The following is a 54,746-nucleotide window of genomic DNA, read 5'->3' as shown; positions in this document are numbered from 1 at the left end:
GAAATGCGCCGAGCTGGCGCAACACCTGATTGCCGCTCCGGGTGGGTGCGTGCTGGTGGCCGAGCGCGACAGTCAGGTGATCGGCTGGCTGGCCGGTGGCATCGCCGAGCAGTGGTTTTCGCGCAAGCTGATGGCGTTCGAGTACGGGCTGTTTATCGCGCCTGAACACCGCGGCGGATCTGCCGGCCCGCGCCTGGCTAAAACCTTTATCGCGTGGGCCGCTGACAATGGCGCCGCCGTTATCAATATGGGCATCACCACGGGCGTACACGAAGAACGCACCGGCGCGATGTATGAACGTCTTGGCCTGTCGCGTACTGGCCTGTTGTATTCGAAGGAGATTTGATTATGTGCACAGGTGTGGAAATAGCGCTGGTTGCATCATCGGTGCTGGCTGCCGGCGGCGCTGCTGCAAGCGGTATCCAGCAGCAGAAAATGGCGAACTACCAGGCGGATCAGGCGAACGCAGACGCCGAGGCCGCACGCGCATCAGCGCGCGTACAGGCCGACAGAATACGCAAGGCAGGGCGTGAGCAGGCCGCACAGGCAAACGCGGCGCTGGCGGCGTCGGGCGTAGAAACTGGCGAGGGTACGGCGCTGCGCATCACGTCCGGCATCACCGGCGACGCCGAGCAGGACGCATACACGACGATCCTGAACGGCATGAACACCGGCGCGCGGTACAACGCGCAGGCGCAGGCCGACCGACTCAGCGGCCGCAATGCGGCGACGTCCGGCTATATCAACGCGGGCAGCTCGCTGCTGTCCGCTGCCGGCACCGGTTACTCCGGCTGGAAAAAAGCCAATCCAACAACGACGACAAACACCGGCACCGCGGCGTCGAATAACATGTTCTCAAATATGGGGGTGCGCTGATGCGGATACCAACCGGAAATTTTGGCAATGTGACGCCGGAGGTTAATCCTACTCGAGTCGATGTTAGGGGGGCGGGTGCAATTGGTGGTGCAGTATCTGGCCTCGGCGTCGCTGTAGGACAGGCCGCTGGCGATATTCAGCGCGTCCAAGATAAAGCAGATTTGGCAGCGACTCAGGCGATCCTTACCGACCTTGAAGCGAAGTCTAACGATCGGTGGGAAAACCCCGAAACAGGCGCGCTTGTTACACGGCAGGGGTTCAATTCCGCTGGCGTCGGCGTTGACATGGATAAGCAAGACGCAACCGATTATGACGAGGCCAGAAAAAGAGTACCTCCAAGCCAGCAAATTTACTTTGATGCGCAGTGGAAAGCCGCGCAAATCCGCCGTGCCAGCACATATAAAAATTTCGAAATCAGCCAAACCGCATCTGCTCAGCGCCAACAGCTTAACGCCACGGTGCAAAATTCGGTAGAGCAAGAGGCTTCGGCCTTTGACGATCCTCAAGCGGCGGGGCTGATTCGTGGAGCGCGGCGCCATTCGATCGAGCTATATGGCCAGGCGCAAGGCTGGTCTGCAGATCAAATTACTGCGGCAGTGTCTGAGGCAAATCAAAAGGCCATGGAATGGCGAGCGCAAAACTATGCCATAAGCAACCCCACCGGATGGCTGAACGGGGATTTCATGTCCAACAGCGGCGCCGGATTGGATATGCGGGCAATTTCGATAGTTGAGTCCGGCGGGAAGCATTTTAATGCCGACGGAAGCATAGTCACTTCATCAGAGGGTGCGCAGGGGAAATATCAGCTGATGCCGGCCACGGGCAAAGAGTTGGCAGCCAAGCGCGGACTGCAATACGACCCGAAAGACGAACAGCAAAACGCGCTGCTGGCCAGCGATTACGCCAACGAGCTTTATGGTAAATATGGCTCGGAGACTTTGGCAGGTGCGGCATATAACTGGGGGCAAGGCCGCGTTGATAAGTTGATCGATAAGATTGGCGATCCGCGAAAAGGTGAGGTTTCCGAAGCTGAATTTATTCGCAATCTCCCGGCGGAGACTCGCGGCTGGCTGGCGCGGTACCGAAAAAACAAAACCGGACTCGATCCGGTATCGGTGAATAAAATCGACAGCATGGCTGAGGCGCAGATAAAAGAACAGCGCACAGCGGTTCGCAATCAAATTGACCCGATACTAAACAACACCATGTCGCAGCTATACAACGGTGAAGTGCCAGATGCCATGCCAGACAGGGCCACAATTCAATTTGCGTATGGGCCGCAGGGTTCAAGCATGGTGAAGCAGCTCGGCATCGCCATCGACAGCGCGCGAACGTTCCAGGCCATTCAGTACATATCGCCGGCGCAACAGCAGCAGGAGCTTTCGAAGGTAAAGCCGCAGGTTAACGATCCGGACTACGCGATAAAGATGGACGCCTACGGCAAACTCGCCGCCCTGGTGCAGAAAAGCAACACGGCAATTCAGGCTCAGCGCGACGCCAGCCGCTTCAACGATGCGCTATTGATGGGCGAGAAGCTCGACCCCACAGACAAATCAATGCAGAAAGCGGCCGACTCAACGCCAACGGCGCAGAACTTCCGCATTAACGACGCCAGCACGCATGACGCTGTTGTGCAGCAGGTTGCGCAAACCGGGATTATCCCCGAGAAGGTCACCACGCAGCTAACGGCTATTTCTCGGGCAAAAAGTCCGGAGGTCGTGAAGCAAGGCGCTGAACTGTTCAGCCGGCTGTACGACACGGATCCTGCCTCTGTCGGTGATATGCCGAAAGAGATGCAGGGTTTTTACATGACAGTTAAGCAAATGACTGACGCGGGTATGAGCTCAGCCGATGCTGTGCAGCATGCCCAGGATGTCACTTATAACCAAAATGATGCCCTTAGAAAGCAGTTGTCAGCAGATCAAAGCACGAGTCCCTATAAAAAAGAACGTGATGAGGCCATGAAATCCGCGAGGGATACCATGACCCAGTTGTTTCGGTGGGACCCGTCAGCCGACGATAAAACGCCGGATGCCGCGGCATTCCGCGCGGATTACCAGTCTCTTTACGACATTAACTACCGGACTACCGGCGGGAATGCTAAAGCAGCACAAAAGTTGACCAATCAACAGGTATCTAAAAACTGGATGATCAGTACGGTAAATGGTACCGCACAATTTATGAAATATGCCCCAGAGGCTCTATATAACCACGGCCCGGCGGGGTGGCAAGCTTCTCAATGGGAAGAGGAAAAACAACGGCTTATGTACGGAGAACGTAACGACACAATAGTAACCAGTGGCGCAAAGCTTGGCATCACTTCTGGGCGTACTGCATTTGTCGAAACAAAAACGCCTGAGCCTAAGATTGGGGGTGAGCTGGAAATTGTGCCGGATGTATCCACCCCCAGAAGTGGAGACTACGCCATTTGGGTTAAAACTGAAGATGGGGCCCCGCGTCCGTACTACAACAAATACGGCCAAGCTATGCGCTGGAGACCCTCCTTGCAGGATTGGGAACCTTACCAAAAAATGCAAAAAGAACGAGAGGAAAAGGGTCTGTCAGAACGGGAAAAAGGTCAAGAGATCCGAGACTTTAAAGAAAAGCATCGGGCACTTGATGAAATGTATAAGCGCCTACATGACGAGCGAGTCAACCGTCAAAAGCAATATTTTTCATGGAGTTATGAATAATGCCAATCTACGCCTCGCCAGATGAGTTTAAAAACGGCTATGCGCCCGCTGGAAGCGTGGTTCCTCAGCCTGAAACATTGCCGGAGGGAGTCAACCCCAAGCCGCCAGAAGAACAGCCTTCTGTATGGGGCGCTGCGTTTCGTAAAAATAATATGCTGGCTGGACTTTATCTCAAGCCACCGCAATTCGAACCCGTTGAGGGGTATAACCCCTATGCTGACAAAAGTGAACTTGAGGGCTACGATTTGCGCGCCACTGCGTTTGCTGAGTCGCGCTCTCCGCAGGAAACGGCATGGATAAAACAGCAAATCGATGAAGAGGATCAAGACAGTCGAGTTGTTGCGGAGGCCGGGTTAATGGGCGGTCTGGCAAGCGTTGCGGCGACAGCGCTTGATCCGACGATGGTAGCCTCAATGTTTATTCCTGGTGCGCAAGGTAGCGCGCTGGCGCGCATTGGCTCGCAGGTGGCCATTGGTGCAGCAAGCACCGCGGTCAGCGAGATCGCGTTGAACAACCAGCAGATTACCAGGACTCTGGGTGAAAGCGCGGGCCATATTGCTGCGGGTACGCTATTGAGCGGTGTTTTCGCTAGCGCTGGCGCAGCTATATCCCCGGCCGTGAGAAAGGCCGCTACCAGAGAGGTCGGCGACGCTCTGGATAACTTGAGCGTCACCAGCGCGGTGGACAACGCCGCCGCCTCTCTGCCGGAAGGAGGGAGCGTTGGCGCCGCCCGCATAAGCGAGGCGACGCTGGAAGATTTGACGCCGGTATCAGGTGGGGCGATTGGCACGTTCGCCCGTAAAGCCGGCAGCTACCTGACGCCGGTCACGCGCTTGATTGAGTCACCATCCAAGACCGCCCGCCGCACTGCGCTGGAGCTGGCAGAAAACAACTTCACGCTTGAGGGGAACCTGCGTGGCATTGAGACGCCGATCGCGGCCGAAACCCGCGTTCGTGGTTGGCGTCGTGAAGAGGCCGCGGTCGTAGTAACCAACAAGCAGGCCTATGCGAAATATAAGGCCGATGGCGGCGATCTCGGTTTCGCCTCATTTCGGGAAGAAGTGGGTAACGCCATGCGCAACGGCGACATTCACGGCAATTCAGCGGTGCAGGATGCGGCGCGTGCGATGCGCCAGGTGGTGGATAGGGTGAAGGTGGCGCAGCAGAAACTTGGCCTTTTACCCGCAGACGAAGAGCTTAAAGCTATTGGGCAAACCAGCTACTTCCCACGCGTTTACAAAGTCGGGAAGATCATCAGTGAGCGCGATAAGTTTCGCAACATGCTGGTAGATTGGTGGTCTCGCGGTGAAAAAACCATGTCGCGTGAAGAGGCTGAAATTACTGCTGACGCGACCATTAACAAAATCGTGGGCGCCAAAATTCCGCAGGATTTCGCCAACGTGTTCACGGTCAAAGCGGCCGGCAGCACCAGGTCGAGAACGCTTAGCGTTCCTGACCGACTGATGAAAGACTATCTGGAAAGCGACGCTAATTACGTCCTGCAGCGCCATATCCGCGAGGCGTCGGCGGAAGTCGAGTTAACCCGCACTTTCGGGAATAAGAGTCTCGATAAGCAGTTGAAGGACATTCAGGACGAATACGACGCGCTGATGCGAAGCAAGCCAGCCGAGCAGGCAAAATTGGCGAAAGCCAGGGACAATGATATTCGCGATATAACCGCGCTCCGCGACCGGCTGGTTGGCACCTATGGCATGCCTGACGATCCATCGTCGTTCTTTGTGCGCGCTGGCGCTTTCCTGCGTAGCGCCAACTTTGTCACGAAGCTGGGCGGCATGACCGTTTCGGCCATCCCAGACTTGGCTCGCGGCGTGATGGTGAACGGCTTTAGCAACTCAATGCGCGGTTACTCTGCGCTGATCAGCCGTTCGCCGGCATTCAAAGCCAGCCGGGCCGAGATGCAGAAAATGGCGGTTGGTCTGGAAACCATCTTGCATACGCGGGCGCGCACGATGGGAGACCTGGTGGACAGCTCGTCGCGTACTACGGCCGTAGAGGCCGGCATGGAGCGTGTTACCGATGTGTTCGGCAAGCTGACGCTGATGGGGCATTTCGACGACGTGAACAAGTCGGTAAACGGCATGATAACGTCGGACAGTATTCTATCTGGAGCGGCCGCCGCGAAGAAACTGGCGAAGCTCGGGATCAACCCCAACATGGCCGGCCGAATCCGCAGCGAGTTCCAGAAACACGGTGAGGTGATCGACGGTTGGCATATTGGTAATTTTGAAAAATGGGACGATCAGCACGTTGCCGGCGTATTCCAGTCGGCGGTATTAAAGGACGTCAACAACACGGTTATTACGCCTGGCATCGGTGACACGCCATTATGGGCCAGCACCCCGTTGGGTAAGACGGTATTCCAGTTTAAATCCTTCGCCACGGCGTCGTATAACCGCGCCACGCTCGGCGGCCTGCAGGAGGGAACGGCGCAATTCTACTATGGCACCGCTTTCCAGGTTGGCCTTGGCGCGCTGACGTATGCGTTGAAACAGGCCGCTAACGGGAAGGATATCGATACATCCCCGCAAAAGCTGGTGCTCGAAGGTCTGGATCGGTCGGGTATTCTCGGGCCCCTGATGGAATACAACAACATGGCGGAAAAGGCATCGGGCGGCATGGTTGGCCTGGGGGCAATTTTCGGGACTGGAACACAGTCACGATACGCCAGTAGGGGGTTCATAGGGTCGGCACTGGGGCCAACCTTCGGCTTGCTAGATACGCTGACTGACGTTACATCCGGCGTGCTGAACGGCGACGCCGGTGATCGAGTTATACACAATGCCCGCACGCTTTTACCGGGCAATAACCTGTTCTGGATAGCACCGCTGATTAACCAGATAGACCCTGGGATGCGTTAATTCCCGTGACACCTATAGTAACTTAGGGCACTTATAATAACGCAGTATACCGATAACGTAGACTCTTGATATACCCATGGATTCTACGTTATTTAGGTTTACATCTTTATCAGACAGTAGACTGTCCACGACATGCTCAGCAAAGTTTGGAGTAAGCCTTGTCCCTTTTGGTAGGCAGTATGGGATTTCCGTGTCATTTTTTGCTTTTTGGAATTGGCTAATTTCATTAACCCCAGAAGCAACGCCCATTAGATATGTGCTAATCATATCCTTTGCTCTTTTAGCGCCCTCTGCATCAGATGATGTGGTTAAGTGTTTCAGCTCCTTATACATAGCCACAGTAAACTCAGCATGTGATATTGATGGTAGTAATGTGAATATGATGGTTGCAATCGATAGTGAAATTTTTTTCATTTCTGCTACTCAGAATGTAATAATATTGCGCATGTTACTATTTATAAAATCAGTTTCCTATCAACAAATCCAAGCCGTGACGCGACACGCTTCGCTTGCCTCAATCCTTTCACTATCGTATAGTCACAAGGCAGCGGCAAAATCCGCTGCCGGGATTGGTCTCCCGGAACTGAAACCGCGACAATAGACACGCCGCGAGCGTGTTTTTTATTGTTGCTCGCATAGTTACATCTCTATGGTGGGCTGTGTGGGGGCGCTTCGGCGCGCCGGGTGGTTTCTCCGGTAGACCAACCCTGCACAGTTCACCACCAGTTGATTGGTCTCGACGGTGGTGAAAAAACTCAAGAAACCACAAGAGGGTGTCGCTATGGCAACTCAACTTTCTTTTCACGATCATCAATTTTCCGCAATCACGCGCAATAATCAAATCTGGCTATCCAGCAAAGATATCGCCAAGGCTCTCGGTTATGCGAAAACTAATGCTATCACCCACATCTACAATACGAATACCGATGAATTTACATCAGGCATGACCGAGATAGTCGAATCGAATACCTCGGGGAATCTCAAGTGCCGTAGCCGTATTTTTTCTCTGCGTGGCGCTCACCTGATAGGCATGTTCGCCCGTACCAAATTAGCTAAAGAATTCCGCAAATGGGTGTTGGATATTCTCGATCAGGAGATTGGTGCTGTAACAAATGAAATGCCACCTGAACAGACCACCACCTACAGCCGCACACCACTGCGCGACGCAGTTAATATGCTGGTGGGCAAAAAGGGGATGATGTACCCCGACGCGTACAGCCTGATTCACCAGCGCTTTGGCGTGCAGCATATCGATCAACTGAGCCAATCGCAGATGCTGGAGGCGATAGAGTATATCCACTGCCTGCTGATTGACGATCACCACCCTAACGCCGTACCGATGAATGGCAGAATACTTACCACATTCCGCAATGGTGAGATGGTGGGGCAGCGTTTTGTTCGCGATGATGAACACGTCGCAACCCTGCCTGCATTTATGGACATAGCTCGTCGAGCGCATTATGTCGTTATTCATGAAGACGACGCGGCGCCTTTGGTTAGAATCCTAACGAATAACCCACCAGTTGAAAGACGGGGAAAATTAATCACTCAATTTTAATGCAAATAAAACAGTGAGATATACGTCATGATTAAATCAATCGATCTTTCAGACAGGTCTGTAACACTGGTGGGATTGAAAGAGGTTATCGAAGACTGCCAGCATATTCTTGACTCAGTAAACACAAGCGACAAAAACAGCCAGAATCTTGTTGATTTGGTAAAAGATAAACTTTCAATGGTAGAGATTGAGCTTTCGGAGCTACAGAAAAGGGAATAGTCAGGAAACCGACCAACCACCCGCCACATCATAGCCCCATGACAACCATGGGGCTTTTTTATGCACAACGATTACAAAACCCGCCTTACCGCGCTGAGTGACAAGTTAACCGACGTCGTGCTCGAGGAAGCCGATCCGGATACCTGGCCGGGCGCCGACAAACCACTCGACAAACACACGAAGCAGGAGCGCGGCGATCGCTACTGGTGCAAGAAGAACGCGGCGGCGTCGCTCACGCTGCTGGTGAAGGTACATTCGCTGATCGGCATGCACACGCGAGGCGGCACGCCGAAAGACGGCGACGAGCCGGACGATGAAGCATTTCGCCTTGGGCAGCAGGTATCCGCCGCTGAGCGCGCGGCGCAGGAAGTTCTCGATCGTATCCAGCAGCGGAAAAAATGATTTCGTTCGTCGCCTTTTTCATCATGTGGGCGGAGCGGATGGGGTGGGATGTTCCCGACTGCCATTACCGTGCCGCGCACTGGTTAGAACACCGTGGAAACCTCGCGGTGCTTCGTTGTTTCCGTGGCTTCGGTAAATCAACCATATTGGGGGTTTACAACGCCTGGCGCTATTACTGCGATCGGCAATACCGAATCCTGCACCAATCCGAGTCCGACACGACGGCCAGAAAGACCAGTCGAGATACGCAGAACGTTTTGCGTAATCATCCCCTGACAAAAGGGATGCTGCCCGATGGCATCGGCACAATCGAACAATGGTGGGTTAACGGCTCGCTGGATATGCGTAACGCCAGCATGTTTGCTAAAGGCATTTTGTCCAACGTGACAGGCGCCCGCGCCAACGAATGCCAGAATGATGACGTCGAGGTTCCTGGGAATATTCAGACACCTGAAGCACGGGAGAAGCTACGCTATCGACTCAGCGAGCAAACCCACATCCTGATCCCTGGCGGTAGAAAGCTGTTTATCGGTACCCCGCACACGCACGATAGCCTGTATGACGAAAAAGAGGCAGAAGGGGCTGATTGCCTGACGATAAAGCTTTTTGAGAAAGAGTACCGCGTCGAGGCGAAATCCGCGAATAAGAAAACCTACCGCCTGCCTTTTGCCCCAGAATATGTTTTTGTCGGCATCCACAAGGCTGCAAGGTTACTGATCGAAGGGCGAGACTACCGTCTGACTGATGGCGGCATAGAGTTTGCTGCGCCACCTGAAACTGTCGTGGATTTTTACGCCGGGTGCGCGTGGCCTGGTCGTTTCGATCATGATGAATTGCTGCTGCGCCGGAAAGAGTGCCGCACAGTCAACGAATGGGATAGCCAGTACCAGCTGCACAGTAAACCTGTCGCGGAGGTTAGGCTGGATCCAGACCGCATCCGCGAGTACAACGTGCAGCCCGAAATCCGGTACGCGAACCGTACCGCCTCTATGTGGTTGGGCAGCCAGCAGATTGTTGGTGCCGTCGCCTGGTGGGACGTGGCCACCGGCAAAGCGAAAGCGGATGCCAGCGCCTTTTCTCTGGTGCTGACCGACGCACGCGGGCACCTGTACTGGCATGTGTGTCAGGAGATGATCGGAGATCTTGCCGAGTTCGACGAGCGCGACAAAATCACCGGCGGCCAGGTGGTGCAGATCCGCGAGCTGGTAATTCGGTACCAGATACCGCAGGTTGTGGTTGAAGTAAACGGACCCGGTAGCTTCGCCGGCAAGCTGCTCCGCCAGGCGCTGAAAGGTACGGGGTGCGGGGTGCGGGAAGAGTTCACCATAACCAACAAGCAAAAACGCATCCTCGACGCATTCGAGGCGCCGCTATCGTCCCGTTTCCTGTGGGCACATAGCGACGTTCTCGACGGGCCGGCCTACGACCAAATGCGAGATTTCAACCCGGCGGTAACCAACCAGCCGGACGACTTTATCGACTCAGGAGCGGGGGCTATCAGCGAAACGCCGGTGCGAATCGGTAAATTGGTCGGGAAACCGACCGCTCAGGGGCGGGAAGATTGGCAGCCAACAGATGGCGATCATGAGGTCGCAGTGGACTATTAAAACCGAGGCTGCCTTATGTCGGTACCTAACCAGACCCCATACAACATTTATACGGCCAACGGCCTGACAACTGTTTTCCCATACGAATTTTACCTGCTGAATGCCGGTGATTTGGCTGTATCCCTCAATGGCTCAGTGATCACTTCCGGCTATACGATTTCCGGCGTTGGCAACGTGGATGGCGGCGATGTTTCATTTCTGACCCCGCCGGCGAATGGCGTTACCGTTATGATTGAGCGCGTGATCCCTACCTATCGCCTGACCGATTACCAGAACAACGGCGATCTACTGGCAGATACCGTAAACAAGGATTTTGATCGGCTGTGGATGGCCATTCAGCAGGCGTTTATTTATCTTGGCCTTGCGCTGACGCGCCCGTTGCTTGGCGGCCCATTCAATGCAAAAGGGTTCCGAATCGAAAACCTCGGCAATCCGGTTAATGGTTCAGATGCGGCAACCAAAAATTACGTTGATGAAACAGGGAAAACCAATCTTCAGCGGGTATTGCGATTCCCTGAAAACGTAGCTGCGATGCCTGATGCTGAAACGCGTGGTCATTCACTCCAGGGCTATACCGAAGAGGGTAGACCAACCCCCGTATTTTCGATGACTGATACTGCCGATCTTGCGTTAAAACTTGCCAGCACCGGCGGGGCGGGGCTGGTTGGTTTTGACATTGAAAAGACTTACCCAATTGCAACCATTGGCCACCAGTTCACTAATATTTTTAGCAATGCACAGCACCTTGAATTTTATTACGACAAGCTTGGCGATTGGGATGAGGCATATTTTCAAGCCCAGATGAACGTATTCCGCCTTGGATTTTCACCTGAGGTGCTGCTTCCTGGCGGAGTTGTCGATATTTACAGGCCGTTTTTCGGCGGTCCTGCAATTGGTGACCTGATTCACGCCCGCCATCCAGAGCTTGGCCTGTATAACGGGGATGGAACTTATAAGGGGACGTGGCCACTTATTCTTAAGGGTGTCTACAAGAAGAATGAGGACGGGTTAACTAACCCGTATACAGGGACACAAATTGTTTTCCACGGATGCGCAGACCAAAACGATAACACATGGCGTGATTTCGGCGTAATACATTCTGCGCCTACAAATCTATCTGAGAGACGCGTTCCTGTACCAGTGAAACAGTGGTTTGGGACGGTTAAGGTTGATGACTTAAATATCCGTGTCCTTAACCGAGATAATAGTCGCCATGGTAAATGCCACGGCATCTATAGCTTCTACGGTCCAAAGAGCGAAGTTAATAAAGTCGTCGTCTACCAGCCCTATGGTGGCGGGATTATATGCGATCTGATGTGGGATTCTGCACTTCGCGATTGCGTTTTGCTACAGTGTGGCCGTATGAGCCCTAACATTGGTGATTATCAATCCGCGAAGAATGTTGACATAAAATATCAAACCTATGCCCCGCTGCACATTCTATATTCTGCAACAGGCTCCGATAACAGCAACTTCATCAGAATCGAAAACTTCCACTTCGAAGACAATTATCATTCTGTAGCTGACGTTATCGTCAGTGGTGACTCATCGCCGATCCACATCATCAATAGCCACCACGAAACTGATCGCGCGGCGGGCGTCCCGGCTGTGGTTAATGGTGGCTTCAAGAAGCGGCTTGCCGCTGGCACCGTTGGCGTTAGGTACATGGGGCAGGACTCCGAGCCAGGGTTTGACTATACCGCCGGACCATTTACTGCGCGCGGCGGATACCTGCATGCAGACGGCGCCAATGGTTATCAACTGGGTTATGACGATGTGTATTACGGCGGCCGTTACACAGGCGCGATACTTGAAAATATTAAATTCCCGAACTCTGGCGGCATTAAGGTAGCGGCAGGGAATACTGCATGCACCGTGGTGGCGTCTAACAGCACTTTCACAGATATCAGTTTTAGTGGCGGTAACGAAAGTTTTTGCCCGCTAAAAATGTCTAACTGCAATATCAAATCGTTGACAATGAGTTATGCATACGGATTTAAATTGTCAAACGTTGAAGTCGAGTCGTCTATAACGCTATCAAATATGTATGTAAACCCTAATGGCGTTTGTGGTTTTAGTAATGTTTCATCCGCAAGTTTCACCGGAATTATTAGCTATGGTACGGGTGACTTAACATTAACATCACCATCGGTTAAGTCAGAAATTGTCTGTTACTTCGGGAGTGTAAATATTCCGCGTTATTCGTACTACAACAATGTGATTTTAGGAGGGGCGCCGTAATGGGTGTTCGACTCGGTGCTGTTACACAGTTGCCATCATGCAATCTAAACTCGGTAATTATTCCGGGTGATTATATATTGCCTGCTGAAAATACGTATACAAACCTTCCCCCAGATTTGGTGGGTAAGTTTGTTTCAATGCGTGTTGAGTATGAAAACTTCAACACCACGCTGTTATCGCAACAGTTGGCTCCAACAGTTGAGGCGAAATCTTTTTACAAGCGGACAGGTTCGCAGACCAGCGGGTCATTACTGCATGGTGTGTTTGGATTTGGCGCCTATTACGTATTCAACGGGACAATAGTTTAAGGGGGAATAATGTCATTCGTTATCAGGAAAAAGCTTCAGGTAAATAAGTCATACCCAGATTTGTTGCTGGAAATCCCTGGCGGAACCGAGGAAACGGACGTTACGTATGAGGTGATCGCACTCGAGCGCATGGCTGGGACAAGTGCAACTGTCTGGTACACGTTTTCCGTCGGTGGCGTTACGTCTGGATGGAAACGGACCTTTGACTTCATCTATAGCGGTGTTGGCAATCCTCTTGATGAGGGCGAGCGCGCGCTGAAATCTTCTTTAGGCGCGCCATAATTCCCCGCGGGGTGGGGTATGAAAATGGAAAAAATCACTACTGGTTTATCTTATGGCGCCTCTGGCGGTGGCGCTGCCTTCTGGTTTACCCAGCTACTTGATGGTTATTCACCAGAGCAGTGGGCAGCCATAGGCGTTCTTGGCGGCCTGTTTTTCGCGTTTCTCACCTGGCTGATGAACCTTTATTTCAAGATTCGCGAGGATCGCCGCCGTGAACGCATGGGGAGGGTTGCCGATGAGCAAGCTGAATAAAACCGGTGCCGCCGGCGCCGTCTGTTCTGTAGCGGTAATCATCGGCCTGGTGTTGTCGAGCGGAGAAGTAAAAACCAGCCGAGCCGGCCTAGAACTGATCGGCAATGCCGAGGGATGCCGCCGAGACCCGTACAAATGCCCCGCTGATGTGTGGACGGATGGCGTTGGCAATACGCACGGCGTTAAACCTGGAGCGCGCAAAACCGATCAGCAGATCGCCGCAGACTGGAAAAAGAACATCATCGCGGCTGAGCAATGCGTTATTCGAAACGCAGCAGGCGACAAGCTGCGACAAGGTGCTTTCGATGCGGCGGTTAGCCTGACATTCCGTGTCGGCTGTGGCACAGCTCAAAAATCTACGTTGTTCCAGTTATCGCGTCAGGGAAAAGTAGACGAGTCGTGTGAGCAGTATCCTCGCTGGGTGTACGCGGCTGGCAAAGTTTTGCCCGGCTTGGTGACGAGAGCAGGTAAGGAGCGCGCGCTATGCCTGGCAAAATAATGTCTGCGGTGGTGATCCTGCTGGCGCTGGCTGCCGTTGTCGGCGCTGGCGCCTGGTTGGCTGGGCGTCACTACCAGCCAACGATTGAACGGCTCAACGACGCGCTGACGCAATGCAAAGCCAGCAACAAGCAACAGGCAGCGACGATCGCCAGCCAGAACGCAGGCATAACGTCGCTACAGCGTAAACAGGAAGAGATGGAAGCCAAGGCCAGGGCAGCACAGGAAAAAGCTCGCAGGGAGGCGCAGAGCAACTATGAGAGGGCAAACGAGGTTATGGCAGAGCGAACCACAGGCGAAGCGTGCGCCGCCGCATCGGCCGCTTTCGACGCTGAGCTGCGCCGGGAGCGTGCGCAATGAAGAATCTGTTCATTGTTTCCGCCCTGGCATTGGCCGGCTGCTCGAGCGCGCCGCCAGCTCCGTCCTACGTTGAAGTGAAAGTACCGATGGCCGTACCATGCAAAACGGCCGACGTTGCGCGCCCGGCGTTCGCTGTTGACCAGTTGCCGATTGGTGCACCCATCGACATGCAGATGCGGGCATTGCGTGCTGAACGTCATCAGCGCATCGGCTATGAGCTTGAGCTGCTGGCGGCGAACGAAGCCTGCAAATAATTTTCTTTCCTGAGTCATCATAGCCATAGCGCCAGTATACGACTCGGCGCTTTTCTATCTCTCCCATGAATGATTATACTGTATGGGTATACAGTATTTTGTTGTGAGGTAAACACCATGGGAATGATGCCAAAATTTGCCAGCCCGGCAGCAGACTACGTTGAACGCCGCTTGAGCCTTGACGAGATCTGCATTTCAAAACCGAGTGCCACTTATCTGCTACGCGCCGCTGGCCAGGCGCTGGCAGTCGGTATCCATGCCGACGCTTTGCTCGTTGTTGATTCGTCAGCGACGCCGGTGCACGGCAGCATTATCGTAGCCGCCGAGGAGGGCGCGCATGTGCTGCGCCGGCTTCGTCTTTACCCGTATCGCGCGCTTGAGTTTCTCGACGGCTCCGGCCGGGAAACTGAGCTCGGTAACGAAGACTCGGAAGAAGGGATCGAGGTGTTCGGCGTGGTGATGTATTGCGTGAACGATATGCGAACGTGCGAGTGGGATGATTTACCGGTAATCTGAAGTCATTATCGCGCGTAAGTTATTGTTTAATAGTGACTGAAATTGTCGTTTTTTGTGGTGTAATGTAGTGTGTTATTTAATCGGATTGAATCGTTACATCATGATTTTACAGTGTTTTATGATATATTTTGCTTCTTTTGGCGAGAAACAGGCGTACGGTCATAATTAAGAATGCTGCCAGCTAGGATAGAAAGAGTGACACGGCGGTGCAAAGGCACGGCAATGCCATAACGAAAACTGAATAAGGGGGCGATTATGACACAAGTTTGCATTGCTGCGTATGTGTATGGCGTAGTGCAGGGGGTTGGGTTTCGCTATTCCACCCAGCGGCAGGCCGAGGCGTTGGGGGTGACAGGCTATGCGCGCAATCTCGATGACGGCAGTGTTCAGGTGGTGGCCTGCGGTACACAGGCGCAGGTGGACAAGCTGCTGGAGTGGTTGAAACAGGGCGGCCCGCGCAGCGCGCGTGTCGAACGTGTGCTGGTGGAGCCGCAGGGCCTGGCTGATTACAGCGGGTTTGGCATTCGTTATTAAACGCTCGCCTGCAGCGGCGCTGCGGGCAGAGCGGTCAAATGCATTTTACCGGTTTCGGCAATCCGGCGATTTTGGTGGCTTGTTTGGCCGGCCCTTTCGGGAACAGGCGATACAGATAGCGGCTGTTGCCTTTTTCTTCGCCGTATTTCTGCGCCATCGCTTTGACCAGCATGCGGATAGCCGGTGAGGTATTAAATTCCTGATAGAAGTCGCGCACGAAGCGCACCACTTCCCAGTGTGCTTCGGTGAGCACGATCTCTTCCTGCGCGGCCAGCAGCGGCGCCAGCCCTTCATGCCAGTCGGCGCTGTTTTTCAGATAACCCTGCGCGTCAGTGTCGATAACCTGACCTTCAAACTCCAACATACTGCCTCGATAACGGATAATTCGGAACGGCCGCCAGTTTAGCAAATTTTTTCAGCCGCAAAAAACAAAGCCCCGCCGGAGCGGGGCCTGGAAAGCTGGTGTAACGTGCGATCAGTTGCTGCGGGCGAAGCCCAGAATGCTCAACAGGCTGATGAACATGTTGTAGAGCGACACGTACAGGCTAACGGTGGCGCGAATGTAGTTGGTCTCGCCGCCGTGAATGATGTTGCTGGTTTCCCACAGGATCGCGCCGGCGGAGAACAGGATGAACAGCGCGCTGATGGCCAGGTGCAGGGCAGGGATCTGCAGGAACAGGTTGGCGATCACCGCCACCAGCAGTACCACAAAACCTGCCATCATCATGCCGGACAGGAATGACATGTCTTTACGGGTGGTCAGCACATACGCCGAGCAGCAGAAGAACACCGCTGCGGTGCCGCCCAGCGCCAGCATGATCAGATCGCCCGCGCCGGCGTTCAGGAACGAGCTGAGAATGGGGCCGAGGGCATACCCCATGAAACCGGTCAGCGCAAACGCCGCCAGAATGCCTGCCGGGCTGTTGGCCAGTTTATGGGTCAGGAACATCAGGCCGTAGAAACCAACCAGCATCAGCAGCAAGCCCGGCGCCGGCAGCCCCAGCATCGTGCTGGCGGTCGCGGTCAGCGCCGAGAAAGCCAGCGTCAGGGATAACAGGAAATAGGTGTTGCGCAGGACTTTATGCGTGCTGAGCAGCGAGTCGCGCGAAGAAGATGAGACGACAATGCGGTCCATAATGCTCTCTCTTATCAAGCCATCACAAAATAATCCCGATGATAGGCAGCGCAAGCGCTTGATTAAAGTTTGTTTACCAATCTTTACCCTTAGTTATCATTGTTGCAACAGCAGGGAGGAGCGGACGCGCGTTTGTTCGCCGTTTGCTGCGTCTTCGCCGATTTTTCGCGCGGTTGAACGCGCCCGGGCTTTACAAGCGAATGAGGTCTGTTTATAGTGCGCGTCGTTGCGGAGGGGTGGCCGAGTGGCTGAAGGCAACGGTCTTGAAAACCGTCGACGGGAAACCGTTCCAGAGTTCGAATCTCTGCTCCTCCGCCATACATTCTGACCCCGTGCTCTCTGAGCACGGGGTTTTTGCTTTTGCGTGCGCAGAAACCGAGGCGCTTTTGCAGGAAACGCGATCGGCTATTGATAAGGGCCACGCATCGGTGAGATTATGCGGTCATCAAGGTTGGCTGCTCGGATGCCTGCTGCTGTCAGGCACCGCCGGGGTGATAAACAACGCCGCCTTATCGATTTCGCTTAATGCTCTTATGGAGACAGAGATGAACTGGTATCAAGTCGCCCTATGGACCATGATCTTTCTGAAGTCCGGCGCTTTCCTGGTATTCGTGTGGTGGTGGATGTTCAAACGCGCAACCAAACCTTATGTGCGCCCGCAAGACGTCGTGGTGGACGATACGCCGTATGATGAGAACCTCACCATGGATGAGGTGATGAAAAACCATGGCATCGTCCGTACGGATATGTCGGTAAAATAGCCCTTCCTCCCCAATCGGTATCTGGGGCGTGTTTGCCATAAGCGCGCCCCATTGCGATCCTTCGCTGTCTCTCTATGGCATTCTGTTCTCAGGTTAACGGCATAGCGTTACCGGGAAAAGCACGCCATGAACGATGTACGCATCTTGCCGAGCTTTACGCATCGAAAAAACGCCGTTCTTAATGCCGAGAGAGATCATGGGGATTTCCTGGGTCAGCTCATCCGGCGCGTTGTCGTCGGGCGTTTTGCTGATTTCTCGGTGGGTGGTCATGTAAAACCCGTCATCTAACCTCTTTATATCAAAGTTTATTTTCCTATCCAGGCTGTAGGTTTTGCCTCTCACGGTGATGTCCCCACGCTGCACGATCATGGCATGATGTTCGTCATAGATGAATAAACTGCCCGTCACTTTTAATTCCAGGTCATCGCCTGAAGCTAATCGTTTTTTAGTGATCGTATCGGCCTGGCAATTCATATGCACAGGCGCGGCGGGGGTTAAAACGCGAAACAGGACAATGAAGAGAATCACTGCCAAAAATCCGATAGTCAGCATTTTGGGGTTGAGCAATGCGGCCATTTATTTTCCGTTGAGAATTTTGTAGGTAACACACTGGGTATATCGATCTTGTGAGCCGAGATAACAAACACCGAGGAAGGTGTTATAAGTCAACGTGTGTTTTACGGAGGAAAAATAGATGTCCGCTTTACTGGCTATACAATCCACACCGCTCTCCTCTAGCGCCTGGTTGACCATGCGCTTTTCCAGTTCGTCATCAATATGCTTGTCCGCATCCAGAGAATACAAGGTGCAGCGGTCTTTTTTCCCTAACGAGATTAAATTTTCTCTGGGTTGATCAGGCGGTTCAACAGGATAGAACGCCGTGACGAACAACAGCGGAATAAATGCGCCGCAGATAGCGGCAATAGCGCGAATATTTACCTGTTTCTGCGGCGGCGTGTTATGTGATTCGGCAACCGACGGGAAAGACGAAAGCGGCACTGAGGCGGAAGAAGGGGGCGTTTCGTTAACGGTTGCCTGCGGTGATGGGTAAATATCAATCATGGCGGTAAAGCAAAAACCGACTTTCGCCAAGGTCTTTATCGGCGAGGTTTCTCTCCCCAGCAGTTTGAACGCTTTCCTTATTTCACTGACGGCCACATTGAGGCTGATCGATGAGCCTGAAAAACCATACTCTTCCCATACCTTTTTTATCAATACCTCACGTTTCAATGGGATATTCGGATGAGTCAGCATTTCAATTAACAGGCGCGAGGCCGGATTGGATATCCGTATCGATGACTCATCGTTATCAATGAGTTGGAGACGACACGCATTTGCGTCATAGATTACGCAGAGGTCGATAATATATTTCATGTATTCAGGTTTTTATAATGGTATAGGCTTCCAGGTCGCGGCTAGTATTTAGTGAAACGTCGGTCAGGTCAAGGTTCTGGGAGGGAAACATAAATAATTCAGGGTGTTTTTTATTTCTTCGACGAACAGAATGCATGGTGCATTGCTCTTTTTATTATGCTTAACAGAGTTAAATTCTGAAAATATCTAATTTATTAGATTATAATAATTAAAATTTGTGTTAATAAAAATAATGTTCCTGTTGTTAATGATTTGATGCAGAATTATCTTAGTGTTTTACGGCGCCTGCTTATGTGCCGGGCGCTTATTGATGGCTCCCAAACGGCAATGCGATTTTTCCAAGAAAACGGCAGGTATTTAGTGCAAGGCATCGCCGTTGTCTTTAGCCATGGATGGAGGAAGTATGCTCAGTATCGGTATCGTATCTGAAAACATCTTTTTCAGAGAGGCGATGAAAAGGATATTGGCGCCAAGGATTTTTCATAAGGATCACGTTATTGCTTACTACGACGATCTGCCTTTGGCCATGGGGCGAAATTGCCACGATATTCTGATCGTCGATGATGCGATAAAAAGCCTGTTGCGTTTCAGCATGGCGGCAGCGTTATTGTCTGCTATTCATGGCGTGAAAATTTTTTTGACGACAGAAGAGAAGCGTCGTCTGTTATTTCGTTCTGTCACGCGTGATGTGGTGGTGCTCGATAAAAGAGTGCGAGTTCCCGACATGAATAAGGAATTGTCTTTGCTGCTGGCTAATATTGCGCAGCATTCTGCATTAAATGGAAACGTTGAGGGTGGGGCGGCCCGCAATACGAAAAGTTGCCTGACTGAAAGTGAAGTGGAAACGCTTCATTTGCTTTCTTTCGGCTATACGGTGACCCAGGTATCCCGAATGCTTGATAAAAGCGTAAAAACGGTCAGCACGCAGAAATGCAGTGCATTACGCAAAATGGGATTGAAGAATCGGGTGCACAATTTATTGGACATTTCATCCGGTTTCTCGGCGGTTATCTAGGAGTTCGTTATTTTGTCGCTTTTATTATCGGCTGATGAATAACGCGATGGCTTGATTTTATAAAAACAGGAATGTGTTCACCCTTTTGCCTCTGTATTACGGGGAGGGATTGTTTCATCCCGCCAGCAGCGGCTGCTTTTTATTTATTCTCTCAAACCAAACTGTTATGGAGTTTTATCTCATGATGAAGAAGATGCTTTCTGTTGCAATCATGGCGGCCGCGGTCGCTGCGCCGGTGGCTTTTGCTGAAGACAATTCCGCCGGTGGCGTGATTAACTTTACCGGCGCCATTACCGACACCACCTGTACGATTAACGGCGGCAAGAGCGCGGATTTCACCGTAGCACTGAGCCCGATCTCGGTGACCGACGCGGGTAACACCGTCGGGCCAATCACCAAGAACAAGAAGTCCTTCTCGTTGACCTTCTCCGGCTGTTCGCCGGCGGCCGGTACCGCGGGCACCCCGCTGAAAATCTACTTCTCCTCCGCGGATAACATCTCCACCGACGGCAAATATTTGCTGAACAACTCGGTCAACGAGAACGACGCTTCCGTCGCGAAAAACGTAGGCTTCTCTCTGGCGGAAACCGGTTCTTCCACCCCGATCCAACTGAACGTGCCTTATGTCACCGACATCATGGGCGACAAAGAGGCGCCGGATTCAGAAACCCTGACGCTGGACGCGTACTACTACAAAACCAACGCCGAAGCGGCAAAAGTGGGCGCTCTGAGCTCCAACGTGACTTACACCATTTCTTACCTGTAATCGCGCTGACAGCCAGGCCCTTGATAGGGCCTGGCCACCCGGGGGAACGATGAAAAAATACATGATGATAGCGGCGCTGTTGCTGGGTTCCGTTGGCGCGCAGGCCAATGTGGTGGTTAACGGCACGCGGGTGATCTACCCGGCAAACAACAAGGACGTGATTGTCCAATTGCTGAATAACGGTACCGACCCCTCACTGGTTCAGGCCTGGATCGACGACGGCGATATCAATTCCACCCCGGAAACCGCCAATGTGCCGTTTTTGCTGTCGCCGCCGGTGGTGAAAGTGAACGGCAACAGCGGGCAGCAGCTGCGTATTCAGAAAGTCGGCGCCGCGTTGGCGGCGGATCGTGAATCGGTGTTCTACCTCAACGTGCTGGATATCCCGCCGACGCCGGAAAACCTGCAGGGCACCAATACGCTGCAGCTGGCGATCAAGTCGCGCATCAAACTGTTCTACCGCCCGCAGGCGTTAACCCGCGGCGTGGAAAATGCGTTGGAAGAACTGACGCTGCAAGCCAATGGCAAAGGCTTCAACGTCATCAATAAAAGCCCGTATTTCATTACGGTAGCGAATATAGGCCAGGGTGCGGACAAGCATCTGCTGGTTGATTCGCTGATGGTCGCTCCGTTTTCCACCCAGTTTGCCGCCAGCAAACGAGCGGTCAGCAAAAACGCCCGTTATGACCTGATGTATATCGACGATCTGGGGGCTTACAAGTCTAAAGCCATCACCGCACACTAACCTGAAAGAACAACAATGAAGCTGAATAAAAAAGTCCTCTCGCTGCTGACCGCCTCTTCATTCTTGTTGCCGGATACGGCCTGGGCGGTGACGTTCGATACGTCGCTGTTGGCCGGCGAATCGCGCGATTCCGATCTCTCGCGTTTTTACCTCAATAATGACATGCCTGCCGGCCGGCAGGAGATCGATGTGTATGTCAACCATGACTGGAAAGGGCGCTATGCGCTGCTGTTTGGCACCCAACGCGACGCTATCCAAATCGACTACCAGGATGCGCAGCGGCTGGGCATCGATCTGAGTCAATTGCCGACGCCTCAGGCGCCCCAGACGACGCTGTCGATCGCCACGCTGGTGCAGGGCGGCCGGTTCGATATGGACGTCGGCGCGCTGAGCCTGCGGCTGACGGTGCCGCAGGCGCGGGTCAACCGGTCGGAGGCGGGATACGTGGATCCGGCCTTCTGGAATCGTGGCATCTCCGCATTGACGCTGGCCTACAACGCGACGTACTACCACGCCGAGTCGCTCGGCGACGGCAATCGCAGCAACAACGACGATTTTTATACCGGGTTGGAATCCGGGATCAATCTGGCCGGCTGGCAATTTCGCGACAGCAGCAGCTTTCGCCACGGCAGCGGGCGGGGGAGCCACTGGCAGAACAACACGCGCTACCTGCAGCGCGGCTTCGCCGACATCAAATCCAACCTGACCGCCGGCGATTTTTATTCGCCGGGGGATCTGTTCGACTCGGTGCGCATCCGCGGGGTGGCGCTGGCGTCGGACATCAGCATGCGCCCCAACTCGCAGCAGGGCTTTTCACCGATCGTGCGGGGCGTGGCGCAAACCAACGCCCTGGTGAAAGTGGTGCAGAACGGCAACGTGATCTACCAGGAAAACGTGCCGCCGGGCGCCTTTACCCTCGACAGTATTCAGCCGACCGGCTCGGCGGGCGATCTGTGGGTGACGGTCAAAGAGGCGGATGGGCGTGAACAGTCGTTCAGCGTGCCGTTTTCCGCCGTACCCAACATGTTGAAACAGGGCGTCAGCCAATACAGCGTGCTGGCCGGCAAGGTGAACGAAAGCAATACCGATTACGATCCCGGCTTTGTGCAGGGCACCCTGCAGTACGGTTTCAACAACCTGGTAACCGGCTATGCCGGCAGCATTTTGAGCGACGACTATCAGGCCTGGCTGCTCGGCAGCGGCTGGAACCTGCCGTTAGGGGCGGTGTCCATCGACCTGACGCATGCCGATACCCGCCTGAAAAACCGCCGTGAAAGTGGGCAGAGCTTCCGTATCGCCTACAGTAAATTTCTCGATGCCACCGCGACCAACTTCACGCTGGCGGCCTACCGTTACTCCACCCGCGGTTACTACAGCTTTACCGACGCCATTTACTCTAATGACGGTTACCGCCAGCTGGAACGGCAGTTTGACCGCTGGCGCGACGAGGAGGGTTTGTCCGAACTGGATATGAACACCTGGGATGCGCTACGGTCCGCCCGGCCGAAAAATACCTTTACGCTTAACCTGAACCAGCGTCTTAACGAAGGGTGGGGCACGCTGTTCTTCTCCGGCTCCCAGCGCGATTACTGGACGACCAACGCGAAAAGCCGCGAATACCAGCTGGGGTACTCCAACAATCTGGGGCGCGTCAGCTACTCCGTTTCCGCCAGCCGGGTACGCAACAGCCAGCGTGAGGAAGAGACGCGTTATTACCTGTCGTTCAGCCTGCCGCTGTCGGTGTTCGACAACAACGCCTACCTCAGCACCGGCCTGTCGGCGACGGACTCTCACTATCAGCAAAGCACGGTCAGCCTGAGCGGCAATGCGCTGGAATCCAACCGTCTGAGCTACTCGCTGAACGGCAGCAATCGCAGCGGCGGCGACAACATGGCCGGCGTCAATGCGGCCTACCGCACTCGTGTCTCGACGCTTGGCGTCTCCTACAGCGAAGGCAACGATTATCGCCAGAGCGGCCTCAGCGCTCGCGGCAGTCTGGTGGCGATCCCCTGGCATGTGCTGACGTCGAACGAAATCGGCAATACCATGACGGTGGTCGAGGCGCCGCAGGCCGAAGGGCTGATGGTCAACGGCGACGAAAGCATCGTGACCAACGCCCAGGGCCTGGCGCTGGTGCCCTATGCCACGCCATACCGGCAAAACTCGGTCACGCTGTCGGATACCGGCCACAGCAGCGGGGCGGAAATCAGCGGCAACGTCGCCAACCACGTGCCTTACTACGGCGCGGTCAGCTACCTGAAATTCGAAACCGATCAACGTCAGCCATTCCAGCTGCGGGCGCAGCGCGCCGATGGCGCACCGCTGCCGTTCGGCGCCGAAGTGCTGGATGAAAACGGCCGGTCGATAGGCTTTGTCGGCCAGGCCAGCGTGCTGTACCTGCGCGCCGAACAGCCACCAACGGCGTTGACGGTGCAACTGCGCGACGGCCGTTGCCGCATCGCCAAACCGACTCTGGCGCTCGAGGCGTCGCCCGGCGTTTGCCGCTAATACAGGATAACCGAACCTATGATCAGGCTGATTTTTTTGCTGCTGCTGTCCGGGCTGTTCAGCGGCTATAGCTATGCTTCCTGCTATGGTCGGGGCATTGAGTACGCCCCTGCGCTATTTGTCGATCTTTCTGACAAACTGAGTGCCGCTAACCCGGTCTGGGAATATCAGGCGTCTACCCAATACAGCGGGACTTTCCGCTGTTCAGGCAGCAAATTCGAATTTTCCTATACGCCGGTGTTGTCACCGAAAGATAAATATGCCACCTATATCGGTTTCAATGACGGAAAGCAGTGGATACGCGCGGAAATCACCAATGACATCAAGAATATTACGTTAAGAGGGGCGGGAAGCCATTTGGCCAGCGAACTGAATACGATGATGACGGTGCGGTTTTCGCTGGTGCAAAAACCCAAAGACGGGCTGTGGGTTAATGGCGATAGCTATCCGTTTGAAGACGTGCTGTTCGTCAGTGATATGAGCGGTATGTCATTGGGAGAGATCCTGGGCTGGCCGTTCAAAATGTTGGGTAAACTTCTGTCGTGGATCGCGAGTGGTTTTCGAAAATGGCCTTATGACGATCGTGATATGTACGGTCAACCGATGACGGTGAGGTACGCGCCGAAAACCACCACCTGCCGTTTCGACAACGCTGGCCTGACGGTCAGATTGCCCAAAATGGGCGTGGCGCAGGTGCTGAATAACAACCAACCCGGCTACACGCCGTTCTCGCTGAACATCAGCTGTCAGAACATGCAGCAGGAAGGCATTGCCGATCGCGCCGTCGAGATGTTCCTGTCCAGTAATAACCTGCTGGCCTCCGACGCCAGCGTGCTGACCAATGCCAACGCGGGCGGCGCGCAAGGGGTGGGGCTGCGCCTGGTCAAACGCGATATGCCGAGCTCGCCGGTGGTGGTGTCGCCCTCCAATGTCGATCGCGGCAGCGCCACCTCACTGTTTCACGTCGCCGGCGGCGGCAGCCTGAACAGTCACTTCATCATCGGCATGGGCGCTTATTATTATCCTTATCAGCGCGATGGCGTGACGCAGGGTGAAATCAACACCTCGGCCACGCTGAACATTATTTATCCCTGATGAATAGGTTGATGCAAAAAAACCGGCAGCTGCCGCTGCCGGGGTTGGTTATTGATAAGTCATTGCGCTGGCGTGCAACTTGTTATTGCCTACGATCGCGATGATTTTGTAGTAACGGGCACCAGTCTTGGCGGTTTTGTCTGCCAACATCTTTTCCGCATCGCTCAGATTCGCGGCACCGCTAACGGTAATCACCTGGCGCGGCGTCAGGGCGTCCGCCTGTTGATTATTGATTTGCGTTGCCGCGACTGTTGCGCCTGAAAAGACAAAAGCGCCTAGCAGCATCGTTTTCAACATGACGTTCTTCATGATGTTCTCCCCAAGCGTAATACGCTTGTTATTTGCTATGGTTGAATGTTTTTGTTTCGTTATGCTAAAGGATAAGCAGCGGGGTGCCGGCGCGGTAGTGCCTGAAAGCGTAATGCATCGTTTCCAAACTGGAAACGATAAGGAGGGGGGCATGCAGGATTTGAACGATCTTCAACTGTTTGCTTTGGTGGTGCGACATGGTGGTTTCGCCGCAGCCGAGCGGGCGAGCGGCGAAGCCAAATCCAAACTCAGCAAACGCGTGGCTCGTCTGGAGGCGAGTTACGGTGCGCGGTTAATCGAACGTTCGACGCGCAGTTTCCGCGTCACGGATATTGGCCGCGATGTGTATCGGCAGTGTGAGGCGATTATCGAGCGGTTGGAGGCGACCGATGCCATTGTCGCCCGTGCGCGCGACGAAGTGAGCGGCTGCCTGCGCATCAGTTCGCCACCCGGTTTGATGCAGTATTATAATTCCCATCTGCTGTTGGGGTTTATGGCGCGTTACCCGGACGTGCGCGTACAACTGTTGATCCATGAGCGCCATGTGGATCTGATCAACGAAAAGATCGATGTGGCGTTTCGCATTACGAGTCATTTCGACCAGGATCAATCATTGATTAAACGCGATCTTGGCGTACGGCAACGCATTTTGGTCGCCGGCGCGCAGCTGGTGGAGAAAGCCGGCAGCTTGCCGCAGTCGTTCGAACAGCTGGCCAGCTTGCCGACGTTGTCGATGGGGGAGTGGCTGGATCGCGATCGATGGGAGTTTGAGGATAATGCAGGCAATCAACGTACTTTCGTACACGTCCCCCGGCTGTGTTGCGGGGATTACAGCACGTTGCATAGTGCGGCGATTGCCGGGATGGGCGTCGCGTTTTTGCCGATCCATTTGTGTGCCAACGAATTGCGAACGGGTCAACTGCTGCGTCTGCTGCCGCAGTGGCGTGCGCCGAGCAGCATTGTTCATCTGGTGTTCACCAGCGGCAAAGGCCTGTTGCCGCCGGTGCGGGCGTTTATCGATCACAGCGTCGCGGTATTCGCCGAAGCCAATCGCCGCCTCTCGATGATGCCGGTTGCCTAGCCGCCTGTCACTGCCCATCCGGGTGTTCGAAAATATGCGCGCCGGCCCCTTGCCGGCCCAATATATCGTTCGGGTTGCGCAGCGGGCAGTCGGCGAGAGACAGGCAGCCGCAGCCGATGCAGCTATCGAGATGGTCGCGCAGCACCGTCAGCCGTTGAATACGCTCATCCAGCGTTTTGCGCCAGGCGGAGGACAGCACTCCCCATTGTTCTGAGGTCAGCTTGCTGCCGATGGGGAAACGGCTCAGCGCGGCGCGGATCTCTTCCAGCGGAATGCCCGCGCGCTGTGCGATCTTGATCACCGCGATATAGCGCAATACCACCGACGGATAACGCCGCTGATTGCCGGCGTTGCGCGTCGCCTGAATCAGCCCTTTACTCTCGTAGAAGTGCAGCGCGGATATCGCCACGCCGCTGCGTTTCGCCACTTCCCCGACGGTCAATAGCCGATTGGCGTCAATCGGTTCATTTCTTGCCATTTTATCTTCCTCAACTTGACCTCAAGTTAACCTGAGGTTTTATAGTTCAGCCTGCCGGGCTTGGCAACCGGCATCTCTCGAGACCTGCCCCCGTCTTATTGGGGAGAAGGATGGCTTTGGCTGTAAAATCAGGAAGAAACCGTTATGCAACGCTTTATCAACACCGCTCTGGACAGTTATTGGCTTTGGCTGCTCGCACGTCTGTGCTTGATGGTGATTTTCATCTCGTCGGGGCTCGCCAAGCTGTTCGACATCGAAGGGAGCCTGGCGGAGATGCGCGCCGCCGGTTTGCATCCGGCCTGGCTGTTCAACCTGGCGTCGGCGGCGGTGCTGCTGACAGGTTCGGTATTGATCCTGCTGAACCGGTGGGTGTGGCTGGGCGCCGGCATGCTGTCGGTGTTTCTGATCCTGACTATCGCGATCGTCCACACCTTCTGGAATATGTCCGCTCCCAATATGCAGATTTCTCTCTACTTCGCGCTGGAACACATCACGGTGATCGGCGGGCTGTGGGTGACGGCCATCGCCAGCCGTTTGCGTCAACGTCTGGCCAACACGCGTGAGGTTGCATGATGAAACGATATCTCATTATCGCGGCGCTGCTGGCGGTACTCGTCGTCGCTGCGGTAGCGATGCGTTCCACCGCGCGGCAAAGCGAAGGCGCGCCGGCCTATCCGCCGGTGAAAGTGGCGCTGGCGCCCGCACTGCGTGAACAGACGGCGCGCAGCTACGCCGGCGTGGGCGAGCTGGAGGCGGCCAGCCAGGTGGAGGTGGCGGCGGAAACCAGCGGCCGCATCACGCGCATCCTGTTTGAATCCGGCCAAACGGTGCGGCAGGGGCAGTTGCTGGTGCAGCTCAACGATGCGGTCGAACAGGCTGAGCTGGTGCGTCTGCAGGCGCAATTGCGCAACGCCGATCTGCTGCTGGGGCGCATGCGAAAACTGATGAACCTCAACGCCACTGCGCGGCAACAGTTGGACGATGCGCTGGCCGAGCGGGATATGGCGCTTGGCGCGGTGCGGGAAACGCAGGCCAAAATTGCGCAGAAGGCGATCCGCGCGCCGTTTTCCGGCGTCATCGGCATTCGCCGCGTGCATGAAGGGCAATATCTTAACGCCGCCGAGGCGGTGGCGAACCTGGTGGACGCCGATACGCTGCGCGTCAACTTTTCGCTGGACGAACAAAGCAGCGCCGGGTTGGCGCCAGGCCAGGCGGTGTCGGTGCAGGTTGGGGCGTATCCCGATCGCGCTTTCCCCGCCGTCATTACCGCTATCGACCCGATGATCGGCAAATCCCGCACCGTGCAGGTGCAGGCGACGTTGACCAACCGTGAGGGATTGCTGAAGGCCGGCATGTACGCCGGCATTCGCGTCACGCAGCAGCAGCGCGTGGCGGTGCTGACGGTGCCGGAAACGGCGCTGACCTACACGGCCTACGGCGATACCGTGTTTCTGGCCCAGCAGGGTGAAAAGGGCATGACGGTCAAGCGCGTTTCGGTCACCGTGGGTGAGCGCAACGACGGGCGCGTCGAGATCGTCAATGGCCTGCAGGAAGGCGATCGGGTGGTGACTTCGGGCCAGCTCAAGCTGAGCGACGGCATGGCGGCCGAGCCGGTGGCGCAGGATACCCTGAACGCCGCCCAGGCCGGTTCCTGAGGAGAGACCGATGACATTTACCGATCTGTTCGTGCGCCGGCCGGTGCTGGCGCTGGTGGTCAGCACCCTGATCCTGCTGTTCGGCGCGCTGGCGCTCAGCAAGTTGCCGATCCGCCAATACCCGCTGCTGGAAAACTCGACCATCACCATCAGCACCGACTATCCCGGCGCGTCGTCCGAGCTGATGCAGGGCTTTGTCACGCAGCCGATCGCCCAGGCGGTGTCCTCCGTCGAGGGCGTTGACTACCTTTCTTCCTCTTCGGTGCAGGGGCGCAGCGTGGTGACGGTGCGCATGGCGCTGAACCGCGACTCCACCCAGGCGCTGACCGAAGTGATGGCCAAGGTCAATCAGGTGCGCTACAAGCTGCCGGAGCAGGCTTACGATCCGGTGATTGAGCGCTCTGCCGGTGAGGCCACCGCCGTGGCCTATGTCGGCTTTTCCAGTAAAACGCTGTCCACGCCGGCGCTGAGCGAATACCTGACGCGGGTGGTGGAGCCGATGTTCACCACCATCGACGGCGTCGCCAAGGTGGAAGTGTTCGGCGGGCAAAAAATGGCGATGCGCCTGTGGCTGGACAGCGATCGGCTGGCCGGCCGCGGCCTGACTGCCGCCGACGTGGCCGACGCGGTGCGGCGCAACAACTACCAGGCGGCGCCGGGCAAGGTGAAAGGGCAGTATGTGGTTGCCAACGTGCGGGTGAATACCGATCTCACCAGCGTTGAGGAATTTCGCAATCTGGTGGTGCGCAACGACGGCAATGGCCTGGTGCGTTTAAAAGACGTCGGCACCGTGGAGCTGGGCGCCGCGGCCACGGAAACCAGCGCCCTGATGGATGGCGAACCGGCGGTGTTCCTCGGCGTCTTCCCTACGCCGACCGGCAACCCGCTGGTGATCGTCGACGGCATTCGTCACCTGATGCCGGCGATCGACAAGATGCAGCCGCCGGGCGTGAAGATGGCGCTGGCGTTCGAAACCGCGCGCTTTATTCAGGCCTCGATCGATGAAGTGGTGCATACCCTGCTTGAAGCGCTGGTGATCGTGGTGGCGGTGATCTACCTGTGTCTGGGGTCGCTGCGCACCGTGTTGATCCCGGTGGTGACCATTCCGCTGTCGATCCTTGGCGCTGCCGGGCTGATGTTGGCCTTCGGCTTCAGCGTCAATTTGCTGACGCTGTTGGCGATGGTCCTGGCGATCGGCCTGGTGGTGGACGACGCCATCGTGGTGGTGGAGAACGTGCATCGTCATATCGAAGAGGGGAAAACGCCGCTGGCGGCGGCGATGATCGGCGCGCGCGAGGTGGCGGGGCCGGTGATCGCCATGACCCTGACGCTGGCGGCGGTCTATGCGCCGATCGGCCTGATGGGCGGGCTGACCGGCGCGCTGTTTCGCGAGTTTGCGTTGACGCTGGCCGGGGCGGTAGTGGTGTCCGGCGTGGTGGCGCTGACGCTGTCGCCGGTGATGAGCTCGCTCCTGCTGCCGGCCAAACAGAGCGAAGGGCGCGTGGCGCACGCCGCCGAGTGGTTCTTCGGCGGTCTGACGCGGCGCTATGCGCGCGCGCTGGATTTTTCGCTGCACCACCGTTGGTTGACCGGCGCGCTGGCGTTGCTGGTGATGATCAGCCTGCCGCTATTGTACCTGATGCCGCAGCGCGAGCTGGCGCCGACCGAGGATCAGGCCATCGTACTGACCGCCATCAAGGCACCGCAGCACGCCAATCTGAACTATGTCGAACGCTTTGCCTACAAGCTGGACGAGGTTTACAACCGCATGCCGGAAACCGAAAGCCGCTGGATCATCAACGGCAGCGACGGCACGGCGTCCGGCATCGGCGGCATCAACCTGACGCTGTGGCAGGCGCGCCAGCGCTCGGCGTCGGCGGTGCAGGCCGATCTGCAGCGGGCGGTGAACGACGTCGAAGGCACCAGCATTTTCGCCTTCCAACTGCCCGCTTTACCGGGCTCCACTGGCGGGCTGCCGGTGCAGATGGTGCTGCGCACGCCGCAGGACTACCCGCAGCTGTATCGCACCCTGGAAGAGGTGAAGCAGAACGCCAGAAACAGCGGCCTGTTTATGGTGGTGGACAGCGATCTGGACTACAACAACCCGCTGGCGGAGGTGCATATCGATCGCGCCAAGGCCAACAGTCTGGGGATCCGCATGAGCGACATCGGCGAATCGCTGGCGGTGCTGGTGGGGGAAAACTACCTCAACCGCTTCGGCATGGACGGCCGCGCCTATGACGTGATCCCGCAGAGCCTGCGCGAACAGCGGCTGACGCCGCAGGCGCTGGCGCGACAGTACGTCCGCACGCAGGACAATACGCTGGTGCCGCTCTCCACCGTGGTGTCGGTGGCCGTTAAGGTCGAGCCAAACAAGCTGACCCAGTTCAACCAGCAGAACGCCGCCACCCTGCAGGCCATTCCCGCGCCCGGCGTTTCGATGGGCGAAGCGGTGGCCTTCCTCGAACGGCAGGCCAATGCGCTGCCGGCCGAGTTTAGCCACGACTGGCAGGGGGATTCGCGCCAATATACCCAGGAAGGCAGCGCGCTGGCATTCGCGTTCCTGGCGGCGTTGGTGATCATCTATCTGGTGCTGGCGGCGCAGTACGAGAGCCTGAAAGATCCGCTGATCATCCTCATCACCGTGCCGCTGTCGATCTGCGGCGCCTTGCTGCCGCTGGCGCTGGGCTACGCCACGATGAACATCTATACCCAGGTCGGGCTGGTGACCCTGATCGGGCTGATCAGCAAGCACGGCATTTTGATGGTGGAGTTCGCCAACGAGTTGCAGATGCATCAGGGGCTGACGCGGCGCGCCGCGATTTTGCAGGCGGCGCAAATTCGCCTGCGGCCGGTGTTGATGACCACCGGGGCGATGGTGTTCGGCTTGATTCCGCTGCTGTTCGCCAGCGGCGCCGGCGCCGCCAGCCGCTTCGGCCTGGGGCTGGTGATCGTATCCGGCATGCTGGTGGGCACGCTGTTCACCCTGTTTGTGTTGCCGACGGTGTATACGCTGCTGGCGCGCGATCACGCGGTGGCGTCGCCCCGGCAGCGTGAACTGGCCGCGGCGCAAAAGGCGCTGACGGAATAAACCGCCGGCGCCCGTATGAAAAATAAACCCGCCGCGGCGGGTTTTTTCGTCAGTTTTTGCAGCCCATCAATTCCGGCAGGATGCCGGGCTTGCTCTTCAGCGAAGCCTGTACGTCGTCCGGCAGACCGGCCCAGATGATCAGACCGGTGCGTTTCTCGATCTCGTCCACCGTCACGCGGAATTGGCAAAAATCGGCACCCTTCGGCGTGTTCTGATCGAACAGGAAAGCGGCATAGTGGTTCACCGCCGGGCTGTTGTTGATGAAAATCACTTTCCAGTAGGCGCTGGGGATGGTGTGCGCTTTCTGGGTGCCCGGCAGTTTGCCCATATCGCGCTCATACAGCGGCCCGGTCACGGTATAGACCGAGGAGATATCGGCGCGATCGATCAGCTTGCGTTCCTGATCTTCCAGCCGCGCCCAGGCGCCCTGGTTCAGATCGGACTTTTGCGGCGTGATGTTGGACAGGTAGTTCAGCGACTCCCAGTCGGAAACGCCCGCCAGCGAGGCCAGCGGCGCCTGATGACCGCGATCGACCTTCAACGCCGCATTGGCGCCGGTGTAATCGGCGGGCGCCAAAGTGTCCGCCGGGTTGAGCGCCGGATCGGTTTTCCAGTTGCGCGTCTTGCCGCTGGCCGGCGTGTCTTTGGTGATGTGATAGGCCACCCAGTTGGCGAACTTGGTGGTGCTGTTGTTGTTCAACGTATAAGCGTGACGCACGATCGATACGTTGCTGCTGCCGCCGGTCGGGCAGCCGACCGCGCAGTTGTCGATGGATTCGAGCGTGTCGGCCGACGCCTGCGCGGCGAACAGCAGGGCGGCCAGGGCCAACATCTTGTTGTTAAAACGCATATTCATATCCTCAATAAGTTAAAAAATACTGTATATATTTACAGTGAATTAAACTTATCGCAGTGAAACGAATACAACAATGCAACACATTCATGTTGTGAATGTGTCGGCGTTGACAGAGCGGAACGGCGCCCTGTACGCCGCTCGGACTATCAAAAACGCCAAAACGCGCGTGAACAGAGGATCAACATCGGATAGATCTCGAGGCGGCCGAGCAGCATGGCGGCGCACATCAGCCATTTCGCCGCGTCGTTCAGCGTGCCGAAACCGGCGGCGGTTTCTCCGTACCCCAGCCCCATATTATTGATGCAGGCGGCGACGGTGGCGAAAGCGGTGACCAGATCATAGCCCATCAAGTTCAGCAGCCAGATAAACAGACAGGTGAACAGCACGTAAAGGAAGAAGAAGCTCCAGACGGAGCGCAGCGTCCGATCCTGGATCGGCGCATTGCCGACCTTGATGGTGTACATGGCGTTGGGATGCACCAGCTGGTTGATCTCGAGCCGGCTTTGTTTGTACATGATCAGAAAGCGCAGCGCTTTAATGCCGCCGCAGGTGGAGCCGACGCAGCCGCCGAAGAAACTCGCCGTCAGCAGCAGCATGATGGTGTGGGACGGGATCCGGGTGTAATCGGCGATGGCCAGACCGTTGTCGGTCATCATCGAACTGGTGAGGAAAAAGCCGTGCACGAAGGCGTCTTTGACGCCGTACATGCCCGAGCGGTACAGCTCGATACACACGATCGCCACGACGATGGCCAGAATCAACAGGAAAAAGCGCAGCTCGGGGCTGCGGTACAGCGGTTTCAGGCTGCGACGGCCGACGGCAATGAAATAGAGCGTGAAGTTCACCGCCGCCAGAATAGAGAAAATGCCGCCGACCATTTCCACCGCCGAACTGTCGTAGTACCCCAGGCTTTCGTTACGGGTGGAAAATCCGCCGAGCGACACGGTGGAAATGCCGTGGCACAGCGCATCGAACCACGGCATGCCCGCCAGACGAAAGGCGACGGTACAGGCCAACCCCAGCCCAAGGTAGATCAACCACAGGTTTTTCGAGGTATCGGCCAGGCGTGGCGTCAGGCGTTCCTCCTTGAACGGGCCGGGCATTTCCGACTGGTAAAGTTTGGCGCCGCCGATGCCCAGCAGCGGCAGCACGGCCACGGCCAACACGATAACCCCGAGGCCGCCGATAAAATTGAGCTGGGAACGGTAATAGAGGAACGATTTGGGCACGTTCGAGACGTCATTCAGCACCGAGGCGCCGGTGGTGGTGATGCCGGAGACCCCCTCAAACATCGCGTCGACCAGCCGGACGTTCAGCGTGTCATCCAGCCACAGCGGCAGGGCGCTGATCGCGGAAAACAGCAGCCAAAACATCACGATGATCAGAAAACCGTCCTGGGTGCGCAGCTGCACTTTCGACTGCCGGGTGCTGAACCAGCCCAATCCGCCGAGCGTGGCGGCCACCACCAGGGTATAGAAAAATGAGAAGGCGCTTTTTTCTTTATACAACAGCCCCATCAGCAGGGGCGGGATCATTGAAAGGCTGTAAAGAAGGACCAAAAAGCTGCAAAGATGAATAACGACCAGGATCTGTTTGGTTCTGACCATACTGTTGCTCGGAATGCCTGCCGACAATGCGTCAATTTATTGAAGTGTATCAAGCATAAAGCAGGCGATATAAAAATAACGTAAAAATTCATATCGCCTAATAAGTATGGCGGGGCGTTATTCCAGCAGGTTGTTGACCGTACGGCGCACATAGTGCGTTATCTGCGCCAGATCGTCCGGCGACACCGGGCCGCCGCCGGCGCGCACCACCTGCTGTTCAATCTGGGCGATCTCCTGCTCGACCTTGTTGGCGATCTGCACTTTGACTATTTTGTCCACCGAAGACAGCAGCACCTTCAAGACCACTTTCAGCGCGATGTTCTCGCAGAACGAGTCGTAGTGATGAACCGGCGGCGGCGGGGCCGGAGCCGTCTCGGGCGCGTGCGGAGCCAGAGCCTTGAAGCTGTCTACATTTTCAATAATAAGATCCATGTCTCTTATTAGTTCATCAAAATCTTTAGACACTGACTTATTCCCTTCGCTGTGCGCAAAAAACAGAACGCCCGTCCTCGGGCTGAAAGCGGATGAGCGACGGGCAGAACGAATTCGGGCCTGGCCTTCAGACGCTGAATGGCCGGGGGAGGGGCATTCTAACCTTGCGGCGGGTCGGCAACAAGATGGGGCCGTGCGAATGCGCGGCCCTTTGAATCACAGGCGCAGGAGGGGGCTTAACTTTTCAGCTTGGCGGTGATTTTTGCCACGTGCTCGCCCTGATAGCGGGCAATGGTCAGCTCTTCGTTGCTCGGCTGCCGCGAGCCGTCGGCGCCGGCGATGGTGGTGGCGCCATACGGGGTGCCGCCGCGTACCTGCGAAACGTCAAACAGCTCCGGCGTCGCATAGCCGATCGGCACGATGATGAAACCGTGGTGCGCCAGCGTGGTCCAGGTGGAACTGATGGTGTGTTCCTGGCCACCGCCGGTGCCGGTGGAGGAGAAGACGCTGCCTACCTTGCCGTACAGCGCGCCGGAAGCCCACAGACCGCCGGTCTGATCGAGGAAGGTGCGCATCTGCCCGGCCATATTGCCGAAGCGGGTCGGCGTGCCGAAGATAATGCCGTCATAGTCCGCCAGCTCTTGCGGGGTGGCGACCGGCGCCTGTTGATGTTGTTTGCCTCCGGCTTTGGCGAAGGCCTCCGGCGTCATGGTTTCCGGCACGCGTTTAATCGTCACGTCCACGCCGTTAACCCGATTCGCGCCTTCGGCCACCGCCTGCGCCAGGCTTTCGATATGGCCGTACATTGAGTAATAAAGCACCAACACTTTCGTCATGTTCCGTACTCCCGCTCAGATGATTAACAAAAACCCTTGATAAGCATAGAAGCGAATGACGAACTTGGTTTTGTTGGATGGCGGATTCAGGGCAAGCGCCGCAGCTTGTGCGCCAGCCGCTGTTCGCCGCCAGTGTGCCGGCGCGGGGCGGCGGGCAGTCAGAAGGCGACGTTGCGGATAAAGCGCAGGGGCAGGTCGCCGTGGTTGGCGTAAGCGTAGCGTTGATCGCTGTTGAAGGTTTGTGCGGCGCCGGCGCTGAGCGTCAGCGTGCCTTGTTCCAGCTCCAGCGTCAGGGTACCGGCAATCACGTAGATCATTTCGCTCCAGCCTTCGGCGTCCGGGGCAGAGTCATAGCGCTCGCCCGGCATCAGCGTCCATTCCCACAGCTCGGCCCGTTGCCGCGCCGGCACGCTGGCGGCGAACAGCGCCTGGCTGCCCGGCTGCGCGCCTTGCCAGGCCAACTCGCCCACCAGATGGCTGCCGCGCGCTTCCGGCGCCTGGATCAGATCGGTGAAAGAAATCGCCAGGGCGGCGGCGATCTTGTCGAGCACCGCCAGGCTGACGTTGCGATCGCCGGCCTCGATGCCCGCCAGCATGCGGCGGCTGACGCCGGAAAGCTCGGCCAGCGCCATCTGGCTCAGGCCCGCCCGTTGGCGGTAGCCGCGCAGATTGCTGCTCAGGTATTGCAGCACCTTGGGGGGATCGGTTTTTGCGTTATGCGCCGTATTGCTCATCGCCGGACTTTATCTCATACTGGCAGGATCTGTGCATTATATTGCACTCAGCAGGAAGGGCAAGCCGGTGTCAGCAGCAAAAAAATCCTTTATTTCCGCCGTGGTTCCGCAAATCAGGTTGCCGGAAGCGGTGTTGATTTTCATCACCATGATCTGGGGCGGCACCTTTTTGGCGGTGCATCACGCGATGCAGGTCAGCGGGCCGTTCTTTTTCGTCGGCCTGCGTTTCGCCACCGCCACGCTGGCGCTGACGCTTTTTTCTCTGCGCGTGCTGCGCGGCCTGACCCGGTATGAACTGAAGGCGGGCGTGCTGATCGGGCTGGCGATCATGTTCGGTTACAGCATGCAAACCGTCGGCCTGCAGACCATCACCAGCAGCCAATCGGCGTTTATCACCGCCATGTACGTGCCGATCGTGCCTCTGTTGCAATGGCTGGTGCTGGGGCGCTTCCCCGGCATCATGTCGTGGATCGGCATTCTGCTGGCCTTCACCGGCCTGATGCTGCTGGCGGCGCCGAGCAGCACCGACATGACGCTGAGCCTCGGTGAAATTCTGACGCTGGCCGGCACCCTGGGCATGGCGGCAGAGATCATTCTGATCGGCGCCTTCGCCGGCAAGGTCAATATCCGCCGAGTGACCATTGTGCAGCTGGCGACCGCCTCGCTGGCCTCCTTTTTGATGATGGCGCCGACCGGCGAGTCGCCGCCGCCGTATTCGGATTACCTGCTGTACAGCGCCATTGGGCTGGGGCTGGCCAGCGCCTTGATTCAGCTGACTATGAACTGGGCGCAGCGCAGCGTTTCGCCGTCGCGCGCCACGGTGATTTACGCCGGCGAACCGGTCTGGGCGGGCATCGTCGGGCGGTTGGCCGGCGAGCGTTTACCGGGCGTGGCGTTATTGGGGGGCGCGTTAATTGTAATCGGGGTGGTGGTCAGCGAGCTGCGCGTGCGGCGCAGGGATAAAGCGGCGGTGGCGACGGAAGCGGATTAGCGCAGAGACATAGAAAGCAGGAAGGGGCGGAGATATCCGCCCCTTTTGCATCACGCGGTTTTCTTCTTGCGCAGGAACACGTAAGACAGGCCGAGCACGATGAACCACAGCGGGGTGACGATCAGCGCCTGGCGGGTGTCTTCGCGCAGCGACAGCAGCACCAGCACGAACACGAAGAACGCCATGCACACCCAGCACATCAGTTTGCCGGCCGGCATCTTGTAGATCGATTTCTGGTGCAGCGCCGGGCGTTGTTTACGGTAGACCAGGTACGAGCACAGGATGATGGTCCAGACGAACATGAACAGAATCGCCGATACGGTGGTCACCAGGGTGAAGACCGTCATCACGTTCGGGATCAGGTAAATCAGCACCACGCCGCCCAGCAGGCAGATGCAGGAGAAGGTAAGGCCGTTGGCCGGCACCGCGCGCTTGGACAGGTTGGCGAACGATTTCGGCGCGTCGCCTTCCTGCGCCAGCCCGAACAGCATGCGGCTGGTGGAGAATACGCCGCTGTTGGCGGAAGAGGCGGCTGAGGTCAGCACCACAAAGTTGATCACGCTGGCCGCGGCCGGCAGGCCGATCAGCACGAACAGCTCAACGAACGGGCTCTTGTCCGGCACCACGGAGCTCCACGGCGTCACCGACATGATGACGATCAGGGCGAACACGTAGAACATGATGATGCGGATCGGAATCGAGTTGATGGCGCGCGGCAGCGATTTTTCCGGATCCTTGGTTTCCGCAGCGGTGGTGCCCACCAGCTCAATGCCGACGAAGGCGAATACCGCAATCTGGAAGCCGGCGAAGAAGCCGCTGATGCCTTTCGGGAACATGCCGCCGTCATTCCACAAATGGGTGAATGAGGCCACGGTGCCGGTCGGCGATTGGAACTGCATGGCGATCATCACCAGCCCGGCGACGATCAGCCCGACGATGGCGACGATTTTGATCATCGCAAACCAGAACTCCATTTCACCGAACATTTTCACCGTCGCCAGGTTAAGGCCGAGCAGCAACAGCACGCACAGCAGCGAAGCGATCCACTGCGACAGCTCGGGGAACCAGAACTGGGCGTAGGCGGTGATCGCCACGACGTCGGCGATGCCGGTGACCACCCAGCAGAACCAGTAGGTCCAGCCGGTGAAGAAACCGGCCCACGGGCCGAGCAGGTCCGCGGCGAAATCGCTGAACGATTTGTATTCCAGGTTGGACAGCAGCAGCTCGCCCATGGCGCGCATCACGAAGAACAGCATAAAGCCGATGATCATGTACACGAAGATGATCGAAGGGCCGGCCAGACTGATGGTTTTACCGGAGCCCATAAACAGACCGGTGCCGATGGCGCCGCCGATGGCGATCAGTTGAATATGTCGGTTAGTGAGGTTTCGCCGTAGATGATCTTCTGAAGCGGGCGTCGCGTCAGTCGCTATTTTAGAGTGATCTACCATCTGATGATGTCCTGTTTTACCTGTCATTAGTGAAGTCGCGAGCTCTGAAGTGGCTCTTTTTTATACATTTATCCGGTTGGTCCGGCTTTAGTAAGGTAGTGCAATAACGCCACCTTTGTGCAACATGTTTACAACATTTATACGCGAGATAAAAGTCGATCAATCTTTACACGGAGGAGGCAAATCGGACGTTCAGGGAGCGGAAGATTACTCTTCAAAACGTGGGATTAACAGACCTTATGCGGCTTATCTCGTTGATTAAACAAAGGGTTGTAAAATTCGCATGAGAAAAAGTAATGGGTGTAAGCGTTCGACAGCGGCGCCGGCGAGTAAGACAGTTTAGCGCGTTGAGTTGTTCGATCAGTCGCTAGAGCCGTTGACTTTTAATCAATGGGTCACAGGTTCGAACTCTGTACGACCCGCCAACCAAATCAGCGTGTTACGCTCGGACTTTTCTCTGTTTGTTTCCTCATTGCGCCGTTTTAAGCGCGCATTCTGCAAAAAAAATCGCATTTTTCGACTGATGTTCAGAAAGGTGATCTGGCGCAAACTGCGATGTTGCACCGCAGTTTATACGGTAAGAGAGGCTGTGCGCTGGCGCAACGTCGGCGCATGGGCCGAACATTTGCCCAAGAATCTTTCAGGTCAAGGTACGGGGAATATATGCGTAGCCGACATCAAGATCAGCGCCCAGGCGGCAGCCGAGAGCGCGGCGGTGGCATAGACGCGCCCCAGCGGCAGTTTCAGCATGCCGGCCATCAGCGGTACGGTATAGCGCATCACCGCCAGAAAACGCGAGGCGAACAGCAGCGGCAGCCCTCTCTTTTGCAAGGCGCGCTGGGCTTTGCGCAGCGGCGTGTGAAAGCGTGCCGGCAGCCGGCGGCGTAGATCGCGGCGGCATAGCAGCGCGCCGCAGTGGAACGACAAGATCGATCCCAGCGCGGCGCCGAGGGCGATGGCCGCCCAAACGGCGCCGAGGGGCAGCGCGTGCTTGCCCGCAACAATGCCCATCAGCAGCGTGACCGAAGCGGGCGGCAGGATGGAGGAAACGAAGATCACGGATTTACCCAGCGCAAACAGGAAAATCAGCAGCAGCAACATCTCCGGCTCCGGACTGTATTTGGCGATAATGTGCGTCAATTCATCCATTTAACACCTGCGGGCGAGGGGACTGAGTGCCAGTGTCCCATCCGCAGGTTCAATAAGGGTTAAATAACGCGCCGCTATCCGGCAATCTCTGCGTCTTGCTTGCTCACCTCGGCGCGCCGGTTTCTGAGCGCCCACAACAGCGCGGCGCACAGCAGCGAGAAAGCGGCCAGCACCAGCGGCCCGGCATGCGGGCTGTGAAAACGCTGTTCCGCCTCGGTGCGGATCAGCGGGGCTAAAAAGCTGAACGCGGCGCCGAGCGTAGTGCAAAAGCCGATGCCGGCCGCCAGCGCCGGGCCGGTGAGCACCTGAGCGGGAAACGTCCAGAAAATCGGCTGTACCGCCAGGAAACTGACTGCGCAACAGCTCAGGGCGACGATAGCGAGCAAAGGGCCGGCATAGGAAGAGACCACCAATCCCAGCGCCGCCGCGATCATGCAGCCGACGGCGATCGGTAATCTTCTGGCGGTGTTTCTGTCGGCAAAGCGCGGCAGGAAATAGACGCCCAGCGCGGAGAACGCCCAGGGAATGGCGGCCACCAGCGAGGCTTTGAAGCCGAGATGGGTGCCCATCAGCGAGGCGACCTGCGACGGCAGGAAAAACATCAGGCCGTACACGCCGATTTGCAGGGTGCCGTAGATCAACGCCAGATGCCAAACTTTGCCGCTTCTCATCGCCGCTTTGACGCTGCTGGTTTCGGTCTGCTGCTGTTCGGCGGCCAACTGTGCCACCAGTGCCGCACGCTCTTCCTCGGTCAGAAAGCGGGCCTGCTGCGGGCTATCGTCGAGATAGAAAAAGGCGAAGACGCCGAGGGCGACGGCCGGCAGCCCCTCCAGCACGAACATCCAGAACCAGCCGGGTTTGCCCAGCACGCCGTGCATCTCCAGCAAGGCTCCCGACAGCGGCGAGCCGAGCGTCAGGGCCGCCGGCACGCCGAGCACGAAAATGCCGATCACCGAGGCGCGCACCTTATTGGGAAAATAGATCGACGCGAGCAGCAGGATGCCGGGGTAAAAGCCGGCTTCGGCGATCCCCAGCAGAAAGCGCAAGACGATAAACTGCTGTTCGTTGGTCACCAGCCCGGTACAGGCCGACAGCGCCCCCCACAGCGCGGTGGTGGCGCTGAGCCAGCGTTTGGCGCCCCAGCGGTTCATCAGCAGGTTGGCCGGGATGCCGAACAGCGCATAGGCGGCAAAAAATATCCCGGCGCCCAGGGCAAAGGCGGATTGCGACAGCGCGATATCGATGGCCATCGCGTCCTTGGCAAAGCCGACGTTAACCCTGTCGATAAAGGCGATGAAGTACATGGCGAACATCAAGGGCACCAGTCTGCGCCAGGTTTTGCGGATGGCGGCGTTGAGCGCTGGAGCGGCATAGGTGGCGTGATTCACTGGCGATAACCTCTCTTCTGAGAATGACAAACGTCGGTCACAGGACCGTCCTGATGCCGTTGCCCGCAACACGGCGGTAACCACGGATTTTTTCGTGAGCCTTAAAGGTCTAAAGGACTAATGGTCAGGCCTTTAAGGGCGAAAAAAAACGCCGCGTATCGAGTCGGCAGGTTGGTGCAGACATCACCATGGTGAATGGTGTGTTGCTTTCTTGTTAATTAAAAGTTCACACAGGGCTATGGTGCGTTCAAGCGCTTTGATCGCGATCTGTGTGCGCTATCACCGAATTGGCAACCCGGTGGTAGACCCGGAGAAAGGCGCTTTCATCTCGTGAGGGGGGGATATAAGGTGAAACGCGGCAAAACAAAATACAGGAGCGCTACATGCTGAAGGTCATCGCTGAAGATTTTATCCACCCGGAACACATTGCAACCGTTATGCCATGGTATCGCGAGCTGGTGGAGAAAACCCGGCAGGAACCTTTGTGCATCAGTTATGAGCTGTGTATCGACCAGCAGGATCCCGGGCATTTTATTTTTATCGAAAGCTGGCCGGATCGCGCCGCCCTGGATGCGCATTGCCAGACCGAGCATTTCACCCGGCTGGTGCCGCAGATCAACCAGCATCAGCGCAAGCCTTGCACCTTCCTGTTTATGCAGGTATTTCCTGAAACAGGTGATAAATAGGCGAAAAAATCCCCGCAGGGGGCGGGGTCAATGGCTTCTCACTACTATCTTGTTGTGATTAAAAAATAGGCTGATAATGATTTTCATTCTCTAAGAATGCTCTTAAATAAATCAGCCTGGTGAATGATTCACCGCCGGCTTTTCGCTGACTGTTTTAATGGCGCGCAACATACGGCGGCGTATCAGCCCGCTGACCAGGCGAATCGCATACCAATAGGGGGTAAACCGCCGCCGGCTGGCGTCGTCGGGGCAGAAGATGCGCGTTTCCGTCACTAGGCGGCAGCGGCCGTCCGGCAGAGGGCTCACGACATAACCCAGCGCCAGTTTGGCGACGCCGGGCTTAACGAAGGCCAGAAAGCCCGCCCCGTCAGCGACCTGCTCCAGACCGTATTCAGCCTGCCAAAAGCGGCCGATCAGGCCATAGACCAACGCGCTGTCATCTTGCTCAAGCAGGCAAAAGTTATGCAGGCCAAACGGCGGCGGGCTGGGTTTATTGCGTGGCATCAGCCGCGCGGGCAATTCGCGCAGCGCTATCATGCTGCGGAAAAAACGGTCGTGCTTGGGATCGTAAGCGGCCACGGCCGCCAGGATCCGTGCCTGTGGCGCGGCGATGGCGATCGCATGCCGCTCCGAGAACTGGTATTGCCCAAGGTATTTATTCAGCAGCGTCATGCTTTGCATTCTCCCGCCATTCGCTTTGCAGCAGAGCGAAACCGAATTCGTCGCCCCACGCGCCTTTGAAAAACACGTTTTGCCGCCAATGGGCCTCGCGCCGAAAACCCAGTTTGCCGAACAGCGTGGCGGCGGCTAGATTACGCGCGTCCACCACCGCAGTAATACGGTGCTTCGCCAGCGGCCCGAACAGCAGGGCGATGACGGCGTTCAGCGCCTCGCGCGCCAGCCCTTGACGCTGGTGGCTGGGCGCGAAGGTCACGCCCAGTTCAGCCTGGCGCCCCTCATCGAAGAAATGCACCGCGATATCGCCGAGCAACGCGCCGTCCTCGCGGCGCTCGACCGCCAGTTGAAACCAGCTGTCGTCACGGTTGAATTCGAGCCGCCGTTGCTGTGCGAAAAAGGCCTGCGCATCGGCGGCGCTGTAGTCGCTCCAGCTTTGGTAGCGCGCCACGTCCGGGTGGCTGCGGTAGGCGGTAAAGTGGGGCAGATCGTCGGCGGTGAACGGGCGCAGGCGAAGTCTGGGGGTCAGCAGAGGCAAATGGCGCATTGTTTTTCCTTATCAGCGCATTAGGGCTAACGGCAGTGTAGCCCAGCGCCAAGAGGCGGGCTGCGTAAAATGAGCGGTGGCGGAAAAGCGGGAAATGCCGGTTCAGGCGAACCGGCGGGAGAATTATCGGCGAGCGGCAGCCTGGCGCAGGCGCTCGACCGGGCCTTGTTGAAAAGCGAATGAGGGGGCTTCTTGCCGTGCCAGCCCCTGGCGCACGATGGCCTTCACCGTTTGGCTGGCGGCAAGATCTTTTGCGGCGATCTGTTCGGCGATGCGCAGCGCCTCTTCCCGGGCCGCCCCCTCGCTGATACGGGAAATGGCGCCGTGTGACAGCGCCTCCCGTGCGCCGACGGTTCTGCCGGTCAGCAGCCAGTCGAGTGCGACATAGGGGGAAATGCGCGCCGGCAAGCGCGCGCATCCGCCTTGTGCGGCGACTAACCCGAGCCCGGTTTCGGGGAAACTGAAGCGCGCGTTCTGGCCGGCGACGATCAGATCGCACGCCAGCGCCAGCTCAAAGCCGCCTCCGTACGCGATGCCGTCAACGGCGGCGATGATCACCTTGGCGATCTGCGCATGGATCAGCCCGCCAAACCCCTCCGGCGTGACGATGGGCAGTTCGCCCTGACGGAAGGCGTCGACATCCATGCCGGCGGAAAATACCGCCGGTTGACCGGCCAGAACGATCGCGCGCACCGAGTCATCGTTATCCGCCTGCCGCAGGTAAGTGCGGATCAGCTCGGCCATCTGCAGGTTGATGGCGTTCTTTTTTTCCGGCCGATTGAGGGTGATGACCGCAACCTGCTCGCCATGGCGCTCATAAAGCACCGGAAGGGCTTTACTCATTGCCGGTCTCTCCCCGGAAAAACAGCAGTGTCAGCAGCAGGGCGATGGCGCCGAGCGGCAGTGAAAACAGCGGCAGGTAATGGGCCGGCAGCGCGTAGAGCGTCAGGCCGCCCAGCATGCCGCCCGCCGCGATGCCGGCGTACAGCACCGAGCTGTTGAGCGACACGGTCAGCGCGCCAAAGCGTTTCGACAGCGACAACAGGTGATGCTGGATCGGCACCAGGTACATCCAGCCGGTGATGCCCCAGACCAGAAAGATGGCCAGCACCCACCAGGGGGAAGTGACATAAAAGGCCAGCAGGAACAGGGACAGCGTCTGGATCGCCACGGAAAACAGCAGCACGAACTTGCTGCCGAGGGCATCGGTTAACGCGCCGGAGGCAAAGTTGCCGATCACCGCGCCAATGCCGAACACCAGCAGCGCGAGGGGCAGGATCGCCTGCGGGCCGAACTGGGTGTTTTTCAGCAATACGCTGACGTAGCTATAGACGATGTGTTCCGAGCAAACGGCGAAAAAGGTGATCAGCAGCGTGGTCAGCACCGCCTTTTGCCGCAGCGGGGCGAGCCGCTCTTTCAGCGAATGCTTGCCCGGCGGCGCGATGGCGCGCAGCGCCAACGACAGGCCCAGCAGCGCAATCGCCCCCAGCAGGGCGATGAACAGGAAGATTTCACGCCAGCCGATCAGTTTGGCGAGAAAGGTACCGAACGGAATGCCGAGCGCAATAGCCAACGTCATGCCGCCATAGACGATGGAAATGGCCAGGCCGCGGCGTTTTTCCGCCACCAGCCCCACCGCGGCGGCGGCGGCCTGCGGCGTGTAACAGGCTGCTCCCAATGCGGCCAGCACTCTGCCGAGCGAGATCTGCAGGTAGCTGGTGGCCCAGGCGCAGGCCAGGTTGCCGGCGATGAACAGCACCAGCGCCAGCTGCAGGATATGCTTGCGGTTGACGTTGCCCAGCAGCCAGGCGGTCAGCGGCGCGAACAGCATATAAGCCAGTGCGAATACCGATATCAACTGCCCCGCTTGCGCAGGGCTGACGGCAAAGGTATCGGAAATGTCGCTGAGCACGCCGGCGACGATAAAGGCGTCGGTGCCGATGGCGAACGTGCCGGTCGCCATCAGACAGAGCGTGACCAGATGGCCGTTATAATCCGCTAACGTCATCCCGCCCTCCGCAGATCGTTCGCCGCCCAGACCCGCCCCAGCGCGGCCAGGAACGTCTCCACGTCGGCATGGGAGTGCGCCGAGGTCGGCGTCACCCGCAGCCGCTCGCTGCCTGCGGGCACCGTCGGCGCATTGACCGGCTGTACGTAGATATCATGCTCATCGAGCAGCACCTGGCTGATGTGTTTGTTGCGATGGGGATCGCCGACCCGCAGCGGCAGGATATGGCTGTCGGCCGACACCAGCGGGATGCCGGCGGCGCGCAGGCCAGTTTTCAGGTGATCGACGATCGCCAGCAGATGCTTGCGCTGGGTGTCATGCTCGAGGTTGTATTTAAAACTGGCCAGCGCGGCGGCCACCACCGGCGCCGGTGACGAGGTGCTGAAGACGAATGCCGGAGCCCAACTGCGCACCGCCTCCACCACCGAGCGGGGCGCGGCGATATAACCGCCCGCCGCACCGTAAGATTTGCCGAACCCGCCCTGAATAATGGTGATTTTATCCAGTAGGCCCAGCTGTTCGGCGTAGCCCAGCCCCCGTTCGCCATAGACGCCGGCGGAGTGGATCTCGTCGAGATAGGTCAGCGCCTGATACTGCTCCGCCAGCGCCACGATCTGTGCCAGGGGAGCGAAGTCACCGTCCATGGAATACAGCGACTCGAAGGCGATCAGCTTTGGCCGCGCCGGATCGGCGGCCTGCAGCAGTTCGGCAAGGTGTGCCACGTCGTTGTGGCGGAAGATCTTTTTCTCCGCTTTGCTGTAGCGGATACCGTAAATCATCGAGGCGTGATTCAGCTCGTCGGAGAACACGATCAGATCGGGAATGGCGTCGCACAGGGTGGACAAGGTGGCGTCGTTGGCGCCGAAACCGGTGGTGAACAGCAGCGCCGACTCTTTGCCGTAGGCGCTGGCCAACAGCGTTTCCAGCTCACTGTGGTAGACCGAGGTGCCGGAAATGCTGCGGGCGCCGCAGGTGCCCAGCCCGACCCGGTTAACCGCTTCGGTGGTGGCTAGCAGCACTTTGGGGTGGTGGCTCATCGCCAGATAGTCGTTCGAGCACCAGACGTTGAGGCGGCGCTCACCGTGGTGCCCGTGGCTGGTGGCCCAGGGTTTGTCCTGCACGCCGCGTTCAAGGTTGAGGAACTCGCGAAAACGCCCCTGTTTTTTGGTTTCCGCCAGCTTTTCTTCAAGAATGTTCAGTACGCTCATCGTATGTTCCTTGTGTTAAACGGCTTTAAGGTTTAATGACAGACCCTGACCGACGCCGACGCACATCGTCACCAATGCGTTGCCGGCCTGCCGATCGCGTAGTTCCAGCGCCGCCGACAGCACCAGGCGCGCGCCGGACATCCCCAGCGGGTGACCGAGCGCGATGGCACCGCCGTTCGGGTTGACCCGCGCGTCGTGGGCGTCGATGCGCCAGTGTTTCAGCGCCGCCAGAACCTGTGAGGCGAAGGCTTCGTTAATCTCGATGATGTCGAAGTCGTTCAAGGTGAACCCGCCGCGCTGCAGCAAGCGCTCGGTGGAGGCGATCGGCCCCAGCCCCATCAGCGCCGGTTCAACGCCGGCGGCCGCGCTGTCGCCGATCTCCGCCAGCGGTTGCCACCCTTGGCGTTTCACGTAGCGCCCGGAAGCCAGCAGCAGCGCGGCGGCGCCGTCGTTGATGCCGGAAGCGTTGCCCGCCGTGACCGAACCACCGGCGGAGAACGCCGGTTTCAGCGCCTGCAGCTGCTGCAGCGTGCTGAGGCGCGGGAACTCATCCTGCGCGAATGTACGCGTGGTCTTGCGATCCGCCGGCACGTCCACGGGCGTGATTTCCCGCGCCAGCCGGCCGCTGTCGATCGCCCGGCGGGCCTTTTGCTGCGAGGCCAGCGCGAACAGATCCTGCTCCTCGCGCGAGATGTGCTGCCGTTGAGCCACGTTTTCCGCCGTGATGCCGAGCGGATCGCTGCCGTAGCGCTCCGCCAGCCGCGGGTTAACAAAGCGCCATCCCAGCGTGGTGTCATACAGCTTCACCCCCTTGTCGAACGGCGTGTCGCCCTTGCTCAGCACATAGGGCGCGCGGCTCATGCTTTCCACGCCGCCGGCCAGAATCAGTTCGCTAAGGCCGCTGCGGATTTTCGCCGCGGCGTAGATCACCGCATCCAACCCAGAGGCGCAAAGGCGGTTGAGGGTGATGGCCGGCACCGACGGATCCAGCCCGGAAAGCAGCGCCGCCATGCGGGCGACGTTGCGGTTGTCCTCGCCGGCCTGGTTGGCGCAGCCCAGCACCACTTCGTCCAGCTTCGCTTCCGCCGCCGGATGGCGCTGCAGCAGACTGCGAATGATCGTTGCCGCCATGTCGTCGGGGCGGGTATGCGCCAGGCTGCCGCCATAGGCGCCAATCGCCGTGCGCGTGCCGTCGATCAGATAAACGCCGTCATCGTTAATGCTCATCATGGATCCTTAAGGCGTGGTCGTCAGCGCCGGTTGCGCGGCGTGTAGAAGGGTGTAATGCGGCGCATAGCGTGCCGCGTGCAGCAGCTGCGCCAGGTTGCTCAGCGTCGTCCTGACGTTTTTCTCCCCCAGGTTATCGAGCCAGCCGAAAATGCCGTCGGCGTAGTTAACGCCGGCGACGGCGGCGACATCGATGTCTTCCCGGCTGCAGACGCCGCTTTCCACCATGATCACCGACTCGTTGATCAGGCTGCTGAGGACGCGGGCGACGATCAGCGCCGGGGAGTCCTTGATAAATTCAACCTGCGGGATTGCCGTGTGCAGCAGGCGTAAAAACAGCGCCTTATTGGCCGCAGAGGCGTGGCGGTTGTGCGCTGCCACCAGATACGCCGTGTCGGCGTAGTTCAGGGCGACATCGACCACAAAGGCATCCGCCGCCGTCAGCTCCGCCAACTGGCTCGCCGTGCGGCCATCGGTGACGCTGACGGTGAAAGCCTCATTGATCTGGACGGCCGGCCCCAGGCCCGGTAAGGCCGGCCGTTGCTCCACGCGCAGCCGTGGCCACTGAAGCGCGGCCCGCTGTTGCAACAGGGTAAAAAAAGGGTGTTCGCCGTAAATGCGCAGCGTCTCGACGTCTGCATCGGTGGCGGCCGTTACCGGTAAGGCGTTTTCTTCGGCGGCAAAATAGGAGCGGCCGTTCTTTTTCCCCAACAGACCGGCATCGACCAGCGAACGCTGCAGATGGCCGGGGGTATAGCGCGGATCGTATTGCATGTCCTGCCAGATTTGCCGGCTGACCTGATAGTTGATGTCCTGGCCGATAAAATCGGTCAGCTCGAGCGGCCCCATGCGAAAGTGCCCGCCGGCCTTGAGGGCGCGGTCGATCTGCGGCGCGCGCGCCACGTGTTCTTCCAACAGGCGGAACCCTTCCAGGTAGTAGGGGCGGGCCATGCGGTTGACGATAAACCCCGGCGTGGCCTGGCAGACGACATCGCGTTTCCCCAACGCGGCTACCAGCTGACGGCAACGTTCGGTGGTGGCGCGTGCGGTAAAGTAGGCCGGGATGATTTCAATCAGTTTCATCAGCGGCGCGGGATTGAAAAAGTGCAAACCGATAAACCGCTCGCTGTGCGTCACCGCGGTTGCCAGCTTGTTAAGCGACAGTGAGGAGGTATTGGTGGCGATCAGCGTGTCGGGCTTGACCGCCGCGGCGATGGCCGCCAGCACCTCAAGTTTGGTTTGCTCTTGCTCGGCGATGGTTTCTATCACCAGCTCGCTGTCGGCGATAGTCTCAAACACCGAGGTGAACACCAGATTGGCCAGCACTGCGCCTTTATCCTGCAGCGCGATCTTGCCCTGTTCGACTTTCTTGTTCAGGTCTTGCACGATATATTCGCGAGCCTGATTGAGGGTATTGCCGTTGCGATTATAAAGCACCGTGCGAATGCCTTTTTGCGCGAAAAGATAAGCGATGCCTCTGCCCATCGTTCCCGCGCCGATAATCGCAGCCGATTGAATTTCCGCATTACTTTCTGCCATAGAAAATCCCCGTCACTGTATGCCATGCGAAATTCGCAAATGCTTATTATCTCTTTGGATTTACGGCGGCACCGGGTGCCTGTCTGGAAAGTAATTGGCGGTGCCTTGGCTGTCTAACGGTAGAAATGACAGGTTTACGCGCCGAGGATATTATGCTATTCGCGTAGTTTTCCTGTGCGGCGCAATAAAAAGGCTTATTTTAAGGGGAATAGCTGTTTTCGTTATAGCGTTGGTATTTTTTATTATATGAAACGGCTACTGACGCCGGACGGCGATATTCTATAGTGAGTCTGACCTATCGATAAATCGGCATCGCTATCTGGAGAACCTGCGTTATGGATACCCGCATTCAACGGCTCATGGCGGAGGTGATTGGCAGCCTGGCCGATCGCGAACGTTTTCTGACGCAGCTGGGGCCCTGCGCTGAGGCGTTGGGGTTTGATTATTTCTCTTACATCGTGTTTTCCTGTTATCCGGCCAGCCGCCCCAAAATGCTGATCGAAGGGAATTTTTCAGCGAACTATCTCGAAGATTATCGGCGGCAGCGGGTGTATTTGCAGGATCCGGTTATTGAGCGCGCTCACCATTCCACGCTGCAGTTTCAGTGGGACGAAAGCTTTTATCACGAGCGGCCGCTGCTTTGGCGGCATATGGCGCAGTTCGGCCTGTGCGCCGGTTGGTCGCAGTCGGTCAAGGATTGCTATGGCCGGCTGGGGATCCTGACGTTTGCCGGCAAAGCGCTACCCGAGCAAACGCCGCAAGCGCGGGCGGCAAATGAAACCTTCTTCCTTTGGCTGGCGCAAACCGCCCATAAAACGCTGCGTGAAGCCTTGATCTCGGTGAACGACGACGCGATAAAAGATGTGCTGACGCTGCGCGAAAAAGACATCCTACGCTGGTGCAGCGAAGGGAAAACGGCGGAAGAGATCGCGCTGTTGATGGGGGTGAGCGAGCGCACGATCAATTTCCATATCGGCAACTCGATTAAAAAACTTTCTGTCGCTAATAAGACCGCCGCCACCGCCAAAGCGGTTTATTTGCAGCTGATTTAATCTTGAGTAATAAATAATTAAGTCCCTATCCGTTATCGGCGTGATGTTTATATTTTGTTAAATTAAGAACTGTCCTTATTCAGTATTTACCCCCCGATCACAAAAGCGTGATAAAGCGATTCACCGCGGCCGTGCGCGGCAGTATTCTGTAAGCACCCGGTTTACATAGAAAGGACGTGATATGTACAAGACTATTTTAGTGCCGATCGATATTGAAGAGGATCTGTTGACTGAGCATGCGCTGAAGCATGTGGAATATTTGGCGAAGCTGTCCGGCGCTAAAGTGCATTTCTTCCATGCGCTACCGGATGCCTCGGCTTTTGTTACTGCCTATTCGTTCGGTCTCAAGGAGTTTGAGAATCAGGCGGAAGTGAAGGCGGTGGATAAACTGAAGAAAATCATGTCGGAAATCGATCTGCCGTTGGATCGCCTCAATTACACCGTCAGCTTCGGCTCTGCACGCGATCAGGTGTTGGAACTGGCGGAAGAGATCGACGCCGATCTGATCATCATCGGTTCGCGTCGCCCGAGCGTGAAAACCTATCTGCTGGGATCTAACGCCGCCGCTATCGTTCGCCATGCCAATATTTCGGTAATGGTGGTCAGATAATCCGTCTTAAGCCCACCGTTTTCGGGCGCGTTCTGCGGTTGCCGGCCGGCAGCAGAGCGTGCCTGGCGCTTTATTGCCATCTCAGCCTGAGCTGCTACGATTTTAGCTGACGTTTTTATGCCAACCGGGCCACCGGCTTTGCGCATATTCTTCATTTCAGCCAGAAGAGGGGCAGCTATGCCATTAGAAGTCGATGGGATTATCAGAGGCGATCGGGGCAGTGAACCGAGCCGTTGGCAGCATGCGTCAACCAAGCCGCTTATTACGCTGACCTGGCATCACACCATTCCCTGGAACTGTTTGCGTAATGTCTGGAATGGTCTGGTGGCGGGGCAGCATTGGGACGCGCTGGACGAGTTTATGAACCTGATCGGTGTGCCAAACCGCGCCGAGGTGCTCAAACAGATCAAAAATAAAAATCTGCAGGATCGCGATGGATTACACACTCTGGTGACCTGGCAAGGATGGAATATCGTCGAGGGGCCAGGTAACGAATATCGCGCGCAGGGGGACGATCCCGGCGAAAACTTCGACGGTTGGTCGGGTAAGGGAATGAGCAATAATCAGCAAGCGACGCTGCAGCAGGTCAACGTGTTGTATCAGGTGATGGCGCCGTTGGGAAGCCGGGCGCTGGATGCCGCCAGACAGGCGCCGCCCATTACCGCTGAGGAAGCGGGCGTCTTGCAACGGACGATTAAGCAGACCCGCCCAACGTTGCGAGGAAAGGAACCGATCCGGTGGCAAGAAGATATGTGGCATCAGGTGCAGCCGGGTAAAGAGGCGAAACACTTTGCCCGCTGGGATACCAAACCGGTGTGGCGCAAGCGCCTGCACAGCGATCTGGCTCAGGCAGGATAAGCCTTTCCCCGCGCCGGGTTGCCGGCGCGGGGCATTAACCCGGCGCTAATCGCACAGCGCCACTATTTCGTCGTACAACGTCCTGGGGATTTCCACGCCGTATTGCTCGCTCTGGCGCCGCTGCCGATAACGGCGTTCGCCGGGGATGCGTGCGCCTTGCGCCTGCATATCGGCAAACATCGCCTCTGCTCCGGCGAAATATTTCGCCTTATCCGCACCGAGAAAACGCTCGGGATCCAACGCGATGATCAGCTCACCGCCGTAAGGCGACGAACCGGTGCCGTCGTCATAGGCCAGCGATTCCTTGCTGGTCATATCGCCGATCAGCGGCCCGGCCAACAATTCCACCATCGCTGCCAGCGCCGAGCCCTTATGCCCGCCGAAGGTCAGCATTGCCCCCTCCAGCACGCTGGCGGCATCGGTGGACGGATTGCCCGCCTTATCAATGCCCCAGCCTTCAGGCAGCGGGGTGCCGGCGCGGCGATGCAGTTCGATTTCGCCGCGCGCCGCCGCGCTGGTGGCCATGTCGAACAAAAACGGCGGCCGATCCGCACGCGGCCAGCCAAAGGCGATGGGGTTGGTGCCGAACAGCGGTCGCGAACCGCCGGCCGGCGTCACCCACGCGTGGCTGGGCGTGCAGGCCAAGGCCACCAACCCCTGTTCGGTCAGCGGTTCGATGTCGGCCCACAGCGCGGAGAAATGCACGCAGCGGTTGATCGCCAGCGCGGCGATGCCATTGGCGCGCACCTTCTCGATAAAGACCGGCAGAGCGGTGCGGTAGGCCAGCAGGGAAAACGCGCCGCCGGCGTCGGCGCGCAAGATGGCCGGCGCCTGGTCGAACAACCTGGGCATCGCATCGGCAGAGACCTTGCCTGCCCGCAGCGATCGCACGCAGCCCAACAGCCGGTATAGCCCGTGAGAAGCGCAGCCGTCGCGTTCGCCCTGGGTGACATTTTGCGCCACCGCCTCGGCATGCGCCGGATTGAAACCGTTGCTGCGCAGCGTACGCAACGCCAGTTGATAAGCCTGTTCCAGCGACAGCACGTGCATGGATGTCATTTCGATGTCCTCCCCGAGTTCATTCTTCTTCATCGCCGATAAAATTGGCCTGGGGTAAACAGGTATAGGCGCCCCAGTAGTAAATCGCCAGCGCAATCACCGCCATGGTGAGGGTGTCCCACGGGTGGGCAATAGCGCCGATGCCGCCGAAGCTGCTGAGATAGGAAAGCCCGATCACCAGCGCATAGAAGACGATCAGCCACAGCGAGGACCAAATTTGCTGCCGGAGGCTAACGGCATGGGTCGGCACCTGATTCTTGAACAGGATGTAGATGAAGAACATCAGGATCTGCAAGCCGAGCAGCCAGGAGACGGTGTCCCAGCCGGACCAGAAGACGATCAGCGCCGAAATGATAAACGACAGCGGGCCGAGCACGCAGAAACCGCGCACCCGGAACGGACGCGGCATATCGGGCGCATTGCGCCGCAGCCCGGCGGCGGTGACCGGGGCGATGGCGTAGCTCAGCACCAGGGCGGCGGACACCACGCCGATCAGCTTTTCCCACGACGGGAACGGCAGCGTCCAGAATACCGAGAGAGCGAAGGTCAACCACAGCGCCGGGCGGGGGATGCCGGAGTCGCCATCCACCCGGGTGAACAGTTTGAAGAAGGTGCCGGCGCGCGCCCAACCGTAGATCACGCGAGGCGTGGCGTTCATATAGATGTTGCCGGTGCCGCTCGGCGAAACGATCGCGTCGCTGACCACCAGAAACGCCAGCCATCCCATGCCGAGCGTGATGGCGATGTCGCGGAACGGCAGGGAGAACTGTTGGCTGATGCCGGCCCAGCCGCCGCTCAGCATCTCGCTGGGGATACTGCCGAGAAACGCTATCTGCAGCAGCACATAGATGATGGTGGACAGCACCACCGACAGGATCAGCGCGATGGGAATGGTGCGCTGCGGCCGTTGCACCTCGCTGGCGACCGAAATGATCGGCGTCAGGCCGAGGTAGGCAAAGATGATGCCGCCGGCGGAAATGGCGGCCTCAACGCCGGCGGAACCGAAGGGGGCAAAGCCCTGGCTGTGCAGGTTTTCCGGTTTGAAAAAGCTGAACAACACCACTATCACCAGCAGCGGCACCAGAAACTTCAGCACGCTAATCAGGTTATTGGATTTGGCGAAGGTTTTGACGCTGTAATAGTTGAGCGCGAAGAAAAAGCACAGCAGCGCCAACTGCACCAGCCAGCCGACCGGGGTCGGGTCGCCGGAACCCGGCTGACTGAGGAACGGGAACCAGGCGGCGGCGTACTGCCGGGCGGCGACGACTTCGATGGCGATCAGGCTTGAGAAGGCGATCAGCGTGATAAATCCCAGCAGATAACCCATCAGTTCGCCGTGTGAGAATACCGGATAGCGAATGATGCCGCCGGCGCGCGGCAGGGCGGCGCCCAGCTCGCAGTAGACGATGCCGAGCAGCAGCACCGCCAGGCCGCCGATCAGCCAGGAATAGATGCCGGCCGGGCCGGCGATGGAGGAGACATGGCTGGCGGCGAACAGCCAACCGGAGCCGAAGATGGCGCCCAGACCGATGAACGTCAGATCGGTGAGCGTAAGCTGCTTCTTGAATTTGCCTTGGGTTGTCATGGTATTACCCTTTTGTTATTGAGTGGCAGGCAGATGCGGCCGGGCTAATTTTGGGCAGGTGAAACCAGGGGATCTCGGGTGTAAACGCCGTTCACCAGCCGTAGCAGGTTGAGCGGGTTGGCGTCCTGCAGCGCCGGCGGCAACAGCGCTGCGGGGGTGTTTTGCAAACAGACCGGCCGCAGGAAACGCTCGATGGCCAGCGTGCCTACCGAGGTGCCGCGCGCGTCGCTGGTGGCCGGATAAGGGCCGCCGTGCACCATGGCGTCGCACACCTCCACCCCGGTCGGATACCCGTTGAACAGCACCCGACCGGCTTTGCGCGCCAACAGGGACGTCAGCCCGGCGGCCATCGCGAGATCGTCGTCGTCCGCCAGCAGCGTGGCGGTCAACTGGCCTTGCAATGCCGCCAGCGCCGCATGCAGCTGCGCTTCGTCATCCATCGCCACCAGGATGCTGACCGGGCCGAAGACCTCTTGTTGCAGCAGCGGGTCGGCCTGCAGCAGCAGCTCCCCCTCCGCCTGATAAAGCTGCGCTGCCGCGCGAAGAGCGGGCGTTTCGCTGCGGCCTGCCAGACGCCGCATACCCGGGTGGGCATCGAGGGCCGCCAGCCCGTGACGGTAGTGCTCCAGCGTGCCAGCATTCAGCATCGGCTGCGGCTCGGCGGCGTTGACCAGGGCGCTCATCGTTTCGGTCAGCCGATCGAAGGCGGCGCCGCGCAGCGCGACTATCACGCCGGGCTTGGTGCAGAACTGACCG

Annotated in this window: 57 protein-coding genes and 2 tRNA genes (2 of these 59 cut by a window edge); 34 read left to right on the top strand and 25 right to left on the bottom strand. The window is 57.6% G+C overall.

All coding sequences use genetic code 11. The annotated features are described in order from the left end of the window. The 4 genes in view from ACJ8HB_RS02305 to ACJ8HB_RS02290 are tightly spaced (at most 2 nt apart) and all read left to right on the top strand, a layout consistent with a single transcriptional unit that may run on beyond the window. Positions 1-346, top strand: the 3' portion of a protein-coding gene (locus tag ACJ8HB_RS02305) for a GNAT family N-acetyltransferase (RefSeq protein WP_094859732.1). Its footprint begins 104 nt before the window's first position; the window shows 346 of its 450 coding nt (coding positions 105-450); the start codon falls outside the window, past its left edge; its stop codon occupies positions 344-346. Between the two features lie 2 nt (positions 347-348). Beyond that, positions 349-876: a hypothetical protein gene (locus ACJ8HB_RS02300; RefSeq protein ID WP_060435333.1), complete on the top strand. Its 528-nt coding sequence runs from the start codon at positions 349-351 to the stop codon at positions 874-876. After that, positions 876-3,569, top strand: a complete 2,694-nt coding sequence (locus ACJ8HB_RS02295; protein WP_094887860.1) for a transglycosylase SLT domain-containing protein — start codon at positions 876-878, stop codon at positions 3,567-3,569. The genes ACJ8HB_RS02300 and ACJ8HB_RS02295 overlap by 1 nt, the downstream gene beginning before the upstream one ends. Then, positions 3,569-6,448 carry a hypothetical protein gene (locus ACJ8HB_RS02290; RefSeq protein WP_164146196.1) on the top strand — a complete coding sequence of 960 codons (2,880 nt, stop codon included), beginning with the start codon at positions 3,569-3,571 and terminating at the stop codon, positions 6,446-6,448. The genes ACJ8HB_RS02295 and ACJ8HB_RS02290 overlap by 1 nt, the downstream gene beginning before the upstream one ends. 12 nt (positions 6,449-6,460) lie before the next feature. Here ACJ8HB_RS02290 and ACJ8HB_RS02285 read toward each other — a convergent pair whose 3' ends face one another. Then, entirely contained in the window at positions 6,461-6,862 is a 402-nt protein-coding gene (locus ACJ8HB_RS02285; RefSeq protein WP_141240902.1) for a hypothetical protein, read from the bottom strand. A 367-nt stretch (positions 6,863-7,229) separates the two neighbouring features. Between ACJ8HB_RS02285 and ACJ8HB_RS02280 the strand changes: the two genes are divergently transcribed. The 13 genes from ACJ8HB_RS02280 to yccX all read left to right on the top strand — a co-directional run bounded on the left by ACJ8HB_RS02280 (position 7,230) and on the right by yccX (position 15,479). Beyond that, positions 7,230-8,006 (top strand): BRO-N domain-containing protein, encoded by a 777-nt coding sequence (locus ACJ8HB_RS02280; RefSeq protein WP_094859774.1) that lies wholly within the window; start codon positions 7,230-7,232, stop codon positions 8,004-8,006. A gap of 27 nt (positions 8,007-8,033) precedes the next feature. Continuing rightward, positions 8,034-8,225 (top strand): hypothetical protein, encoded by a 192-nt coding sequence (locus ACJ8HB_RS02275; protein ID WP_094859775.1) that lies wholly within the window; start codon positions 8,034-8,036, stop codon positions 8,223-8,225. A 60-nt stretch (positions 8,226-8,285) separates the two neighbouring features. Next, on the top strand, positions 8,286-8,627 hold the full coding sequence (locus ACJ8HB_RS02270) for a hypothetical protein (RefSeq protein ID WP_019456267.1): 342 nt from the start codon (positions 8,286-8,288) through the stop codon (positions 8,625-8,627). Then, positions 8,624-10,234, top strand: a complete 1,611-nt coding sequence (gene terL / locus ACJ8HB_RS02265; protein ID WP_094859776.1) for a phage terminase large subunit — start codon at positions 8,624-8,626, stop codon at positions 10,232-10,234. Before ACJ8HB_RS02270 ends, terL begins: the two co-directional genes overlap by 4 nt. Before the next feature lie 15 nt (positions 10,235-10,249). Continuing rightward, positions 10,250-12,475, top strand: coding sequence for a phage tail fiber domain-containing protein (locus ACJ8HB_RS02260; protein ID WP_094859777.1), 2,226 nt, complete (start codon positions 10,250-10,252; stop codon positions 12,473-12,475). Beyond that, positions 12,475-12,783: a hypothetical protein gene (locus ACJ8HB_RS02255; RefSeq protein WP_141240903.1), complete on the top strand. Its 309-nt coding sequence runs from the start codon at positions 12,475-12,477 to the stop codon at positions 12,781-12,783. The genes ACJ8HB_RS02260 and ACJ8HB_RS02255 overlap by 1 nt, the downstream gene beginning before the upstream one ends. Before the next feature lie 9 nt (positions 12,784-12,792). After that, positions 12,793-13,065, top strand: coding sequence for a hypothetical protein (locus tag ACJ8HB_RS02250; protein WP_094859778.1), 273 nt, complete (start codon positions 12,793-12,795; stop codon positions 13,063-13,065). An 18-nt stretch (positions 13,066-13,083) separates the two neighbouring features. Beyond that, the gene (locus tag ACJ8HB_RS02245) at positions 13,084-13,317 is read left to right on the top strand and encodes a class II holin family protein (protein WP_047568181.1); all 234 of its coding nucleotides are present in this window, start codon (positions 13,084-13,086) and stop codon (positions 13,315-13,317) included. Further along, the gene (locus ACJ8HB_RS02240; RefSeq protein ID WP_047568179.1) at positions 13,301-13,816 is read left to right on the top strand and encodes a lysozyme; all 516 of its coding nucleotides are present in this window, start codon (positions 13,301-13,303) and stop codon (positions 13,814-13,816) included. Before ACJ8HB_RS02245 ends, ACJ8HB_RS02240 begins: the two co-directional genes overlap by 17 nt. After that, on the top strand, positions 13,801-14,175 hold the full coding sequence (locus tag ACJ8HB_RS02235; protein WP_094859779.1) for a hypothetical protein: 375 nt from the start codon (positions 13,801-13,803) through the stop codon (positions 14,173-14,175). The genes ACJ8HB_RS02240 and ACJ8HB_RS02235 overlap by 16 nt, the downstream gene beginning before the upstream one ends. Then, entirely contained in the window at positions 14,172-14,429 is a 258-nt protein-coding gene (locus tag ACJ8HB_RS02230) for a hypothetical protein (protein WP_094859780.1), read from the top strand. Before ACJ8HB_RS02235 ends, ACJ8HB_RS02230 begins: the two co-directional genes overlap by 4 nt. Positions 14,430-14,546: 117 nt before the next feature. Beyond that, complete coding sequence (locus ACJ8HB_RS02225; protein WP_094859813.1) at positions 14,547-14,945, top strand: HumD family translesion DNA polymerase; 399 nt, start codon at positions 14,547-14,549, stop codon at positions 14,943-14,945. Between the two features lie 255 nt (positions 14,946-15,200). Further along, the gene (gene yccX / locus ACJ8HB_RS02220; protein WP_033646563.1) at positions 15,201-15,479 is read left to right on the top strand and encodes an acylphosphatase; all 279 of its coding nucleotides are present in this window, start codon (positions 15,201-15,203) and stop codon (positions 15,477-15,479) included. 34 nt (positions 15,480-15,513) lie between these two features. Here the strand turns inward: yccX and tusE are convergent, their stop codons facing one another. Both tusE and yccA read right to left on the bottom strand, forming a co-directional pair. Next, entirely contained in the window at positions 15,514-15,843 is a 330-nt protein-coding gene (gene tusE / locus ACJ8HB_RS02215) for a sulfurtransferase TusE (RefSeq protein ID WP_004928095.1), read from the bottom strand. A 111-nt stretch (positions 15,844-15,954) separates the two neighbouring features. After that, on the bottom strand, positions 15,955-16,614 hold the full coding sequence (gene yccA, locus ACJ8HB_RS02210; protein WP_004928091.1) for an FtsH protease modulator YccA: 660 nt from the start codon (positions 16,612-16,614) through the stop codon (positions 15,955-15,957). Positions 16,615-16,844: 230 nt separating this feature from the next. On the opposite strand from yccA, the gene ACJ8HB_RS02205 reads away from it, so the two are divergent. Beyond that, a tRNA-Ser gene (locus ACJ8HB_RS02205) sits at positions 16,845-16,932 on the top strand. 227 nt (positions 16,933-17,159) lie between these two features. Further along, complete coding sequence (locus tag ACJ8HB_RS02200) at positions 17,160-17,375, top strand: hypothetical protein (protein WP_047568173.1); 216 nt, start codon at positions 17,160-17,162, stop codon at positions 17,373-17,375. 93 nt (positions 17,376-17,468) lie between these two features. Here the strand turns inward: ACJ8HB_RS02200 and ACJ8HB_RS02195 are convergent, their stop codons facing one another. Together ACJ8HB_RS02195 and ACJ8HB_RS02190 are read right to left on the bottom strand one after the other, a co-directional pair. Continuing rightward, on the bottom strand, positions 17,469-17,951 hold the full coding sequence (locus ACJ8HB_RS02195; protein WP_033646562.1) for a hypothetical protein: 483 nt from the start codon (positions 17,949-17,951) through the stop codon (positions 17,469-17,471). Continuing rightward, the gene (locus ACJ8HB_RS02190) at positions 17,952-18,749 is read right to left on the bottom strand and encodes a winged helix-turn-helix domain-containing protein (RefSeq protein ID WP_052133445.1); all 798 of its coding nucleotides are present in this window, start codon (positions 18,747-18,749) and stop codon (positions 17,952-17,954) included. A gap of 403 nt (positions 18,750-19,152) precedes the next feature. On the opposite strand from ACJ8HB_RS02190, the gene ACJ8HB_RS02185 reads away from it, so the two are divergent. The 5 genes from ACJ8HB_RS02185 to ACJ8HB_RS02165 all read left to right on the top strand — a co-directional run bounded on the left by ACJ8HB_RS02185 (position 19,153) and on the right by ACJ8HB_RS02165 (position 24,878). Next, positions 19,153-19,764, top strand: a complete 612-nt coding sequence (locus ACJ8HB_RS02185) for a response regulator transcription factor (protein WP_033654213.1) — start codon at positions 19,153-19,155, stop codon at positions 19,762-19,764. Between the two features lie 181 nt (positions 19,765-19,945). Continuing rightward, positions 19,946-20,530: a fimbrial protein gene (locus ACJ8HB_RS02180; protein WP_033637910.1), complete on the top strand. Its 585-nt coding sequence runs from the start codon at positions 19,946-19,948 to the stop codon at positions 20,528-20,530. Positions 20,531-20,579: 49 nt separating this feature from the next. After that, positions 20,580-21,275, top strand: a complete 696-nt coding sequence (locus ACJ8HB_RS02175) for a fimbrial biogenesis chaperone (RefSeq protein WP_033637911.1) — start codon at positions 20,580-20,582, stop codon at positions 21,273-21,275. 15 nt (positions 21,276-21,290) lie between these two features. After that, positions 21,291-23,783: a fimbria/pilus outer membrane usher protein gene (locus ACJ8HB_RS02170; RefSeq protein WP_047568170.1), complete on the top strand. Its 2,493-nt coding sequence runs from the start codon at positions 21,291-21,293 to the stop codon at positions 23,781-23,783. Between the two features lie 18 nt (positions 23,784-23,801). Continuing rightward, positions 23,802-24,878 (top strand): fimbrial protein, encoded by a 1,077-nt coding sequence (locus tag ACJ8HB_RS02165; protein WP_047568167.1) that lies wholly within the window; start codon positions 23,802-23,804, stop codon positions 24,876-24,878. A gap of 48 nt (positions 24,879-24,926) precedes the next feature. On the opposite strand, the gene ACJ8HB_RS02160 is transcribed toward ACJ8HB_RS02165, so the two are convergent. Next, entirely contained in the window at positions 24,927-25,187 is a 261-nt protein-coding gene (locus ACJ8HB_RS02160) for a DUF1471 domain-containing protein (protein ID WP_047568164.1), read from the bottom strand. Between the two features lie 151 nt (positions 25,188-25,338). On the opposite strand from ACJ8HB_RS02160, the gene ACJ8HB_RS02155 reads away from it, so the two are divergent. Next, complete coding sequence (locus ACJ8HB_RS02155) at positions 25,339-26,268, top strand: LysR substrate-binding domain-containing protein (RefSeq protein ID WP_047568161.1); 930 nt, start codon at positions 25,339-25,341, stop codon at positions 26,266-26,268. 7 nt (positions 26,269-26,275) lie between these two features. On the opposite strand, the gene soxR is transcribed toward ACJ8HB_RS02155, so the two are convergent. Then, positions 26,276-26,746 carry a redox-sensitive transcriptional activator SoxR gene (soxR, locus tag ACJ8HB_RS02150; protein ID WP_033637918.1) on the bottom strand — a complete coding sequence of 157 codons (471 nt, stop codon included), beginning with the start codon at positions 26,744-26,746 and terminating at the stop codon, positions 26,276-26,278. Between the two features lie 144 nt (positions 26,747-26,890). On the opposite strand from soxR, the gene ACJ8HB_RS02145 reads away from it, so the two are divergent. Genes ACJ8HB_RS02145 through ACJ8HB_RS02135 form a run of 3 tightly spaced genes read left to right on the top strand, consistent with a single transcriptional unit; the run spans position 26,891 to position 31,492 of the window. Beyond that, complete coding sequence (locus ACJ8HB_RS02145) at positions 26,891-27,319, top strand: DoxX family protein (protein WP_047568159.1); 429 nt, start codon at positions 26,891-26,893, stop codon at positions 27,317-27,319. After that, positions 27,316-28,401, top strand: coding sequence for an efflux RND transporter periplasmic adaptor subunit (locus tag ACJ8HB_RS02140; protein WP_047568157.1), 1,086 nt, complete (start codon positions 27,316-27,318; stop codon positions 28,399-28,401). The genes ACJ8HB_RS02145 and ACJ8HB_RS02140 overlap by 4 nt, the downstream gene beginning before the upstream one ends. A 10-nt stretch (positions 28,402-28,411) precedes the next feature. Continuing rightward, positions 28,412-31,492 (top strand): MexW/MexI family multidrug efflux RND transporter permease subunit, encoded by a 3,081-nt coding sequence (locus tag ACJ8HB_RS02135; protein WP_047568155.1) that lies wholly within the window; start codon positions 28,412-28,414, stop codon positions 31,490-31,492. A 49-nt stretch (positions 31,493-31,541) separates the two neighbouring features. Here the strand turns inward: ACJ8HB_RS02135 and ACJ8HB_RS02130 are convergent, their stop codons facing one another. The 5 genes from ACJ8HB_RS02130 to ACJ8HB_RS02110 form a co-directional block, all read right to left on the bottom strand. Then, on the bottom strand, positions 31,542-32,342 hold the full coding sequence (locus ACJ8HB_RS02130) for a DNA/RNA non-specific endonuclease (RefSeq protein ID WP_047571650.1): 801 nt from the start codon (positions 32,340-32,342) through the stop codon (positions 31,542-31,544). 152 nt (positions 32,343-32,494) lie between these two features. Beyond that, positions 32,495-33,955: a TrkH family potassium uptake protein gene (locus tag ACJ8HB_RS02125; RefSeq protein ID WP_039566664.1), complete on the bottom strand. Its 1,461-nt coding sequence runs from the start codon at positions 33,953-33,955 to the stop codon at positions 32,495-32,497. Between the two features lie 117 nt (positions 33,956-34,072). Further along, positions 34,073-34,387: a hypothetical protein gene (locus ACJ8HB_RS02120; protein ID WP_047568153.1), complete on the bottom strand. Its 315-nt coding sequence runs from the start codon at positions 34,385-34,387 to the stop codon at positions 34,073-34,075. Positions 34,388-34,623: 236 nt separating this feature from the next. Then, positions 34,624-35,223 (bottom strand): NAD(P)H:quinone oxidoreductase, encoded by a 600-nt coding sequence (wrbA, locus tag ACJ8HB_RS02115; RefSeq protein ID WP_033637924.1) that lies wholly within the window; start codon positions 35,221-35,223, stop codon positions 34,624-34,626. Between the two features lie 158 nt (positions 35,224-35,381). After that, entirely contained in the window at positions 35,382-35,957 is a 576-nt protein-coding gene (locus ACJ8HB_RS02110) for a helix-turn-helix domain-containing protein (protein ID WP_047568150.1), read from the bottom strand. A gap of 67 nt (positions 35,958-36,024) precedes the next feature. Here ACJ8HB_RS02110 and ACJ8HB_RS02105 point away from each other — a divergent pair, with 67 nt between their 5' ends. Further along, complete coding sequence (locus ACJ8HB_RS02105) at positions 36,025-36,948, top strand: DMT family transporter (RefSeq protein WP_094859781.1); 924 nt, start codon at positions 36,025-36,027, stop codon at positions 36,946-36,948. 50 nt (positions 36,949-36,998) lie between these two features. Here ACJ8HB_RS02105 and cycA read toward each other — a convergent pair whose 3' ends face one another. Beyond that, on the bottom strand, positions 36,999-38,399 hold the full coding sequence (gene cycA / locus ACJ8HB_RS02100) for a D-serine/D-alanine/glycine transporter (RefSeq protein ID WP_033637927.1): 1,401 nt from the start codon (positions 38,397-38,399) through the stop codon (positions 36,999-37,001). A 349-nt stretch (positions 38,400-38,748) separates the two neighbouring features. Here cycA and ACJ8HB_RS02095 point away from each other — a divergent pair. Then, positions 38,749-38,824 (top strand) — tRNA-Lys (locus ACJ8HB_RS02095). 220 nt (positions 38,825-39,044) lie between these two features. Here ACJ8HB_RS02095 and ACJ8HB_RS02090 read toward each other — a convergent pair. Then, complete coding sequence (locus ACJ8HB_RS02090; protein WP_047568148.1) at positions 39,045-39,548, bottom strand: DedA family protein; 504 nt, start codon at positions 39,546-39,548, stop codon at positions 39,045-39,047. Between the two features lie 74 nt (positions 39,549-39,622). Next, entirely contained in the window at positions 39,623-40,936 is a 1,314-nt protein-coding gene (locus ACJ8HB_RS02085) for an MFS transporter (RefSeq protein WP_033646546.1), read from the bottom strand. A 383-nt stretch (positions 40,937-41,319) separates the two neighbouring features. Between ACJ8HB_RS02085 and ACJ8HB_RS02080 the strand changes: the two genes are divergently transcribed. Beyond that, the gene (locus ACJ8HB_RS02080; protein WP_033637930.1) at positions 41,320-41,622 is read left to right on the top strand and encodes a putative quinol monooxygenase; all 303 of its coding nucleotides are present in this window, start codon (positions 41,320-41,322) and stop codon (positions 41,620-41,622) included. A 111-nt stretch (positions 41,623-41,733) separates the two neighbouring features. On the opposite strand, the gene ACJ8HB_RS02075 is transcribed toward ACJ8HB_RS02080, so the two are convergent. The 7 genes from ACJ8HB_RS02075 to ACJ8HB_RS02045 all read right to left on the bottom strand — a co-directional run bounded on the left by ACJ8HB_RS02075 (position 41,734) and on the right by ACJ8HB_RS02045 (position 48,826). Then, positions 41,734-42,294 carry a hypothetical protein gene (locus ACJ8HB_RS02075; protein WP_033654200.1) on the bottom strand — a complete coding sequence of 187 codons (561 nt, stop codon included), beginning with the start codon at positions 42,292-42,294 and terminating at the stop codon, positions 41,734-41,736. Continuing rightward, positions 42,278-42,844 (bottom strand): GNAT family N-acetyltransferase, encoded by a 567-nt coding sequence (locus ACJ8HB_RS02070; RefSeq protein ID WP_047568146.1) that lies wholly within the window; start codon positions 42,842-42,844, stop codon positions 42,278-42,280. Before ACJ8HB_RS02070 ends, ACJ8HB_RS02075 begins: the two co-directional genes overlap by 17 nt. 123 nt (positions 42,845-42,967) lie before the next feature. Further along, entirely contained in the window at positions 42,968-43,687 is a 720-nt protein-coding gene (locus ACJ8HB_RS02065; protein WP_047568144.1) for an enoyl-CoA hydratase-related protein, read from the bottom strand. After that, positions 43,680-44,852 (bottom strand): MFS transporter, encoded by a 1,173-nt coding sequence (locus tag ACJ8HB_RS02060; RefSeq protein WP_047568142.1) that lies wholly within the window; start codon positions 44,850-44,852, stop codon positions 43,680-43,682. Before ACJ8HB_RS02060 ends, ACJ8HB_RS02065 begins: the two co-directional genes overlap by 8 nt. After that, positions 44,849-46,060 carry a 5-aminolevulinate synthase gene (hemA, locus tag ACJ8HB_RS02055; RefSeq protein ID WP_047568140.1) on the bottom strand — a complete coding sequence of 404 codons (1,212 nt, stop codon included), beginning with the start codon at positions 46,058-46,060 and terminating at the stop codon, positions 44,849-44,851. The genes ACJ8HB_RS02060 and hemA overlap by 4 nt, the downstream gene beginning before the upstream one ends. A 15-nt stretch (positions 46,061-46,075) precedes the next feature. Next, complete coding sequence (locus tag ACJ8HB_RS02050; RefSeq protein ID WP_047568137.1) at positions 46,076-47,287, bottom strand: acetyl-CoA C-acyltransferase; 1,212 nt, start codon at positions 47,285-47,287, stop codon at positions 46,076-46,078. 9 nt (positions 47,288-47,296) lie between these two features. Then, positions 47,297-48,826, bottom strand: coding sequence for a 3-hydroxyacyl-CoA dehydrogenase NAD-binding domain-containing protein (locus ACJ8HB_RS02045; protein ID WP_047568134.1), 1,530 nt, complete (start codon positions 48,824-48,826; stop codon positions 47,297-47,299). A 335-nt stretch (positions 48,827-49,161) separates the two neighbouring features. Here ACJ8HB_RS02045 and ACJ8HB_RS02040 point away from each other — a divergent pair, with 335 nt between their 5' ends. The 3 genes from ACJ8HB_RS02040 to ACJ8HB_RS02030 all read left to right on the top strand — a co-directional run bounded on the left by ACJ8HB_RS02040 (position 49,162) and on the right by ACJ8HB_RS02030 (position 51,346). Then, complete coding sequence (locus ACJ8HB_RS02040) at positions 49,162-49,878, top strand: LuxR family transcriptional regulator (protein ID WP_047568131.1); 717 nt, start codon at positions 49,162-49,164, stop codon at positions 49,876-49,878. Positions 49,879-50,059: 181 nt separating this feature from the next. Further along, complete coding sequence (locus ACJ8HB_RS02035; protein WP_033637941.1) at positions 50,060-50,488, top strand: universal stress protein; 429 nt, start codon at positions 50,060-50,062, stop codon at positions 50,486-50,488. Positions 50,489-50,665: 177 nt separating this feature from the next. Further along, the gene (locus ACJ8HB_RS02030; RefSeq protein ID WP_047568129.1) at positions 50,666-51,346 is read left to right on the top strand and encodes a hypothetical protein; all 681 of its coding nucleotides are present in this window, start codon (positions 50,666-50,668) and stop codon (positions 51,344-51,346) included. 45 nt (positions 51,347-51,391) lie between these two features. Here ACJ8HB_RS02030 and ACJ8HB_RS02025 read toward each other — a convergent pair whose 3' ends face one another. The 3 genes in view from ACJ8HB_RS02025 to ACJ8HB_RS02015 are tightly spaced (at most 44 nt apart) and all read right to left on the bottom strand, a layout consistent with a single transcriptional unit that may run on beyond the window. Next, positions 51,392-52,405 (bottom strand): Ldh family oxidoreductase, encoded by a 1,014-nt coding sequence (locus ACJ8HB_RS02025; RefSeq protein WP_033654194.1) that lies wholly within the window; start codon positions 52,403-52,405, stop codon positions 51,392-51,394. 19 nt (positions 52,406-52,424) lie between these two features. Continuing rightward, positions 52,425-53,990 (bottom strand): APC family permease, encoded by a 1,566-nt coding sequence (locus ACJ8HB_RS02020; protein WP_033646537.1) that lies wholly within the window; start codon positions 53,988-53,990, stop codon positions 52,425-52,427. Between the two features lie 44 nt (positions 53,991-54,034). After that, a protein-coding gene (locus tag ACJ8HB_RS02015) for an aldehyde dehydrogenase (NADP(+)) (protein ID WP_047568126.1) crosses the window boundary here: on the bottom strand, positions 54,035-54,746 show its 3' portion. 905 nt of this gene lie beyond the right edge of the window; 712 of the gene's 1,617 nt are visible here — the last part of the coding sequence; its start codon lies beyond the right edge, outside the window; the stop codon is at positions 54,035-54,037.

The sequence above is a fragment of the Serratia sp. CY27727 genome (assembly GCF_052169275.1).
GTDB classification, from domain to species: domain Bacteria; phylum Pseudomonadota; class Gammaproteobacteria; order Enterobacterales; family Enterobacteriaceae; genus Serratia; species Serratia sarumanii.
The sequence above is the reverse complement of the archived record's forward strand: the minus strand, read 5'-3'. Positions and strand labels throughout refer to the sequence as shown.

What these genes read in the sequence shown, in the direction of transcription:
- ACJ8HB_RS02300 (WP_060435333.1), top strand. Translation starts at nt 349, where the DNA reads ATGTGCACAGGTGTGGAAATAGCGCTGGTTGCATCATCGGTGCTGGCT.
- ACJ8HB_RS02295 (WP_094887860.1), top strand. Translation starts at nt 876, where the DNA reads ATGCGGATACCAACCGGAAATTTTGGCAATGTGACGCCGGAGGTTAAT.
- ACJ8HB_RS02290 (WP_164146196.1), top strand. Translation starts at nt 3,569, where the DNA reads ATGCCAATCTACGCCTCGCCAGATGAGTTTAAAAACGGCTATGCGCCC.
- ACJ8HB_RS02285 (WP_141240902.1), bottom strand. Translation starts at nt 6,862, where the DNA reads ATGAAAAAAATTTCACTATCGATTGCAACCATCATATTCACATTACTA.
- ACJ8HB_RS02280 (WP_094859774.1), top strand. Translation starts at nt 7,230, where the DNA reads ATGGCAACTCAACTTTCTTTTCACGATCATCAATTTTCCGCAATCACG.
- ACJ8HB_RS02275 (WP_094859775.1), top strand. Translation starts at nt 8,034, where the DNA reads ATGATTAAATCAATCGATCTTTCAGACAGGTCTGTAACACTGGTGGGA.
- ACJ8HB_RS02270 (WP_019456267.1), top strand. Translation starts at nt 8,286, where the DNA reads ATGCACAACGATTACAAAACCCGCCTTACCGCGCTGAGTGACAAGTTA.
- terL (WP_094859776.1), top strand. Translation starts at nt 8,624, where the DNA reads ATGATTTCGTTCGTCGCCTTTTTCATCATGTGGGCGGAGCGGATGGGG.
- ACJ8HB_RS02260 (WP_094859777.1), top strand. Translation starts at nt 10,250, where the DNA reads ATGTCGGTACCTAACCAGACCCCATACAACATTTATACGGCCAACGGC.
- ACJ8HB_RS02255 (WP_141240903.1), top strand. Translation starts at nt 12,475, where the DNA reads ATGGGTGTTCGACTCGGTGCTGTTACACAGTTGCCATCATGCAATCTA.
- ACJ8HB_RS02250 (WP_094859778.1), top strand. Translation starts at nt 12,793, where the DNA reads ATGTCATTCGTTATCAGGAAAAAGCTTCAGGTAAATAAGTCATACCCA.
- ACJ8HB_RS02245 (WP_047568181.1), top strand. Translation starts at nt 13,084, where the DNA reads ATGAAAATGGAAAAAATCACTACTGGTTTATCTTATGGCGCCTCTGGC.
- ACJ8HB_RS02240 (WP_047568179.1), top strand. Translation starts at nt 13,301, where the DNA reads ATGAGCAAGCTGAATAAAACCGGTGCCGCCGGCGCCGTCTGTTCTGTA.
- ACJ8HB_RS02235 (WP_094859779.1), top strand. Translation starts at nt 13,801, where the DNA reads ATGCCTGGCAAAATAATGTCTGCGGTGGTGATCCTGCTGGCGCTGGCT.
- ACJ8HB_RS02230 (WP_094859780.1), top strand. Translation starts at nt 14,172, where the DNA reads ATGAAGAATCTGTTCATTGTTTCCGCCCTGGCATTGGCCGGCTGCTCG.
- ACJ8HB_RS02225 (WP_094859813.1), top strand. Translation starts at nt 14,547, where the DNA reads ATGGGAATGATGCCAAAATTTGCCAGCCCGGCAGCAGACTACGTTGAA.
- yccX (WP_033646563.1), top strand. Translation starts at nt 15,201, where the DNA reads ATGACACAAGTTTGCATTGCTGCGTATGTGTATGGCGTAGTGCAGGGG.
- tusE (WP_004928095.1), bottom strand. Translation starts at nt 15,843, where the DNA reads ATGTTGGAGTTTGAAGGTCAGGTTATCGACACTGACGCGCAGGGTTAT.
- yccA (WP_004928091.1), bottom strand. Translation starts at nt 16,614, where the DNA reads ATGGACCGCATTGTCGTCTCATCTTCTTCGCGCGACTCGCTGCTCAGC.
- ACJ8HB_RS02200 (WP_047568173.1), top strand. Translation starts at nt 17,160, where the DNA reads ATGAACTGGTATCAAGTCGCCCTATGGACCATGATCTTTCTGAAGTCC.
- ACJ8HB_RS02195 (WP_033646562.1), bottom strand. Translation starts at nt 17,951, where the DNA reads ATGGCCGCATTGCTCAACCCCAAAATGCTGACTATCGGATTTTTGGCA.
- ACJ8HB_RS02190 (WP_052133445.1), bottom strand. Translation starts at nt 18,749, where the DNA reads ATGAAATATATTATCGACCTCTGCGTAATCTATGACGCAAATGCGTGT.
- ACJ8HB_RS02185 (WP_033654213.1), top strand. Translation starts at nt 19,153, where the DNA reads ATGCTCAGTATCGGTATCGTATCTGAAAACATCTTTTTCAGAGAGGCG.
- ACJ8HB_RS02180 (WP_033637910.1), top strand. Translation starts at nt 19,946, where the DNA reads ATGATGAAGAAGATGCTTTCTGTTGCAATCATGGCGGCCGCGGTCGCT.
- ACJ8HB_RS02175 (WP_033637911.1), top strand. Translation starts at nt 20,580, where the DNA reads ATGAAAAAATACATGATGATAGCGGCGCTGTTGCTGGGTTCCGTTGGC.
- ACJ8HB_RS02170 (WP_047568170.1), top strand. Translation starts at nt 21,291, where the DNA reads ATGAAGCTGAATAAAAAAGTCCTCTCGCTGCTGACCGCCTCTTCATTC.
- ACJ8HB_RS02165 (WP_047568167.1), top strand. Translation starts at nt 23,802, where the DNA reads ATGATCAGGCTGATTTTTTTGCTGCTGCTGTCCGGGCTGTTCAGCGGC.
- ACJ8HB_RS02160 (WP_047568164.1), bottom strand. Translation starts at nt 25,187, where the DNA reads ATGAAGAACGTCATGTTGAAAACGATGCTGCTAGGCGCTTTTGTCTTT.
- ACJ8HB_RS02155 (WP_047568161.1), top strand. Translation starts at nt 25,339, where the DNA reads ATGCAGGATTTGAACGATCTTCAACTGTTTGCTTTGGTGGTGCGACAT.
- soxR (WP_033637918.1), bottom strand. Translation starts at nt 26,746, where the DNA reads ATGGCAAGAAATGAACCGATTGACGCCAATCGGCTATTGACCGTCGGG.
- ACJ8HB_RS02145 (WP_047568159.1), top strand. Translation starts at nt 26,891, where the DNA reads ATGCAACGCTTTATCAACACCGCTCTGGACAGTTATTGGCTTTGGCTG.
- ACJ8HB_RS02140 (WP_047568157.1), top strand. Translation starts at nt 27,316, where the DNA reads ATGATGAAACGATATCTCATTATCGCGGCGCTGCTGGCGGTACTCGTC.
- ACJ8HB_RS02135 (WP_047568155.1), top strand. Translation starts at nt 28,412, where the DNA reads ATGACATTTACCGATCTGTTCGTGCGCCGGCCGGTGCTGGCGCTGGTG.
- ACJ8HB_RS02130 (WP_047571650.1), bottom strand. Translation starts at nt 32,342, where the DNA reads ATGCGTTTTAACAACAAGATGTTGGCCCTGGCCGCCCTGCTGTTCGCC.
- ACJ8HB_RS02125 (WP_039566664.1), bottom strand. Translation starts at nt 33,955, where the DNA reads ATGGTCAGAACCAAACAGATCCTGGTCGTTATTCATCTTTGCAGCTTT.
- ACJ8HB_RS02120 (WP_047568153.1), bottom strand. Translation starts at nt 34,387, where the DNA reads ATGGATCTTATTATTGAAAATGTAGACAGCTTCAAGGCTCTGGCTCCG.
- wrbA (WP_033637924.1), bottom strand. Translation starts at nt 35,223, where the DNA reads ATGACGAAAGTGTTGGTGCTTTATTACTCAATGTACGGCCATATCGAA.
- ACJ8HB_RS02110 (WP_047568150.1), bottom strand. Translation starts at nt 35,957, where the DNA reads ATGAGCAATACGGCGCATAACGCAAAAACCGATCCCCCCAAGGTGCTG.
- cycA (WP_033637927.1), bottom strand. Translation starts at nt 38,399, where the DNA reads ATGGTAGATCACTCTAAAATAGCGACTGACGCGACGCCCGCTTCAGAA.
- ACJ8HB_RS02090 (WP_047568148.1), bottom strand. Translation starts at nt 39,548, where the DNA reads ATGGATGAATTGACGCACATTATCGCCAAATACAGTCCGGAGCCGGAG.
- ACJ8HB_RS02080 (WP_033637930.1), top strand. Translation starts at nt 41,320, where the DNA reads ATGCTGAAGGTCATCGCTGAAGATTTTATCCACCCGGAACACATTGCA.
- ACJ8HB_RS02075 (WP_033654200.1), bottom strand. Translation starts at nt 42,294, where the DNA reads ATGACGCTGCTGAATAAATACCTTGGGCAATACCAGTTCTCGGAGCGG.
- ACJ8HB_RS02070 (WP_047568146.1), bottom strand. Translation starts at nt 42,844, where the DNA reads ATGCGCCATTTGCCTCTGCTGACCCCCAGACTTCGCCTGCGCCCGTTC.
- ACJ8HB_RS02065 (WP_047568144.1), bottom strand. Translation starts at nt 43,687, where the DNA reads ATGAGTAAAGCCCTTCCGGTGCTTTATGAGCGCCATGGCGAGCAGGTT.
- ACJ8HB_RS02060 (WP_047568142.1), bottom strand. Translation starts at nt 44,852, where the DNA reads ATGACGTTAGCGGATTATAACGGCCATCTGGTCACGCTCTGTCTGATG.
- hemA (WP_047568140.1), bottom strand. Translation starts at nt 46,060, where the DNA reads ATGAGCGTACTGAACATTCTTGAAGAAAAGCTGGCGGAAACCAAAAAA.
- ACJ8HB_RS02050 (WP_047568137.1), bottom strand. Translation starts at nt 47,287, where the DNA reads ATGAGCATTAACGATGACGGCGTTTATCTGATCGACGGCACGCGCACG.
- ACJ8HB_RS02045 (WP_047568134.1), bottom strand. Translation starts at nt 48,826, where the DNA reads ATGGCAGAAAGTAATGCGGAAATTCAATCGGCTGCGATTATCGGCGCG.
- ACJ8HB_RS02040 (WP_047568131.1), top strand. Translation starts at nt 49,162, where the DNA reads ATGGATACCCGCATTCAACGGCTCATGGCGGAGGTGATTGGCAGCCTG.
- ACJ8HB_RS02035 (WP_033637941.1), top strand. Translation starts at nt 50,060, where the DNA reads ATGTACAAGACTATTTTAGTGCCGATCGATATTGAAGAGGATCTGTTG.
- ACJ8HB_RS02030 (WP_047568129.1), top strand. Translation starts at nt 50,666, where the DNA reads ATGCCATTAGAAGTCGATGGGATTATCAGAGGCGATCGGGGCAGTGAA.
- ACJ8HB_RS02025 (WP_033654194.1), bottom strand. Translation starts at nt 52,405, where the DNA reads ATGACATCCATGCACGTGCTGTCGCTGGAACAGGCTTATCAACTGGCG.
- ACJ8HB_RS02020 (WP_033646537.1), bottom strand. Translation starts at nt 53,990, where the DNA reads ATGACAACCCAAGGCAAATTCAAGAAGCAGCTTACGCTCACCGATCTG.